Annotated in this window: 49 protein-coding genes, 3 tRNA genes, 1 other RNA gene and 2 pseudogenes (1 of these 55 only partly in view); 7 read left to right on the top strand and 48 right to left on the bottom strand. The window is 39.9% G+C overall.

The window, feature by feature from the left end; genetic code table 11:
- Positions 1-77: 77 nt before the first annotated feature.
- The 12 genes and pseudogenes from AB3329_RS02330 to AB3329_RS02275 form a co-directional block, all read right to left on the bottom strand.
- A complete protein-coding gene (locus AB3329_RS02330; protein ID WP_368394132.1) occupies positions 78-1,226 on the bottom strand; it encodes a mannitol-1-phosphate 5-dehydrogenase in 1,149 nt (382 codons plus the stop codon).
- Between the two features lie 430 nt (positions 1,227-1,656).
- The gene (locus tag AB3329_RS02325; RefSeq protein WP_368394131.1) at positions 1,657-2,094 is read right to left on the bottom strand and encodes a PTS mannitol transporter subunit IIA; all 438 of its coding nucleotides are present in this window, start codon (positions 2,092-2,094) and stop codon (positions 1,657-1,659) included.
- A gap of 1 nt (position 2,095) precedes the next feature.
- A complete protein-coding gene (locus AB3329_RS02320; RefSeq protein WP_368394130.1) occupies positions 2,096-4,051 on the bottom strand; it encodes a BglG family transcription antiterminator in 1,956 nt (651 codons plus the stop codon).
- Between the two features lie 23 nt (positions 4,052-4,074).
- Positions 4,075-5,847, bottom strand: coding sequence for a PTS mannitol transporter subunit IIBC (locus AB3329_RS02315; RefSeq protein ID WP_368394129.1), 1,773 nt, complete (start codon positions 5,845-5,847; stop codon positions 4,075-4,077).
- A 526-nt stretch (positions 5,848-6,373) separates the two neighbouring features.
- On the bottom strand, positions 6,374-8,188 hold the full coding sequence (gene glmS / locus AB3329_RS02310) for a glutamine--fructose-6-phosphate transaminase (isomerizing) (RefSeq protein ID WP_368394128.1): 1,815 nt from the start codon (positions 8,186-8,188) through the stop codon (positions 6,374-6,376).
- Between the two features lie 276 nt (positions 8,189-8,464).
- Positions 8,465-9,532 carry an SDR family oxidoreductase gene (locus AB3329_RS02305; protein WP_368394127.1) on the bottom strand — a complete coding sequence of 356 codons (1,068 nt, stop codon included), beginning with the start codon at positions 9,530-9,532 and terminating at the stop codon, positions 8,465-8,467.
- 56 nt (positions 9,533-9,588) lie between these two features.
- Positions 9,589-12,218: pseudogene (locus AB3329_RS02300) on the bottom strand (FtsX-like permease family protein).
- Positions 12,219-12,229: 11 nt separating this feature from the next.
- Complete coding sequence (locus tag AB3329_RS02295; RefSeq protein ID WP_368394126.1) at positions 12,230-12,931, bottom strand: ABC transporter ATP-binding protein; 702 nt, start codon at positions 12,929-12,931, stop codon at positions 12,230-12,232.
- Positions 12,932-12,994: 63 nt separating this feature from the next.
- A complete protein-coding gene (locus AB3329_RS02290) occupies positions 12,995-13,717 on the bottom strand; it encodes an AfsA-related hotdog domain-containing protein (protein ID WP_368394125.1) in 723 nt (240 codons plus the stop codon).
- 112 nt (positions 13,718-13,829) lie between these two features.
- Positions 13,830-14,315, bottom strand: coding sequence for a phosphoglycerate mutase family protein (locus AB3329_RS02285; RefSeq protein WP_368394124.1), 486 nt, complete (start codon positions 14,313-14,315; stop codon positions 13,830-13,832).
- Positions 14,315-14,458 (bottom strand): phosphoglycerate mutase family protein, encoded by a 144-nt coding sequence (locus tag AB3329_RS02280; RefSeq protein ID WP_368394123.1) that lies wholly within the window; start codon positions 14,456-14,458, stop codon positions 14,315-14,317. Before AB3329_RS02280 ends, AB3329_RS02285 begins: the two co-directional genes overlap by 1 nt.
- Before the next feature lie 39 nt (positions 14,459-14,497).
- Complete coding sequence (locus AB3329_RS02275; protein ID WP_368394122.1) at positions 14,498-15,166, bottom strand: HAD family hydrolase; 669 nt, start codon at positions 15,164-15,166, stop codon at positions 14,498-14,500.
- 260 nt (positions 15,167-15,426) lie between these two features.
- Between AB3329_RS02275 and AB3329_RS02270 the strand changes: the two are divergent.
- Positions 15,427-16,018 (top strand): annotated as a pseudogene (locus AB3329_RS02270) (TetR/AcrR family transcriptional regulator).
- Between the two features lie 148 nt (positions 16,019-16,166).
- Here the strand turns inward: AB3329_RS02270 and lepB are convergent.
- From lepB to AB3329_RS02250, 4 genes are all read right to left on the bottom strand, one after another.
- Positions 16,167-16,727 carry a signal peptidase I gene (gene lepB / locus AB3329_RS02265; RefSeq protein ID WP_368394121.1) on the bottom strand — a complete coding sequence of 187 codons (561 nt, stop codon included), beginning with the start codon at positions 16,725-16,727 and terminating at the stop codon, positions 16,167-16,169.
- A 108-nt stretch (positions 16,728-16,835) separates the two neighbouring features.
- Positions 16,836-18,338: a pyruvate kinase gene (gene pyk, locus AB3329_RS02260; protein WP_368394120.1), complete on the bottom strand. Its 1,503-nt coding sequence runs from the start codon at positions 18,336-18,338 to the stop codon at positions 16,836-16,838.
- 73 nt (positions 18,339-18,411) lie between these two features.
- Entirely contained in the window at positions 18,412-19,425 is a 1,014-nt protein-coding gene (gene pfkA, locus AB3329_RS02255; RefSeq protein WP_368394119.1) for a 6-phosphofructokinase, read from the bottom strand.
- 80 nt (positions 19,426-19,505) lie between these two features.
- Positions 19,506-22,610: a DNA polymerase III subunit alpha gene (locus AB3329_RS02250; protein WP_368394118.1), complete on the bottom strand. Its 3,105-nt coding sequence runs from the start codon at positions 22,608-22,610 to the stop codon at positions 19,506-19,508.
- Between the two features lie 388 nt (positions 22,611-22,998).
- Between AB3329_RS02250 and AB3329_RS02245 the strand changes: the two genes are divergently transcribed.
- Genes AB3329_RS02245 through AB3329_RS02235 form a run of 3 tightly spaced genes read left to right on the top strand, consistent with a single transcriptional unit; the run spans position 22,999 to position 24,841 of the window.
- A complete protein-coding gene (locus tag AB3329_RS02245; protein ID WP_368394117.1) occupies positions 22,999-23,367 on the top strand; it encodes a GntR family transcriptional regulator in 369 nt (122 codons plus the stop codon).
- 1 nt (position 23,368) lies between these two features.
- Positions 23,369-24,067, top strand: a complete 699-nt coding sequence (locus tag AB3329_RS02240; protein WP_368394116.1) for an ABC transporter ATP-binding protein — start codon at positions 23,369-23,371, stop codon at positions 24,065-24,067.
- A gap of 9 nt (positions 24,068-24,076) precedes the next feature.
- Complete coding sequence (locus tag AB3329_RS02235; protein ID WP_368394115.1) at positions 24,077-24,841, top strand: ABC transporter permease; 765 nt, start codon at positions 24,077-24,079, stop codon at positions 24,839-24,841.
- Between the two features lie 83 nt (positions 24,842-24,924).
- On the opposite strand, the gene AB3329_RS02230 is transcribed toward AB3329_RS02235, so the two are convergent.
- Complete coding sequence (locus AB3329_RS02230; RefSeq protein WP_368394197.1) at positions 24,925-25,536, bottom strand: TVP38/TMEM64 family protein; 612 nt, start codon at positions 25,534-25,536, stop codon at positions 24,925-24,927.
- Positions 25,537-25,624: 88 nt separating this feature from the next.
- On the opposite strand from AB3329_RS02230, the gene ssrA reads away from it, so the two are divergent.
- Positions 25,625-25,974, top strand: a transfer-messenger RNA (tmRNA) gene (ssrA, locus tag AB3329_RS02225).
- A 150-nt stretch (positions 25,975-26,124) separates the two neighbouring features.
- On the opposite strand, the gene AB3329_RS02220 is transcribed toward ssrA, so the two are convergent.
- The 9 genes from AB3329_RS02220 to parE all read right to left on the bottom strand — a co-directional run bounded on the left by AB3329_RS02220 (position 26,125) and on the right by parE (position 35,074).
- Positions 26,125-26,196 (bottom strand) — tRNA-Arg (locus AB3329_RS02220).
- 108 nt (positions 26,197-26,304) lie between these two features.
- Positions 26,305-27,513: a 30S ribosomal protein S1 gene (gene rpsA, locus AB3329_RS02215; RefSeq protein WP_368394114.1), complete on the bottom strand. Its 1,209-nt coding sequence runs from the start codon at positions 27,511-27,513 to the stop codon at positions 26,305-26,307.
- A gap of 127 nt (positions 27,514-27,640) precedes the next feature.
- Positions 27,641-27,712 (bottom strand) — tRNA-Gln (locus tag AB3329_RS02210).
- A gap of 105 nt (positions 27,713-27,817) precedes the next feature.
- A tRNA-Tyr gene (locus tag AB3329_RS02205) sits at positions 27,818-27,898 on the bottom strand.
- Positions 27,899-28,131: 233 nt separating this feature from the next.
- Positions 28,132-28,362: a DUF2969 domain-containing protein gene (locus tag AB3329_RS02200; RefSeq protein WP_368394113.1), complete on the bottom strand. Its 231-nt coding sequence runs from the start codon at positions 28,360-28,362 to the stop codon at positions 28,132-28,134.
- 158 nt (positions 28,363-28,520) lie between these two features.
- Positions 28,521-29,543 carry a branched-chain amino acid aminotransferase gene (locus AB3329_RS02195; protein WP_368394112.1) on the bottom strand — a complete coding sequence of 341 codons (1,023 nt, stop codon included), beginning with the start codon at positions 29,541-29,543 and terminating at the stop codon, positions 28,521-28,523.
- Between the two features lie 232 nt (positions 29,544-29,775).
- A complete protein-coding gene (gene parC, locus AB3329_RS02190) occupies positions 29,776-32,232 on the bottom strand; it encodes a DNA topoisomerase IV subunit A (RefSeq protein ID WP_368394110.1) in 2,457 nt (818 codons plus the stop codon).
- Between the two features lie 372 nt (positions 32,233-32,604).
- Positions 32,605-33,105, bottom strand: coding sequence for a GNAT family N-acetyltransferase (locus AB3329_RS02185; protein ID WP_368394109.1), 501 nt, complete (start codon positions 33,103-33,105; stop codon positions 32,605-32,607).
- A gap of 16 nt (positions 33,106-33,121) precedes the next feature.
- Positions 33,122-35,074 carry a DNA topoisomerase IV subunit B gene (gene parE / locus AB3329_RS02180; RefSeq protein WP_368394108.1) on the bottom strand — a complete coding sequence of 651 codons (1,953 nt, stop codon included), beginning with the start codon at positions 35,072-35,074 and terminating at the stop codon, positions 33,122-33,124.
- Positions 35,075-35,198: 124 nt separating this feature from the next.
- On the opposite strand from parE, the gene plsY reads away from it, so the two are divergent.
- Positions 35,199-35,846, top strand: coding sequence for a glycerol-3-phosphate 1-O-acyltransferase PlsY (gene plsY / locus AB3329_RS02175; protein WP_368394107.1), 648 nt, complete (start codon positions 35,199-35,201; stop codon positions 35,844-35,846).
- Positions 35,847-35,955: 109 nt separating this feature from the next.
- On the opposite strand, the gene AB3329_RS02170 is transcribed toward plsY, so the two are convergent.
- The 9 genes from AB3329_RS02170 to pyrF all read right to left on the bottom strand — a co-directional run bounded on the left by AB3329_RS02170 (position 35,956) and on the right by pyrF (position 44,631).
- Entirely contained in the window at positions 35,956-38,154 is a 2,199-nt protein-coding gene (locus AB3329_RS02170; RefSeq protein ID WP_368394106.1) for a 5'-nucleotidase C-terminal domain-containing protein, read from the bottom strand.
- A gap of 146 nt (positions 38,155-38,300) precedes the next feature.
- Positions 38,301-39,572, bottom strand: coding sequence for a dihydroorotase (locus AB3329_RS02165; RefSeq protein ID WP_368394105.1), 1,272 nt, complete (start codon positions 39,570-39,572; stop codon positions 38,301-38,303).
- A gap of 9 nt (positions 39,573-39,581) precedes the next feature.
- Positions 39,582-40,235, bottom strand: a complete 654-nt coding sequence (locus AB3329_RS02160) for a uracil-DNA glycosylase (RefSeq protein WP_368394104.1) — start codon at positions 40,233-40,235, stop codon at positions 39,582-39,584.
- A 20-nt stretch (positions 40,236-40,255) separates the two neighbouring features.
- Positions 40,256-40,654: a GNAT family N-acetyltransferase gene (locus AB3329_RS02155; protein WP_368394103.1), complete on the bottom strand. Its 399-nt coding sequence runs from the start codon at positions 40,652-40,654 to the stop codon at positions 40,256-40,258.
- 122 nt (positions 40,655-40,776) lie between these two features.
- Positions 40,777-41,505 (bottom strand): GNAT family N-acetyltransferase, encoded by a 729-nt coding sequence (locus tag AB3329_RS02150; protein ID WP_368394102.1) that lies wholly within the window; start codon positions 41,503-41,505, stop codon positions 40,777-40,779.
- 7 nt (positions 41,506-41,512) lie between these two features.
- Positions 41,513-42,013 carry a YbhB/YbcL family Raf kinase inhibitor-like protein gene (locus tag AB3329_RS02145; protein WP_368394101.1) on the bottom strand — a complete coding sequence of 167 codons (501 nt, stop codon included), beginning with the start codon at positions 42,011-42,013 and terminating at the stop codon, positions 41,513-41,515.
- A gap of 499 nt (positions 42,014-42,512) precedes the next feature.
- Positions 42,513-42,923 carry a DUF3021 family protein gene (locus AB3329_RS02140; protein WP_368394100.1) on the bottom strand — a complete coding sequence of 137 codons (411 nt, stop codon included), beginning with the start codon at positions 42,921-42,923 and terminating at the stop codon, positions 42,513-42,515.
- A 295-nt stretch (positions 42,924-43,218) separates the two neighbouring features.
- Positions 43,219-43,848 carry an orotate phosphoribosyltransferase gene (gene pyrE / locus AB3329_RS02135; RefSeq protein WP_368394099.1) on the bottom strand — a complete coding sequence of 210 codons (630 nt, stop codon included), beginning with the start codon at positions 43,846-43,848 and terminating at the stop codon, positions 43,219-43,221.
- A 90-nt stretch (positions 43,849-43,938) separates the two neighbouring features.
- A complete protein-coding gene (gene pyrF / locus AB3329_RS02130; protein WP_368394098.1) occupies positions 43,939-44,631 on the bottom strand; it encodes an orotidine-5'-phosphate decarboxylase in 693 nt (230 codons plus the stop codon).
- 352 nt (positions 44,632-44,983) lie between these two features.
- On the opposite strand from pyrF, the gene AB3329_RS02125 reads away from it, so the two are divergent.
- Positions 44,984-45,937, top strand: coding sequence for a DDE-type integrase/transposase/recombinase (locus AB3329_RS02125; RefSeq protein ID WP_368394097.1), 954 nt, complete (start codon positions 44,984-44,986; stop codon positions 45,935-45,937).
- 97 nt (positions 45,938-46,034) lie between these two features.
- On the opposite strand, the gene AB3329_RS02120 is transcribed toward AB3329_RS02125, so the two are convergent.
- The 13 genes from AB3329_RS02120 to AB3329_RS02060 form a co-directional block, all read right to left on the bottom strand.
- Entirely contained in the window at positions 46,035-46,979 is a 945-nt protein-coding gene (locus AB3329_RS02120) for a dihydroorotate dehydrogenase (RefSeq protein ID WP_368394096.1), read from the bottom strand.
- A gap of 91 nt (positions 46,980-47,070) precedes the next feature.
- Positions 47,071-47,871, bottom strand: a complete 801-nt coding sequence (locus AB3329_RS02115; protein WP_368394095.1) for a dihydroorotate dehydrogenase electron transfer subunit — start codon at positions 47,869-47,871, stop codon at positions 47,071-47,073.
- A 599-nt stretch (positions 47,872-48,470) separates the two neighbouring features.
- Complete coding sequence (locus AB3329_RS02110) at positions 48,471-48,998, bottom strand: hypothetical protein (protein WP_368394094.1); 528 nt, start codon at positions 48,996-48,998, stop codon at positions 48,471-48,473.
- A gap of 191 nt (positions 48,999-49,189) precedes the next feature.
- The gene (locus AB3329_RS02105; protein ID WP_368394093.1) at positions 49,190-49,846 is read right to left on the bottom strand and encodes an ATP-binding cassette domain-containing protein; all 657 of its coding nucleotides are present in this window, start codon (positions 49,844-49,846) and stop codon (positions 49,190-49,192) included.
- A gap of 1 nt (position 49,847) precedes the next feature.
- A complete protein-coding gene (locus AB3329_RS02100; RefSeq protein ID WP_368394092.1) occupies positions 49,848-50,579 on the bottom strand; it encodes a hypothetical protein in 732 nt (243 codons plus the stop codon).
- 33 nt (positions 50,580-50,612) lie between these two features.
- Complete coding sequence (locus AB3329_RS02095) at positions 50,613-51,647, bottom strand: YcaO-like family protein (RefSeq protein WP_368394091.1); 1,035 nt, start codon at positions 51,645-51,647, stop codon at positions 50,613-50,615.
- A 10-nt stretch (positions 51,648-51,657) separates the two neighbouring features.
- Positions 51,658-52,611 carry a YcaO-like family protein gene (locus AB3329_RS02090; protein WP_368394090.1) on the bottom strand — a complete coding sequence of 318 codons (954 nt, stop codon included), beginning with the start codon at positions 52,609-52,611 and terminating at the stop codon, positions 51,658-51,660.
- Positions 52,608-53,414: a nitroreductase family protein gene (locus AB3329_RS02085; RefSeq protein ID WP_368394089.1), complete on the bottom strand. Its 807-nt coding sequence runs from the start codon at positions 53,412-53,414 to the stop codon at positions 52,608-52,610. The genes AB3329_RS02090 and AB3329_RS02085 overlap by 4 nt, the downstream gene beginning before the upstream one ends.
- Complete coding sequence (locus AB3329_RS02080; protein WP_368394088.1) at positions 53,411-54,247, bottom strand: McbB family protein; 837 nt, start codon at positions 54,245-54,247, stop codon at positions 53,411-53,413. The genes AB3329_RS02085 and AB3329_RS02080 overlap by 4 nt, the downstream gene beginning before the upstream one ends.
- A 5-nt stretch (positions 54,248-54,252) precedes the next feature.
- The gene (locus tag AB3329_RS02075; protein ID WP_368394087.1) at positions 54,253-54,468 is read right to left on the bottom strand and encodes a hypothetical protein; all 216 of its coding nucleotides are present in this window, start codon (positions 54,466-54,468) and stop codon (positions 54,253-54,255) included.
- Between the two features lie 386 nt (positions 54,469-54,854).
- A complete protein-coding gene (locus AB3329_RS02070) occupies positions 54,855-55,904 on the bottom strand; it encodes a glycosyltransferase (protein WP_368394086.1) in 1,050 nt (349 codons plus the stop codon).
- Positions 55,897-57,033, bottom strand: coding sequence for a glycosyltransferase (locus AB3329_RS02065; protein WP_368394085.1), 1,137 nt, complete (start codon positions 57,031-57,033; stop codon positions 55,897-55,899). Before AB3329_RS02065 ends, AB3329_RS02070 begins: the two co-directional genes overlap by 8 nt.
- 75 nt (positions 57,034-57,108) lie before the next feature.
- A protein-coding gene (locus tag AB3329_RS02060) for a stealth family protein (RefSeq protein ID WP_368394084.1) crosses the window boundary here: on the bottom strand, positions 57,109-57,671 show its 3' portion. 424 nt of this gene lie beyond the right edge of the window; only the last 563 of its 987 coding nucleotides appear in the window; its start codon lies beyond the right edge, outside the window; it ends in the stop codon at positions 57,109-57,111.

Below are 57,671 nucleotides of genomic sequence, written 5' to 3'. Positions count from 1 at the left end.
CTGACGGTCAAACTGCATAAAAAAAGAGAGAGGCAAAATCAAATACCTACAGGAGAACCCCTCTCTATATTAATAAATTAAGCATTCTTTTTAATACTGCTTACAATCTCTGCGATTAAAGCGCTGTCTTGAAGCCCAGTAACCTCTGCAACAACCTGCTCAGTCGATTTTTGTGCTAAACTTTCCTGAAGCTGTCTGCTCTGTTCATCATCAGGGTCATTGTACTTAAAGACAAAACTGACCGTCCGCAATAGGTTGTCATAAGGTAGCTGACGTTCTTTCAGCTCACGGATAGGCCGAATAAAGCGCTCATCAAAACCAAGCTTACGAATAGGAGTCCTAGCCACTCGAGTCACCTCATCAACAATAAACGGATTTTCAAAGCGAGATAGGATGACCTTATGATAGTCAGCCAAAGCGGCCTCATCAAAGCCCCATTTAGCGATTAAAAGACTGCGGATTTCTGCCAGAACTGCCTCCACATTAGTTTTAACCTTGTCATTTTGCAAAGCCTCAAGAATGGTCTTTGCTCCATAAAAAGCTCCTGTGTAAGCTGAGGTAGCATGACCGGAGTTGACAGAAAAGAGCTTGCGTTCAATAAAGGGCTCCAGGTCTTCTTCATAATGCACCCCTTTTAATTTTAAATCAGGGTTTTTCATGCGGCTGGTTTCAACAACCCACTCTTTAAAGGGCTCAACAACCACAAAAAGCGGATCATCATGGGACTGAGCCGGAACAATTCGGTCAACTGCAGCATTAGGGAAACCGACATACTGCTGAGCATAAGTCAAAGCTTCTTGCGACAGGTATTTTTTCACTTCTTCGTATAGAAATTGTGAACCGCCAATCATATTTTCGCAAGCCAAAACATCAATAGCTTGCTTATTATTGTCTGCACAACGTGCTTCAATTCCTTTAGCAATCAACTCGGCAATAAGCGGCAGGATATTAGGACCTATTGCAGTAGTAATCAAGTCAGCTGTTCGCACAGCCTCAACAACTGCTTCAGGATGCTGACCATTATTAATTCCGTTAACATGCTGAATTGTAATATGGCGCTGACCTTCCTCAGCAATTTCAATGTCGTATGACTGCCTCTCTTTCAAAGCGGTGATAATCGCTTCGTTTACATCAACGAAATCAATAGCAAACTGATTTTCTGCCAAAATTTCACCTATAAAACCGCGGCCAATATTGCCCGCACCAAAATGCACTGCTTTCTTCATAAATATCCTCCTCACAACAAGATACAAAGCCCGTTAAGAACGCAAAAGGAAAATAGGGGACTGACTGACGAATCGCCAGATTTTAAGTCAGGACATCTTTTTCCCGCAGCGTTTAGGGCGTGTTCAATTCACAAGATACAAAGCCCGTTAAAAGAGCAAAGCAAAAATAGGAGCCTGACCGATGAGTCACCAAAGACTCAAGGGAGGGCTATCTTTTTTGCACAGCTCTTAGGGCGTGTTCAATTCACCAAGATACAAAACCCGTTAAGAACGAAAAAAGGAAAATGGCGGTAAGTCCGAAATCTCTGATTTCGCAGACGCACCTCTGCCAAGACGACTAGAAGGGTGCGGTCGGCTGTTAAGACGACAAAGCCTTCAGACATTTACGGCTGACGGTAAGCCAGAAATCTCCGATTTCGTCTGCGCGCCTTTATTCGACATTTTCTAATAAACGGATAATGTCTTCTTCAGTTTTAGCATCGGCTAATTTAACCACATTATCCACATCGGCACAAAAGATAGAAATTTTTTGAATCATTTGCAGATGCTCATCGCCTATGCCAGCAATACCAAATAAAACGGTAGCTATTTGCGGATTTCTCGCATCACCAAAATTAACGCCATCAGGAACCTGAATAACAGTAATTCCAGACTTTAAAACTCTTTCCTTAGCTGCATCAGTTCCATGAGGGATTGCAATAAAATTTCCCATATAAACCGATAAATCACGATCCCGTTCCACCATAGCATCAATATACTCTTCTTCCACATAGCCTTCTTTATAGAGAAGCTGACCGCAAAAACGAATCGCTTCTTCTTTGTTTGAAAAGTCTTGGTTCAGTTTGATTAAACTTTTTTGAAATTCCATCTTAGTTCTCCAATTTCTTTATTTTTTCGGTAAAAATTTGATTGAGCAGCTGGTAAATAATATCCTTATTGCCGGTTTTATAAATTTCAGTATAGAGATGATTCTCAATAATGGACTGACTGATTGCTGTCATTAAATCTCGTACCTCTGCACTTTCATGCAGACGGGTTAACATCACCAGTATCCGAGAAATCTCTTCTTCCTGATGGTTCATAGACAGGGCCCTAACGGGATGTTGCAGTTCAAAAACCATGAAACAGGAGCGTTCAATTTTGCTGGAATAGGTGTGCAGCAAAGCCAAGTGTGTTTCGGGAATGGCTAATGGACTGATTTCAAAGTGCTTTAGGAGTTTTCTTGCCAAATAATCTTTGTCCGTGACATGTGCTATTTCTCTGACAATCATTCTGACTGTTTCCGAAAACCGAGGACTGTTTTCTATCTGCTTATAGGAAAATTCAGATAGCAAAGCCTGACTGGCAGTTAAATAGTTCTGGAAATTATAACTTGGTTTAAGGTCGATATCCTGAGGTATTTTAATATCGCGCTTAGCTTGTACATCCTGCAGATATTCCTGAAGCTGCAAGAGTTCTTTCCCATCAGGATAAACCGAAATCATCTTCACATCCTGCAAAGATATCAGCTGAGTCGATAAAATACTGTCATAGTTTTTTCTGTCTTGCTCCGTAAAATCAGACACTGCTTTCACTTTGACAGTCTCAACAAAAGGGGCAATCGTTTTGAGACGAGTAATTAAAAGCTCACAGGTTAAAGGGCGTTCATCGCTTAACAGTAAAATCGTAATCGGATAAATATCCGGGCTTCTTCTGAGGCTGGAAGCAAAATGCAGTGTAATCAGCTCATATTCGGTTTCACTTTGCAAATAAACAGGGAAGATCTCTCTTACCAGCAGTGTAACTACGCGATGTAAGTATTCACTGCGGTTAAGAGCAGAATGCCTGATAGTCGCATTCGCTGAATCTTCAAAAATAATCGGTATAGCTAAACTCAGCCGAATATGATTAAATAAGAATTTAAACAAGGTTCGGTCCTTAGCAAAATTGATTTTGGTATACAAAGCCACTTTATCAATAAGATTGGAAACATTATAGAAAAATTCACTGTCAAAATTTTCATGAAAGAGCGGTGTCTCCTGTCTTTTAATCACCAATTCATCTAAAACAGCTGCATAATAGAGAATCTCCTGTATCGGGTAAAAAAGACCATTTGTTTCCGATAAATCTGCATAAACCGACTTAGCAAAATCAAGCGAAACCTTGCTGATGACAGGTGATACACTATCAGGTACCGCTCCATAGCCTGTCAAAGCCAGCAAAATAATAAAAAACTGACTCATTTTTGCATCAATATCAGGCAATGTCGACTGATGGGCCTGAAAGATAAGCGTCGCTCTTTTCAGGTAGTCCTCATTGTCCGTTTTGAAAGAACCATAGTCATACTGCCAAAAATCAGAGACAGGAATATTGTTGGTCATCAGCACAGCTAACACTCGGCGCAGAGAAGTACTGCTTACATCAATAGAATAACCTTTTCTGCGTATCAGCTGCAGCTCAAAGTCTGAGAACCGTTTTTCAATATCCGAAATATCCTGAATAATGGTCACATTGCTCACTGCAAAAGTTTCCTGCAGCTCCTCATTTGTTACTTCAGCCTCTGCTGTCAGCAGCTTAAAGGCAATTAAATTTAAGCGCTCATTGCGCGAGAAAACAGCCTGACTGGTAAATTCTCCTAAATTTTCCAATTCACCGGTTAATAAATAGTGGTTACCTTCCTTGATAATGCCAATATCCATCTGATTAAGGCTCTCGGTTAAATCAGCCAGAGTTCGGTAAACTGTCCGTCTGGAAACTTTTAAAATATCTGAAATATTATTGATTGAAAGCTTTCCAAAATCCTGGAAAGCTTTCAACAATTGTTCTTCACGTTTGGTTAGTAGCATATACTTATTATATACTTTTACTGTTATTTATGCATGCGGGCAACCATTTTATCATATTCAGGCGTGGTCACCAGGCTGTCAACCACCAAAATTTGAGCTTTAGGAGCTTCCTGCTGAACCTGTGCCTGATTAGCAATTGTTGTCACAAGCAAAATATTTTCAGCATTGAACTTCCCTAAGCTGCTGTTTGCTGCCTTAGAAACAGGTACAGCAATGCCATTATTTTTAAAGATAGCCTCAAGAGTGGACTGCCCCATAGTTGCTGAACCCCGTGCTTGATCGTAGGCAAAAACAACTTCATCAATATAGTTCAAGTCAATTTCACTATCATCAGACTTGCCATCAGTTGGTCCAGATGAAGGTGCAGCTGTTTGAGAAGCCGTTCCGGCAAGCATTGACACAATATCATCATACTTAGGAGTAGCTAAAAAGTTATCTACAGCTACATGAACTGCGCTAGGTGTTTTCTGAGCAGCCCGGTCCGCCAACTCCTCTTGAGTGACAATTAAAGTATTAGGCGTATCAGTCAGATTAGAGATAGCCTTGTTGGAAACCGGCAAATCAAGACCTGCCTTCTTCACCTTATCACGAAGGATGGAGGCACCCATAGCCGAACTTCCCATACCAGCGTCACAGGCAAAAATAATTTGCTGCACTGAATCAGCTGAAATATCTCCTGTTATCGCTGGCGCTGCTTCACTCTGCCCTTTAGATTCTGCTTTAGCTGCCTGAGTAGCCGCCTGAGCTTCTGCCAACGAATCTCCATCAGACTTATCTGTTTTCAGGATAGGAGCCGCAACAAGGAAGGAAACTGCTGTAGCCACAAAGACACCAGCCAGAACAGGCAGATAGCCTCCTCGAGGGGTCATCGCTAAGATAGCAATAATTGAACCGGGTGAAGCGGCGCCCGACAGTCCTGCTCCAAGCAGCTGGAAAGTAAAGGTGCCAGATACACCGCCTGCGATAACCGCTAAGAAAAGGAGCGGTTTCATCATGACATAAGGGAAATAAATTTCATGGATACCACCTAAGAAATGAATGATCATGGCTCCCCAAGAAGAAGATTTAGCTGATCCCTTGCCAAAAATAGCAAAAGCAAGCAAGACCCCAAGACCGGGACCAGGATTGGTTTCAAGCAAGAAGAGAATGGACTTGCCGGCCGCAGCCACCTGCTCAGCCCCAAGAGGTGTGAAAATACCGTGGTTAAGAGCATTATTCAGGAAGAGAATCTTAGCAGGTTCAATCAAAATATTAGCCAGCGGCAGCAATCTCGCTTCAACAATTGCCTGTACTCCGACACCAATTGCGTCTGTCAGGTTGGAAACAATAGGACCAACAGCTAAGAAAGCCAAAATAATCAGAATAAAGCCAATAATACCAGCAGAGAAATTATTAACCAACATTTCAAACCCTGCTTTTACCTTATCCTGAAAGACCTGGTCAAATTTTTTGATACACCAAGCCCCAAGCGGACCCATAATCATTGCACCAATAAACATTGGAACATCTGGCCCTGCCCCGACCACTGCTCCAAAAGTCGCAATCGCTCCAACCACACCACCGCGCTGGCCGTAAACATTATAACCACCGGTATAACCGATTAAGACTGGCAGTAAATAAGTTAGAATCGGACTGACCATCACATTGAGGGTTGGATTCGGCAGCCAGCCGGTATCAATAAACAGAGTGGTTAAAATTCCCCAGGCGATGAAGGCTCCAATATTAGGCATGACCATATTGGAAAGAGCCGTTCCTAGTTTTTGCACTCTGACTTTTAATGAACTTTTGTTTTCCATGTCAAAGTTCCTCCTTCTTTCTTATCTTCATTATAAGGCAATCCGGCCTGTCAAAACACTCAAATTTTGGCACAATTTTTGTGTCAGATTGATAAAGTTTGATGCAAAAGTTTCTCAAATACCTACTCTGTTTCAAAGCACTGCTGAAAATCACTTCAACTTGCAGTTACAGATGAGAAAAGATTGGCAAAAAAAGCAGCTAAATACCTTTAGTCTGCTGCGCTCTGTGGAAGAGGTCAAAAACAATTTGAATAATCAAACTTTTCGCTTCACTCTTCTAGTCGTCCTGGCAGAGGAGCGTCTGCCAAATCATAGATTTCGGACTTACCGTCAGCCGTAGACGTCTGAAGACTTTGTCGTTTTGACAAACGACTGCACTCTTCTAGTCGTCCTGGCAGAGGAGCGTCTGCGAAATCATAGATTTCGGACTTACCGTCATTTTTGCTGTGAGCCAGGATAGGCTTGTATCTAAAAAAACCTTCCAGAATTCTGAAAGGTTTTATCAATTTATAAAGACAAAGCCGGTTTATTCAACGGTAACGGCTTTAGCCAGATTACGCGGTTTATCCACATCAAGCCCACGCTGCAGAGAAGCATAGTAAGCAATCAGCTGGGTAGGAATGACCATTGCAATCGTTGTTAAATAAGGATGGACTTTATTAACAATAATATCGTCTCCTTCACGGGCTAGGTCTTCTTCAACAATGACAAGCGCATTGGCCCCGCGGGAAACCACTTCAGCAATGTTGCCACGTGTATGAGCCGCAATTTTTTCACTTGTTGAAATCAATGCAATAACCGGCGTTCCTTCCTCTATTAGGGAAATCGTTCCATGCTTTAATTCACCGGCAGCAAATCCTTCACATTGAATGTATGAAATTTCTTTTAATTTAAGAGAGGCTTCCATTGTTACATAATAATCAATTCCGCGTCCAATATAGAAAGCATTGCGGGTTGTACTGAGTAAATGCTGAACTTTTTCAGCAATAAAATCTTTCTCTGACAACGTCGCTTCAATCGCCTGAGCAACAATGGACAGTTCATGAACCAAATCAAAATCCAGAGCTTCCTGCTTACCATTAGCTTCACCAACAGCTTTTGCCAAAAAGGCCAGAGTAGCAACTTGTGCAGTATAGGCTTTGGTAGAAGCCACCGCAATTTCAGGACCGGCATGCAGCAGCATCGTATAAGTAGCCTCACGCGATAATGTAGAGCCGGGAACATTGGTGATAGTCAAACTAGGAATCCCCATCTCATTAGCCTTAACCAAGACCTGACGGCTGTCTGCAGTTTCACCAGACTGAGTTAAAAGGATAAATAATGGCCTCTTACTTAAAAGCGGCATATTGTAGCCCCATTCCGAAGCTACTCCCAATTCAACCGGTGTATCTGTCAGTGTTTCCAGCATTGATTTTGCAGCAAAACCAGCATTATAAGATGTCCCAGCCGCTAAAATATAAATACGGTCTGATTCCTGAACAGCTTTAACAATGTTAGAGTCAACAGTCATATTCCCATTTTCATCTGCGTAAGTATTGATGAGTTTTCGCATTACTGTAGGCTGCTCGTCAATTTCCTTAAGCATGTAGAAAGGGTAGGTCCCTTTACCTATATCAGAAAGATCCAACTCAGCAGTGTAGGTATCACGTTCAAGAACATGACCGTCATAATCTTGGACTTCAACATTATCTTTGGTTACAAGTACCAGTTCTTGATCATGAATTTCCATATACTGACTTGTTTCACGAATCATGGCCATAGCATCCGAGCAGACCATATTGTAACCTTGTCCAAGACCAATCAGCAAAGGTGATTTATTTTTGGCAACATAAATAGTATCGGGATTTTCAGCATCAATCAAGGCAAAAGCATAAGATCCTTCGATAATGTGCAGCGCTTTTTTAAAGGCTTCCAGAACCGACAAACCATCCTCTTCAACAAATTTTCCAATTAAATGAACAGCAATTTCGGTATCTGTTTGCCCTTTGAGCTGATGGCCTGCCAGATACGTTTCTTTCATTTGAAGATAGTTTTCAATAACACCATTATGCACTAGAATAAAACGGCCTGTTTGAGAAGTGTGAGGGTGAGCATTATCTTCACTTGGTTTACCATGAGTAGCCCAGCGAGTATGCCCGATTCCTGCAGTTCCTGTCACTGTATCACCGACTTTTTCTGCTAAATCTGCAATTCGGCCAACTGCTTTAACCAGCTGCCCTTTTTCACCATCTGTCACAAAAACGCCGGCTGAATCATAGCCCCGATATTCCAACTTTTCAAGTCCTTGAATCAGGATGTCAGTTGCATTTGCATTCCCGACAACACCAACAATACCACACATAGTTTTTACCTTTAGCAGAAACACTTTTTTTATTTCTGCTTCTTCTTTCTTAAGTTTGATTTGAGAATTGGTATAGTTTTAAAAAAACACCAAAAAACTCAACAAAAACAGTATATAATTTTATTATTTCCTTGTCAACAAGAAAATTGGTATAGTCAAATTTAGTCTCATAGTCAGTATAGAATACAAATACATTTTTAAATCCAAAGCATCTATCATTTTATATCAATACATAATTGCTGCTGCAATGTTTAAAAGCATAAACAAAATCAATGCTCAATGGTCTGATAAATCTAAGTAGCCATTGTTTTGATACCAATTCACAACATCAGCTAAGGTTTCTTTTATTGGTCTGAACTGCCCGCCCAGTTCCTTTTGAGTCTTTTCCTTGCTAAAATTTGTCCGACGATATTCTTCGGATATAATCTTAACTGTTTCATTACTAATGAGAATAGGCTTCTTAGTCAGACTGTGGTATAATTCATTCCACTGCGCCAGTACCCTAACAAGGAACATAGGAACATGTTTTCTAGGTCGAGAGATACCCGTAACCTCCTCAAGAAGCTTAACCAGATCTTCCATTGTAATATAGTGACCTGCCGCAAGGTAGCGTTCTCCCTGACGTCCAAACTGCATAGCCGAAATGTGAATTTCAGCAACATCTCTAGCATCTACTATACTGTAGCTGGATTTAGTGATACCTGGTAATTTATGCTGCACATAATTAAAAATAAGCTGACCGGCAGATGTAGGACCTATATCTCCTGGTCCAAACATAAAGCCTGGCAAAATAAAGCAGACAAACATATCAGGATGGTCAATAAGAAATTGTTTAACAGACTCTTCACTCAAAATTTTGCTTCGGTAATAATCAATTTTGGTATCCTGACCCCGTGACATCGTTTCATCTGCCATTTGATCACGTTCAGCTTGAAGCACCGCAATAGATGATGTATGCACAACTTTACGAATACCTTCTTCATAAGCTACTTGAAGTAACTTTTTTGTCCCTGCAACATTGGTTTCATAAAGTTCCGACCAATGATTGCCACCTTTATGACTTTCTCGGAAAAATGCAGCTGTATGGAAAAGGGCGTCACACTCCGTAAGAGAAGCTCGAAAATTTTCTGGTCTTAAGATATCCCCTTCTATACAAGTTACGGGTAAGCTACCAAATTGTTTCTTAGCTTTTTCCAAAGAACGCACTAAAGCTGTGACTTTTATATTCTTTTTGATTAAAGCTTTGACGAGGTTATTCCCTAACAGACCGGTAGCACCTGTAACAAAAGCATGTGAAATAGTTCTACCGTATCTGTCATCTTGCTTTACATTTATTTGAGACATTCACTTCTCCCCTTTATGATACTTTTTAACTATAACTACAGTAAACAACATTACTTTTAATCAACTGATTTTAATGCTTCAAGCATATCTACTATTTTAAGCCGATGATTCACTAGTAACCCCAAAAGTGTAAGGACAACAATAATTGTTATAACCGGAATAACATACACTAACCAGTTAACATCTTTAGGATACATTTCATCTTTACTCATCATATCTATAATAATATTATGTAGATAATGTCCACCAATAAGGCCTAAGACAATTCCTAAAAGTGATAAAATAATCGTCTCTCTGTAAATATATAGTGTCACTTCTCTATTATGAAAGCCAAGGACTTTTATAGTTGATAGTTCTCTGATTCTCTCAGCTACGTTAATATTAGTAAGATTGTACAAAATAACCACTCCAAGTAAAATCGATACTACAACTAAAATTGTCATTGAAGCATTAAGCGCCTCAACAGCTGTGTTAAGAGTTTTAATTGCTGATAAATTTTGAGAAACAGTTGAAACTCCATCCATTGATAAAAGCTTTGAAGCTTGTTCTGAAATATTCCCATTTGTATTATTTTTTAAATTAACAAGGTAAGCATTATTTGTTTCTTCATTTCCAAAATTTTTTTATAATAGACATCATTCATAAATATATAATGTCCTACTTTCATTTCAACAATATCATTAACCTTTATTATGTGATTTAAATTATCGGTATCCTTAAAAGTAAAACTATCTCCAACTTTAACATTATAGTATTCAGCTAATTTTTCAGAGATAACTGCACCTTGATCAGAAAGTAACACTTCTTTATCTGATTCCGTGCTTATCAAATTGATAAAAGTTTTAAAATCATTTTTATCAGAAGAGAGAATTGATATAGGTTTTTTTTCTGTCTGTCCAGTAATCTTTTCATTCACCGTTTTATAATAAACACTTTGATATTTAGAATTGGTATCAAGAAAATCTGTTACTTCACTTAACTCTTTTGAAGTAGCGCTATTATTTTTTAAAACCATCATATCATAAGCAGCAATTTGATGAAATTGTCTATCAACAACTCTGCTCAAAGAGGACTGAATTCCTAAACCAGCAAATAAAAGGGTAACAGAACCAGTAACACCAAAGATTGTCATTAGCATTCGCAGTTTATATCGAAAAATATTTCTTGCTGTTACCTTTTGAGTAAAGCTCATCTTTGTCCAAATAAAACGGAAACGTTCCAGCAGTATCTTGTCTCCTTTAACTGGGGGTTTAGGTAAAAGTAATTGAGCCGCTTTTTCACTTAATTCTCTGCGGGCAATCCAAAGGGCTGGAAGAACTGCACTTATGATTGCAAGTAAAACAGATAGCATAGTATAAAACCAATAAAAATAAAGTTTTGGGGCACCAACTGTCATAGTTGTCGCTACCAAGCGTGTTACTACTCGTGGCAAAAGATAATGACCGGCAAATATTCCGATAACTGTCCCAATTAGGCTGGATATTAAACCGTAAATAACAAATTTTTTAACTACATCTGTATTGGAATAACCTAGGGCTTTTAAAATTCCAGAATTATTGCGCTCTTCATTCACAAAACGGGTCATTGTAGTAAAAGTAACAAGAGCTGCTACTAAATAGAGAACAATTGGAAATAAATTGCCAATTTTGCTAATATTCCCTCTAATAGAATCGTAAGTATAGTACCCCTCCCCTCCTGGAAAAGTAGAACGTGTATAGGTATTGTATGTTGGAGTATTCAAACTATCTATCTTGTTTTGTAAGTCGGCTAATTCTTTTTCCCCTTCGTTAATTTTCTTTTGAACGTTTTTTGCTTCTATTTTTGCTTGAACTAATTGCTCTCCTTCTAACAGTGATAAAGTTACAGACTTCTGTTCAAACTGATTTTTAACAGCATCAAGCTGACTTTGGCCAAATTCCAGATCTTTTTTTAACTCGGATCTTAGCTCCTCTAATCGTTTATCTCCATTATCTGATAAAATCTTGTCAATTTTCTCTTGATTTTTTGACAGTCTTTCTGCATAATCTTCAGAATACGGATTAAGATTATTAAGATTATCATATTTCAAACGTGCAATTGTATAAAAGTCACTATCAAAAGCAGCTTCAGTCACAACTGCATAAGCAGACAGAGTACCATCTCCAGCGGTAGATGAACCCATGTCGGTACTTGACCAAATTTCTGACGATTCAACAAAACCGACAATTTTATATCTAGAATTTTTTAAAACGCCATTATCATTTTGAGTAAACTGAATTGTATCACCGATTCCATAACGGTTCTCAAGTGTAGAAGAAATAGCTATTTCATTTGATTGTGAAGGTAAATTTCCGGAAACCAGATGATAGATCGAGATACCCTTACTATTCGAAAAGATTCTTACTGCATCATTTGTACCTTCAATAGTCACATCACTCATATAGCCGTATTCTGCTTCAACATCTTTGATACTATCTATTTCTTTTCTATCATTTACACTAAATCCATATTCCGAAATAACAGATATATCCATTGTATTGGACTTCTTAAGGTACTGACTAGCCGTTTTTTCCATATCAGGTGTTGTTACTTTTAAGCCAGTTAAAGCAAATGCCCCCAACATCATTAGTAACATTATAGATAAAAAACGACCTTTCGAGGAAGAAAACGATTTCCTTATATCTTTCCAAAATACTTTTTTTTTCATTGCCCCACCTCTCAATACTCTAAACTACTGATATCTTGAGGAGCATCATTTAATTCAATTGAACTCACTTTAGCATCATGCATGTGTATCACTCTGTCTGCAATTGGTGCGAGAGCAGAGTTATGTGTCACGATAATGACAGTAGCATTTTGGTACCGAGACATATCCTGTAAAATTTTTAGAATATGCTTTCCCGTTTGGTAGTCAAGGGCCCCTGTAGGTTCATCACATAGTAAAATTTTGGGATTCTTAGCAATAGCACGTGCAATCGAAACACGTTGCTGCTCCCCACCCGATAATTGGGCGGGAAAATTATTTAAACGTTCTCCTAACCCCACTTCTCTTAACGTTTCTTCAGCATTTTTTGCATCTGATACAATCTCAGAAGCTAGTTCGACATTTTCTTTAGCTGTTAAATTAGGAACTAAATTATAAAATTGGAAAACAAAGCCAACATTATTTCTACGATAATCTGTCAATTGTTTACTGTTATAACTAGCGATATTGACACCGTCAATAATAACTTCGCCTTCATCATTGCTGTCCATACCACCTAAAATATTTAAGACAGTAGACTTACCTGCACCCGAAGCACCTAAAATAATAACAAGTTCACCTTTATTAATTTTAAAATTAATATCGTTATTGGCAACAATTCTTATATCACCAGTCTGATAATATTTAAAGGAATGTTTCATCTCTATATATGGCATTACTACTCTCCTTAAAACAATTTACTATATATTCCATTTTGTTTTAAAAATATCTCTATTTTTCTATTTATTGTATGCTCTCATCTCTTCAAAACTGCTTTTATTTTTAAAGATTCGGCCAAGCATATATCCTTTCATACAGCATTTACCATCTTGATATAGCGCAAAAACACAATATCCTTTTCTTTTTTTAGTTTTTTCAGCAATAACTTGGATAACAAGAGGACTATCAGAAGTTACAAACCTTTTATATATTTTTACATCTTCTGTCGGAATAAGATGTTCTTCTCCACTTAAAGCTTCTTCAGAAGTTGATAAACAAGCCTGTCTACAAATTTCTGTCAATATTACCGATTCAACATGATCACCTGCTTCATGATCCAGTGTAATTTCACTGGTTCGGAAAAAACCTTGCAAATAAAATACATTGGTATCTCTAATCCTTGCACTTTCTGAAACCATAACATTTTCTGATTTCTTTTTATGAACTAATTCTTTTCCTACTGCTGTATTAGTACTTAAAACTTTTTCTTTAAATTCAAGGGGAATACCTATTTTTTCGCTAAGTGCTAAAATTTTATCGTAAGATTCTAAAATATTCGTTTTACTTAAATCATCTTCTATATCAATAAACTTTTTACCATCTAACCAGTCTATAATATCAGTATCGTTATCGTCTTGGAAATCGGGAAAGTATACCGATACATTGTCCTTCAAGATTAATAAGACAATTTCAATATCTTTGCGGTTATTCAGAATAATTATTTTAGATTGCAAATTATCCAATTTTTTTGCTTTCTTACAAATTGTAAAATAGTTTCTAAAATTTTTTGTAGTATCAAACTCATTAACATTCCCCTTTCTTACATTTTAATAAATACTCCATTTATCAAACAATCTATTTTATTTTAAAAATGGTACCATCATAATCAATTATAGTCATAAATCCATTCGGCAAAGTTTGAAAATATTTTTTTTCTTCATTAATTAAATAAATTAAAGTAAGTATAGTAAGCCCATGGCTGATTATCAAAACATTCTGATCTTTAGTAATGGTTGTTTCCCTAATAATAGAGATAAAAGCTGACCAAATCCTCTTTTGTAATTTTTTCCAGTCTTCAACACTATTAGAGGAATCGTTTTGATATATGTAGTTAGCAACTTGTTCTAAGGTTAATTTTCCAAAAATATAGTTAAATTTATTTTTGAAACTGAGCTTCTTAAAAGCATCTTTCATATTTTGCCCATCAAACGAACCAAAATCCCACTCCCTTAGCCTCTTATCAATTTTAAAATTAGTATTCTTCTGTTCTAAAATTGTTGAGATGATATCATTTGTTTCGATTGCTCTTCTTTGGTTACTAGAATAAATAGAATCAAACACTACTTTTTTTTCTTTAACATCGAAGCTACATTTTTAATTTCTAGAATCCCTTTAGAAGTCAGTGAGAGATCTGAATGTCCTTGAATTTTTTTATCAACATTTGCAGTTGTTTCGCCATGTCGTATTAAATAAAAACGTACCATATTTTTAATTAACTGAACTTTCTATTGTAAAAGTGCTTTTTACCATATTGAATCATCTGAGTCTACCATTTTCAAAAAATCTTTTGTAATTTCTTTAACAGAATGGACAATATACTTAACGCCTGTTTTTTTCATTTCTGATTCTTGGAATCCCCATGAATGATTTGCTGGTATTCCAATAAAAGGTGTTCCATATTTTTTAGCTTCCTCAGCAACTCTATTAACATCGTCAATAAAAAGAGCTTGCGAGAAATCTACTCCATATTCTGTAACTATCTCTTTTAATCCTGGGCGGAAATCGTTCGTACACACATAACGATCAAAATACTTTAAATAAGGCTGAAATTTCGGATCAATCATCTCTTTTTTTAAACCGCCGTAACATACCAAAGTTATATTTAGCGACTGCAACATTTTTAAAAATTCAGGAACTCCTGAAAGCGTAGAATCTTTGCTGCTTTTTAAAAAATTACTTCTTTCTGAGAAATATTCTTTTAAAAGACTCTCAATCGTTATATCTTCAGGCAGGTTCAGATATTTTTTGATAAAATCAGCTGCTTCGCTGCGTTTTTGAGAAAAAGTATTATTTTCCAATTCTGCAGTATAAGGAACACCATATTTTTGTGCCAGCTTATATAGAACCGGGCTAAAAGTATCTTCCAGTAAAACACCGTCTATATCACAAGCTATCAATTTTAAATTATTCATTTTTTCTCCTTTTATTTAATAATATTTACTGCTATGAGATTAATAATATTATATATACTAATCTCAATCAGTATAATAGACATTATATTAAAAATAACTTTGGTAGATAAGGGTTTAGATGCCATAAAATATTGATGCATTGTCAAATAATCACAATATAAAAGAGAGTATTTTCATATCTGTTACACATTGGTAACTTAAAATTCATTTACATTGTGTCAATTTTTTTATACAATATGTGCTAGAAAGGGGAGACTTCTATGGTTTTAGGAAACCGTGAAAATATTATCAATGCACTTCTTAGAATTGCATCTAAAAATCCTGATAAAAAAGAAGTGACAATGTCTGAAATAGCTGAGGAAGCAGGGATATCCAGACAGGCTATTTATCAAAAGCATTACAATAATGTAGAAGATATTTTTAACGATATTCATCATTCCATTACTCAAGAAGTTTACGAAACACTGGAGCATGCTGTAAATTCTAAAAAGATAGCTTCTATTTATGACATTATTGCAGATGAATTAATTCCTAAAGTCTATTATTATCGAAGTTGGGGAAAAGTACTGTTTCATACCTCACTAGATCATAATTGGGTTCAGTTCCTTCAAGATATTTACCTTCCTCTTTTAGAAGAGCAAGATAGCAATATAATTAACCATAGCCCTTTACCTCAAAAAAATATGATTAAAGCACTAATGTTTTATATTTTCTCTATTATAGCCGAATGGCTGTCTGAAGATTTTCCAGACCCCCCCAGAAGTTTTTTCAAAGAAATTTAAATTTCTGATGACTACTAGTCCCAAAAGCTTAATAGATAGTACTTTTTTAACTTCAGGAAAATCAAAATAGATGACAGCTACCAACTTCTGGCTGATTTTTCTTGAATATTAGTTTTCAATTCCAATAAACAAAGCTGAGGCACTTTTGTCTCAGCTTTGTTTATTTTATCAGTGTTGACCTGTTCCTGCATTAAAAACAATAAAAAAAGCAGCTTTCGCTACTCTACATCAATAAAACCAAACTGATTTAAGGGAAGTACCCTGAATCTGATAACACCCTTTATCTGAGAGGATTTGATAATGCCAAATTCTCTGCTGTCCTTAGTATTGCGCCGGTTATCATTTAAAATTAAATATTCCTTATTGGCAAGCACGGTCTTTTGGTCATCTTTAGCAATCGTTGCTAAAGTAAAATCTTCAGTGAAAAGCGATCCGGCCGGAGCAGCTTCCAGATAGGCGGTCTTTTCTTCTTCAATATAATTTTGCGCTGCGACAGCATTATTTAAATAAAAAATATCATCCATATAAGTCACACTGTCACCGGCTTCAGCTACAATCCGGCCGACATAATCGTTTCCGTCAACTGTATAGAGAACAAAGTCTTTATACTGAGGGGTAACATTTTTATTGATGGTGACCAAATCCCCTTGATGTAAATAAGAATTAGCAGAACTTTCTGCGATGCGAACAGTTGAAAACACAAAAATTCGTAAAAGGAGAGCTGCTAAAATAATGATTAAAGCAATAATCAAGTTACGAATAAAATCTCTTTTTACCATAATGACTCCAAGCTATCTTTCTGATTAACATTATATCATTTTCCAGCTTATAAAAAAAGAGAAGCCGCTTATATTAAAAGCGAACATCTCTCAAATAAGAAAACGTGTTTATTTAACTGTACGAATACGCATTGTATTTGTTCCGCCTGAACCAACCGGTACACCGGCTACAATCACAATATTATCGCCCGATTCTACAAGACCAGATTTCAAAGCCGCTTTTTCAGCTACATCAAACATGTCATCTGTTGAAGCAGGTTTCTTAGTCACAACAGGAATAACTCCCCAATTAATCATCAATGATTTTTGTGTTTTTTCATCAAAAGTCACAGCCAAAATATCAGCATCAGGACGGTATTTAGAAATAAGACGTGCTGTATTGCCGGATTCAGTGATGGTAACAACCAGCTTAATATCCATAGAGCGGGTAGCATCTTTGACCGCAGACGCAACAACTTCTGTTTTTGAAGTCCGTTCAAATTCATCTGAATTCAAACGGCCGTATTCATTGAGCAGCGTCTGAGCATTTTTATCAATCGTTGCCATAGTCCGCACTGATTCGACCGGATACTTCCCATTAGCCGATTCCCCGGACAGCATGGTCGCATCTGTTCCGTCAATAACAGCATTAAAGACGTCCGATACTTCTGAACGGGTTGCCCGCGGTTTATCAGTCATTGTTTCCAGCATATTCGTTGCTGTAATAACCGATTTGCCGGCAGCATTAACTTTAGTGATAATCATCTTTTGGTAAACAGGAACCATTTCAAACGGAACCTCGATTCCCATATCTCCGCGTGCGATCATGATACCGTCTGCAGCCTCAATGATTTCATCAATATTGTCAATCCCTTGCTGGTTCTCAATTTTAGCAAAAAGCTGAACGTGGTCATTGCCTGTTTCTTTACAGATAGCACGAACCTCTTCTACATCTTTAGCTGTCCGGACAAATGAAATAGCAATGAAATTAAGTCCTTGGCTGAGCCCGAAACGAATATCAGCATTGTCGCGTTCTGCCAGTGCAGGGAAAGGGATTTTTGTATTAGGGATATTAACGCCTTTTTGCTTAGCAATAATACCGTCATTTTCAACTTCAACGATAAATTCCCGTTTAGCAATATCTTTTTCGATAACTCTCAGTCCCAGCTTCCCATCATCAATAAGGATAGTCTGACCAACAGCAACATCGTCGTAAATATCTAAGGCACCGGCAACATTTAAAGCAATAATATCGCGCGTTGATTCAATGCCTTGTTTTGTCGCAACACGAATTCGTTCACCTGTCATATAAGAATATTCCTTAGCATCCTCTGCAAACAATTCCGTACGCATTTCAGGACCTTTAGTATCCAGCAGAAAAGCTACCTTTTGGCGTGCCATTTCCTCTGCCAGACGAACAGTTGCCATGCGTTCTCCCTGCTCTGAATGGTCCCCGTGTGAGAAATTGAAACGAAAGACATTAGCACCTTCAGTAATGAGCTCAGCAATTTTAGCCGCTGATTTTTCAACATCCAGCTTTTCAGCCCAGTAACCATCTTCACCGAATTTCTTACCGCCGCGAATTTCAACCGCAGGACCGAGTGTTGCAACAATTTTTACGCGTTTATTCATATTAAATACGAAACTCCCTTTATTCTTTATTCATTCATAAAACATCAATAATTTTAGATTGTTATACTTAATCTTAATGTGCCAAATCACGATTTAAAGCAGCAAAGTCAAGACGTGCTTTATGCGGATTGTTAACAATGATATTGCCTTCTTCAGTCAGACTAAAGAGGGCACCTTCTTCAGCACTGCCAAGAATTGGGCTCTCAACCAAGGTTTCATTGTGAATACCGACAGCCAGTCCGCCGCGGCCTTCAAGAAGCAGCTCAACTGCATGGGCTCCCATCCAAGAGGCAATGACCCGGTCACGCGGAGATGGTGCACCGCCCCGCAGAATGTGCCCAAGGTTTGTGGCACGCAAATCACTTGTGTCGCCAGCTTCCTTCATAAGCGAAACAAACTTTTCGGCATGCATAACACCTTCAGCAAGAACAATAATATGGCGATGCTTGCCTTTCTTCTCATAGCCTTCCTTGACTTTAGCAACAACATCATTAATATCGTATTCTTCTTCAGGAATGATAATCTGATCGGCACCCGCCGCGATTCCGGACCAAAGAGCGATATCACCGGCATTACGCCCCATCACTTCAATAACAAATGTCCGCCCGTGGCTAAATGAAGTATCGCGAATTTTATCAAGAGCTTCGGTAGCAGTATGGACAGCTGTATCAAAACCGATTGTATAATCAGTTCCGGCAATATCATTGTCGATTGTACCAGGAATACCGATAGCCGGGAAACCGTGCTCAGTCAGGCGCATAGCGCCATGATAGGAACCGTCACCGCCGATGACAACAACACCTTCTATATTTCTCTTTTTCAGCTGTTCAATCCCTGCCAGCTGTCCTTCAAGAGTTGCAAACTCAGGATAGCGGGCAGACTGCAGAAAGGTGCCGCCATGCGACAAGGTATTCGAAACAGCTTGTGCATCCAATGGAAAAATATCTCCGGCAACCATACCGGCATAGCCGCGGTTAATACCAAAGACTTCCATCCCTTCATTAATTGCTTTACGAACGACTGCACGAACAGCAGCATTCATCCCAGGAGCGTCACCGCCACTGGTCAAGACAGCAATACGTTTCATTTTGCTAAGACTCCTTTTTTACTTTTTAACGTTCTTATTATAGCATAATCCTTACCAAATTGCTCCCTTTTCGTATTTTTTTATCGAAAAACCGTTTTCAGGACATATTGTTCTAATCTTTTTGCTAATGTTTGATTTTTCTGGACATAATAGGTTTGACTCTGAATGGTCTCCTTGCTGTCCCTGTAATGAAGGACAACAGGAATCTCTCCTTTGAACTCAGACAGAACAGCAGATATTTCTCTGTCATAGCGGTGATCCTGCAACAAAATCCAAAAACGTTCTGAACTGGCCTCTTCTGCTCCATTTAAAATCATTTGCAGCTGCCCCTCACGCTTTTGCACTTTTCCCAGCAAATAGTAAAACCGGCCTTCCTGCAAGAATGATTTAAATTGCTGATAGCTCTCCGGAAACACAGTAACATCCAGTGTTTTCTTAGCATCAGTAACTTTCAAAAACGCCATTTGCTGGCCTTTAGACTTGGTCCGGATCACACGTATCTTTTGAATCTGAATGAGTATGGTAGCTTCCGTATTTTCCTGCAAATCATTTATAGTTTGAAAAGTCCTGCCCGACTGCTTAGCAATTTCAAAAAGCGGATGCGGACTGATGCCAATCCCTAAGAGTTCCTGTTCCATCTGATATTTTTCCAGACCCGAATAATCCTCTGTTTCCAGCCAATTATAAGCACTGTCAGCAAACAAACTGCCCAGTTCATTAACGAAAGTAAACAGATGATCCAGGTTATCTTCAATTTTTTTTCGATTAGGCTCAAAAGCATCAAAAGCCCCAATACGGATCAAAGGTATGATATAGTCGCGCTTTTGAAAATTAGGCGGGAGCTGTGTTAAAAAATCTTCGACACTTTGAAATGGTCTTTTGTCAATAATCCAGTAGGCCAGTTCCTGAGGAAAACCTTTTAAGTGCCGCATGCCCAAAAAAATACGATCTTGAACAATTTTATCTGTATAAGGAATAGAGTTAATCCCTATTTTTCCCACTTCAAAACCGGACTCTAAAGCATCAACGATATAATCACTGCTTGAATAATTGAGCATAATATCATAAAAAACAGCAGGATAATGCGCTTTAAAGAAAGCCAGCTGGAAAGCCAAAGCCGAATAAGCAAAAGCATGGCTGCGATTAAAGCCATAACCAGCAAATTTAGCCATACGGGCAAAAAGATTTTGAGCTGTTTCCAAAGGATGCCCCAGCCTTTGGGCGCCTGCAAGAAAATCTGCTTCCATATCCTGCATTTCTGCCTGATTTTTCTTCGACATTGCCCGGCGGAGCAAATCAGCCTTGCCTAATGTAAATCCGGCATAGACCTGAGCAATCTGCATAACCTGTTCCTGATAAAGCATGATACCGTAAGTTGGTTCTAAGATTGGAGCCAAGGTCTCATCAAATAAATCGACACTCTCTCGGCCAAAGCGCCGTCTAATATAATTTTCCGTATAGTCACTGGCCCCCGGCCGATTCAAACTGGTCGTTGCCACTATATCTTCAAACTTCTGCGGCTTAATCCTTTTTAGGAGATTAATGGCTCCGCTTTGTTCAAATTGAAAAATTCCTTTAGTCTTACCGGCTGCAAAAAGCGCCAAAGTTTGCTTATCTTCTAAGTCAATGGCTTTAATATCGATTGCTGTTCCCTGTGTTTCAGCCAGTTTTTCCTGCATTTTTTGAACAAAAGTCAGATTGCGCAGGCCCAAAAAATCCATCTTCAAAAGACCGTTCGCCTCAACTGCACCGGCATCGTACTGTGTAATCATCATATCCTCTCCGGTCTTAAGAGGAATATGTTCGGTCAAATCATCATCGCTCATGACAATTCCTGCCGCATGAATAGAAGTCTGACGTGGCTGGCCTTCAATACGCTTGGCTATGCGATAGGCCTTCTGGTACTCCGCCCTGCTGTTAATAATCTGTCTGAAAGCCAAGTTAGTCTCATAAACACTGCTCAGACTATCTCTAAATCTGATTTTTTTGGTTATATCCGTTAATTCATATTCAGTCAGGCCAAAACGTTTAAAAACATCACGGACTGCCTGCTTGGCACCGAAAGTGGAAAAAGTCACAATTTGTGCGGAATGCAGTGAGCCATAGCGATTTCTGACATAATGAAGGAAATCGCTGCGGTAGATATCAGGTAAATCAATATCAATATCGGGCATGCTGTAACGCTCTTCGTTCAGGAAACGCTCAAAAAGCAGATTGTTTTGCACAGGATCAATACCGGTAATATCCAGAGCAAAAGATACCAAGCTTCCCGCAGCTGAACCGCGGCCCATTCCCATATAGTAACCGCGGCTTCGGCCGAAACGCAAAAGATCCCAGACAATTAAAAAATAGTCATCAAACCCCATTTTGTGAATGACAGTCAGCTCTTTTTGCAAACGCTCTTGGTAAACAGGAGACCATAAGTTTTTGGTTCTCAAGCCTGACTCTGTCAGTTCAGCTAACTCTTCTGCTGCTTCTCTTTCCCTGTTAAAGCGAGGCAATTTTAAATCGGTATCAAACTGATAAGAAATTCCGGAAACAAGTTCCTCTAAATTGGACAGAGCCTGAGGGAAAATTTCTTCAAAACGCTGCGTCATTGCTTCACACGATAGCAAAGCTTGATTGGCAAACCCAGCCTCAGTTTCTCGTAAGGGTTTGTTATCACGAATAGCATGCAGCATCTGAATAATCTCAATCTCTTCATCATCAAAATAGCGGACAGTCTGAAGAGGGATCAGAGGCTGACTGTAATCTCTCTGCGGTGAGTTCTGATAAACTCCGATATAGTAATCAAAAGCTAAATCCAGCCTGTCAATTCCTTCAAAATAGGGAACCACCAAGGCTACACCGGAAAGATATTCAGCCAGATTTTCGTAGGTCAGCTGGCTGGACATTTGCAAAGTGGAGAGTTTCAGAAGATTTTTGTAGCCTTGCGTATTTTTAGCGATGAAATAAAACAGGCAGCTTTCTCCATTGACTGAAAGTTCGACTTCTAGGCCTAAAACAGGCTGAATACCAGCTTTTTGGGCCTCCTTAATAAAATGAAATCCAGCATAAAGGCTGTCCTTATCCATGATGCCGATACTTTGATAACCCAATGATTTTGCTTGCTGGACATACCTGCTTAAATCTATCAAACTATCCATAAAAGAATAGACTGTTTTGGTGTCTAATTGTGCAAACATGATTCTCTCCTTCTGCGTTCTTCCTAGCTTCTATTATACTATTAAAAAAATTTCCCTGCTGAACTTTTCTTTCCCCAATTATAGAAAAATCTCTTTAAACAGCCTATGCTTATTGTCAAACAGCTATCAATTGGGGCCAGCTGTTAACCTTATTTCTATTTTTCTTGACTTTTCGGCTATATTTTTGTATTATCGATATAGTACAAAGGCCCAAAATGAACAAAAACAAGTAGAAATGAGAGACAAGGAGCCTCTTCAGACTGGCTGACAGAGGAATAATCGAAAATGGTGCATCAACTGGCTCGTTTCCTGCTTAGACTTTCTAGTTTTTGATTTTCAGCTACTTTCTTTCTGGACTTTCTTTGTATTTTAAGGAAAGGAGTTTTTAATGTCTTGGAAATTTGATGAGAAATCACCTATTTATTCCCAAATTGCACACTATATCAAAATGCAGATTATCAGCCAAGAAATGGTGAGCGGAGAACGGCTCCCTACTGTGAGAGAACTTGCAGAAACTGCTGGTGTCAATCCTAATACTATGCAGAGAGCTTTCACAGAATTAGAACGCGAAGGGATGGTCTATTCTCAGCGAACGTCAGGCCGTTTTGTCACAAAAGACAAAGACCTGATTGCTGCAAAACGACATGAAGCCGCTCAGTCTGAAATCCATTCATTTGTTGCAAATATGAGAAAAATCGGCTTTCAAAATGATGACATCATTTCAGTTTTAGAATCTTTTATGAAGGAGAATAATTAGGATGACACAACTCTTACAATTGCATCATGTCACCAAAACATTTAATAAAAAAGCTGTCATTGATGATTTAACTATCAGCTTGCCGGCCGGTAAAATTATCGGATTGTTAGGCCCCAATGGAAGCGGTAAAACGACCCTAATTAAGCTGATAAACGGTCTTTTGCAGCCTAATCAGGGAGAAGTCGTTATTGACGGCTATCACCCTTCTGTAGCAACTAAAAAAATCATCTCTTATCTGCCTGACACAACTTATTTGCGTGAAGAGATGAGAATAAAAGAAGCCATCACATTTTTTGAAGATTTTTTTGCAGATTTTGACCGAGAACAGGCAGAACATCTCTTAAAAGATCTTGGGCTGGATATTAATCAGCGCTTTAAAAACCTTTCAAAGGGAAACAAGGAAAAAATACAGCTGATTTTAGTTATGAGCCGCAAAGCGAAGCTCTATTTGCTGGATGAACCAATCGGCGGAGTTGATCCGGCTGCCAGAGACTATATTTTGAAGACCATTATTAACAATTATTCTGAAGATGCATCCGTTATTATTTCTACACATCTGATTGCCGATATTGAACCCATTTTAGATGAAGTCATTTTCTTAAAAGACGGAAAAATAATCATTGAAGGCAATGCGGATGACCTACGCTCAAAGTACGAACAATCAATCGATTCTCTGTTCCGTGAAAGATTTAAAGCTTAGGAGGGCAGAATGTTTACAAAACTTTTAAAATATGAATTTAAATCAGTTGGCAAATGGTATTTTGCTATGAACGTAGCTGTTTTGGCCATTTCAGTACTGTTTGGACTGACAGCAGCCAAAAAATTTGCCAATCCTGAACCCGATGCTGTTTACTTTACAGTATCTGGAGCCAACGGTTTATTTATCGCCTTTTTGTTTTTAGCTTTAGGTATCCTTATTTCTGCGACCTGGGTTGCGACTTTATTCATTATTATCAACCGTTTTTCAAAAAATATTTTCGGCCGTGAAGGCTATCTGACAATGACCCTCCCAGTTTCAGCTCACCAGCTTATTCTCTCAAAACTATTAATGTCGTTTGCTTGGATTGTCTTTAATAGTTTTGTCTTAGTTATCGGCATCTTTCTTATTGTTTTACCCATTACCGGTCCCAGAGAAATTGTGTCCCAGCTGCTGCTGCTTATTCAGGAAATACCCTTGAGCGAATGGGGACTGTACTTGATTTGGTTGATTTTAGCTATTTTATCAAGTACCTTAATGATTTATTTAGCTATTGCTATCGGTCAGCTATTTTCAGATAAGCGAAAACTAATGGGCTTTTTAGCTTACTTCCTTATTTTTATCATTGTTGAACTAATCAATCAGGTCTTTATTGAAAATATACCTGCTACTTTTTCTTCATTTTTGACTTATTATATTGTTTGTTATCTCATTCAGATTATCATTTACTACTGGGGAATTTGCTATATTTTGCAAAAGAAAATAAATATTCAGTAAACAGATTGGTATTATGAAAAAGAGCAGCTCATCAAGCGCTGCTCTTTTTAGTCTATCAAAAAAATTACCAACTTTTCTGTCTGTCAGCTGAGAAGAGCCTTCAGCAAATCACCGCCAAAAATCCATAAGTAACTGTAGCCGATAATAGAAATCGGTTTAGCCAGCATAATAATAATCAAAAAACGCTTCAGCGACATATTGCTCAGACCCGTAATCATAACCATAATATCCGCTGGTGAAATCGGCGAAGCCATGCAGAAGATGAAAAAATTCTCATAGCCCTTTGTTTCCAGCTTGGCTTCATACTTGTAAAAAGTAGCTTCCTTAACAAAGAGCAGGACAAATTTTCTGCCGTATATCTTAACAAGAAGAAATAAGATAAAACTGCCAACTATGATGCCAAGATAATTATAGATAAAACCAAAGAAGGGACCAAAAATCAAAAAACCGGCTATTGTCGTGATGCCACCGGGAATAACAGGAAAAACAACCTGCAAAATTTGAATGACAATAAAAATAAAAGGTCCCAAAAATTGATAACTGTGGACTAGGTCTTTTATAGCATTACTGTCATTTAAAATTCCAAGACGGTAGAGCCAGAACATCAGAAAAAAAGAAGCAATTAAGGCAACCGTTCCAAAAATTTGAATTAATTTCTGAATCATCAGATAGCGTTTTGACATCTTCATAACTATTATCATATCATATGCAGACTTTTTTTGCTATTTGAAAGGTTATCTGTTATACTAAAAAGCAGGTGAGGTAATCACCTCCTAAAGCTCTGGGGTCGTTACGGATTCGACAGGCATTATGAGATCTGTTTTGCAACTCATCGGCGGATGTAAAACGACCAGTTAAATATAACTGCAAAAAATACAAATTCTTACGCAGTCGCTGCCTAAAAACCAGCCTGTGTGACTGCTGACCAATCGCTTGTGTTGAGAAGCGGTCTTCATTAATAAGCAAGCTACGTTCAGTCATTGTCTGACTGACTGAAAAGAGACCGATAGACTCGCTTAGCTGGGGTTTGAGTTATGTATCACAGCTAAGTTAAAATAAGACATAACCTATAGTTGTAGACAAATAGATTGGCAGATGTTTGGACGTGGGTTCGACTCCCACCGGCTCCATAGACAGTCTTTATCAAGATCAAGGTGTGAACCTTGATTTTTATTTTAACAAAAGTTCACTGGCATTTTTGTCCTTAAGCACAATAAAAACCTAAAAGCAGATGGCTGTAACTGTCACTTCTGCTTTTAGGTTTTTTATTTTTTGAATGATGATCCATCTTGAGGGAATCGAACCCCCATTATAAGAACCGGAATCTTATGTGATATCCATTACACTAAAGATGGATTATAGATAATTCTAAAACAAAAAGGCTTGAGACTGAAACAAGCAGGACTTAAAAGGGCCAATCAAAGGCCCTTTTAAGTCTGGTTATCAGCTTAATTCAGCTTACTTTATAATTCAATATCACCAAACAGGTCCGCCATTGAAAAACCGGTTTGCGTTTCTGGAAGTTCATAATCACGCTTTTCTTGCCGTTTTTGGCGGCGAGGACGCGATTTACGCTTGTTACCGTCTTTATTTTCACCCTCAGCCGGTGCAGGCCGTTCTTCAAGCGCCTTAATAGATAGTGAAACCCGTTCATCAGCGGCATTTACATCAAGAACTTTAACTTTAACTTCTTGACCGACACTAAGAACATCTTTAGGATCTTCTACACGCTTGTGTGAAATTTGAGAAATATGCACGAGACCATCAATGCCAGGCAGAACTTCAACAAAAGCACCGAAATCAGTCAGACGCTTAACTTTTCCATCAATCACATCGCCGGCAGCAAGTTTTTGTTCAACACCATCCCATGGTCCAGGTGTAGTTGCTTTAAGCGAGAGAGAAATCCGTCCTTCTTCTTCATCAATCGCCAGAACTTTAACATTAATCTCTTCACCGACAGTAACAACTGATTTTGGTGACACATTGCGCTCATGAGACAGTTCAGTCACATGAACAAGACCGTCAACACCGCCCAAATCAATGAAAGCTCCAAAGCTTGTCAGACGTGCAACAGTTCCAGTTACAACTGCTCCGACTTCCAATCTTGAGAATACTTCTTTGCGTGCTTTGGCAGCAGCTTCTTCAACAACATCACGCCGTGACAGAATAAAACGGTTTTCAGCCGGATCAACTTCTTTAATTTTTGCATCAATGTCCTGACCGACAAACTTCTCTGTGTTGCGAACAAAACGCGTATCAAGCATAGAAGCCGGAATAAAGCCGCGCAGACCTTCAAATTCAACAGAAAGGCCGCCTTTGACAGCACGTGTCCCTTTTACAGTGACCACTTCGCCTTCACGTCCGATCAGCTTATCCCATGCTTTACGTGCTTCTAAACGCTTTTTAGAAACCAGAAAAGTTACTGTATCAGTATCTTTCCCAACAACTTGACGTAAGACAAGCACTTCAACTGTATCTCCCTCTTTGACATAATCGTTAATATCTGCATCACGATCATTTGTCAATTCACGAAGAGTAAGAACACCCTCAACTCCAGTGCCATCGATAACTACATTTGCCTGCTCACTGTCAACAGCTAAAACTTCCGCGGTAACGATATCACCAGGATTTACTTCATTGACACTGTTTAGCAAATCTTCAAATTCATTCATTCTAACAAAATCCTCCAACAAAAGCTAACCCAGCTAGCTCTTGATAACAATATATTTTTTCAAGGTAACCCGCAACGACAACATATTTTTATCTTTGACGGTCTCAGAAATACTCTGATACCTTTAACTGGGGTAGCTGGATTCGAACCAACGCATGAGGGAGTCAAAGTCCCTTGCCTTACCGCTTGGCTATACCCCATTTTTGACTTCAAGATAGTTATCCGAATCAAAAACAGCTGATGTTTAGTGAAAATTTTTTCAATCAACTTTCGCTGTGCATTTTCAAAACCTTACCATCTTGACATGGAAGGGGAGGGATTCGAACCCCCGAACCCGAAGGAGCGGATTTACAGTCCGCCGCGTTTAGCCTCTTCGCTACCCTTCCATTCCGTAACAACGAAGACTATTCTATCATAGTTTTACCGAACTTGCAAGTCTTTTTAGCACAGTACAGCTTTTAAATTCAAAATTTCCGAACGTTCCTTGCTGTGATAAAAAAACGGCCTGATGCAAGGCTTAGCACCAGCCTGAAATCCTGTAATTTGGCACTTGTTATTAAAATAATTGAAAAAATGAAAATATGATGTCATTTTCATTTCAATTTGATATCTTTCTGAATCAGTGATTCAAATTATATTTTTCAATAATATTTTCAACTGCTTTTTCCAGCGATTTAAAAAAAATGCTTATTTCACCCTTTTCAATAACAGCAAATTTATCATCAACCTCTGCAATCTCACCGATACTTTTTTTGCCTATCGTCAAGCGGTAGCCAGTCACTGGACTGCCGCTGACTTGTACTTGGCTGTCTGTCAATTCAACAGCAATTTTTTTATCTTTTTTACTCATATAAGCCTGTCCTTTTCTATTGATAAATTTGAAAACATCAAATGTAAGCTGTCTTTAGCCCGAAACTATTTTTAGACTCTGCTATGTTTCAAACTCATCTGTATTTCTTTTTAATTTTACACAAATTTAAAAAAGCTTGCAAGAGCAAGCTTTTTCTTTTATTCCACTTTAGTAATCCAACCTTTTGGTGCAGCAATGTCACCGAACTGAATCCCGACCAACTCATCGTAAAGCCTGCGGGTAACCGGACCAACCTCTGTCTCACTATAAAATACATGCAGTTTATCTTTAAACTGGATACCGCCAATTGGTGAGATGACAGCAGCCGTTCCACAGGCACCGGCTTCAGTAAAGCGATCCAAATCAGCAATCGGAACATCACCTTCTACAGCCTTTAAGCCAAGCCGTTCCTCAGCCAAGTAGAGCAAAGAATACTTGGTTACAGAGGGCAGGATAGATGGGCTCAAAGGTGTCACAAATTCATTGTCTCTGCTGATGCCAAAAAAGTTAGCTGATCCGACTTCTTCTATTTTAGTGTGTGTAGCCGGATCAAGATAGATAACATCGGAAAATCCGGCAATATGGGCCTTATCTCCAGGCAAAAGGCTGGCCGCATAGTTGCCGCCGACTTTTGCTGCACCAGTACCATAAGGTGCTGCTCGGTCAAAGTCTTCGGCTACGATAAAATTGGTCGGTGTTAAGCCGCCTTTGAAATAGTTGCCCACAGGCATGGCAAAGACTGTGAAAATATATTCATCTGCCGGTTTGACACTGATACTGTCTCCTACACCGATCAACAAGGGCCTCAGATATAATGTTGCTCCGGTTCCGTAAGGGGGCACATAATCAGCATTAGCTTTAACAACTGCTTTACAGGATTCGACAAATTTTTCAGTTGAAACTTGGGGCATCAGCAGACGGTCAGCGGTTTTTTGCAAACGTTCAGCGTTTTGGTCCGGCCTAAAGAGCTGAATATCTCCTGCTTTGGTTCGATAAGCTTTTAAGCCTTCAAAAGCTTGCTGTCCATAATGAAGAGCCGGTGAACTTTCCGAAATGTGCAGAGTGGCGTCCTGGGTCATCTGGCCGCTGTCCCATTCCCCGTTTTTGTAATAAGAAATATAGCGCATCGGAAGTTTACGGTAGCCAAATCCTAAATTTTCCCAGTCAAGATCTACAGTCATTTAAAAAACCTCTTTCCTCATTTTTTTCTATTTTACCCTTTTTTTGCTATTTTTCAAGTCTTTTCATAAAATTCTGAAAATTACACAATTAAAAACCAAACAAACTCCTCTGTCCTTCTGGAGCACAGCCATCAAACTGTCTAATTTTGCTGCAGGCTCTATTTAAGAAAAACAGCTTACTCTGTCTGCTTTTTCAGCAGTCAAAAATAAGCTGTTTTTGCAAAAAATAACTTTATTTAATTTCTGCAGAGAGCACTTCTTCATCCGAAATTGTATCAGAAATGAAGGAACCGTTGCTGCTGCGCTCCGAAAAAGTCAGATCTTCGAGGATGACATCATAGGTCTTTCCGCTTTTTGAGATAACCTCAAGTTTTTCTGGCTGTTCTCTATTTTCTGGCTGCACACTAAATAAATCAAGTGATGGAGCACCTGCAGGATGAATCGGCCCAGCTAAAAAGACACGGTGAGGTTTGGCTTTTAGCTCACGCAGCACTTGCAGACCACGGTTAGCCCGGCTGGTTGAAGGAATGAGAGAGACAGCCATCCGTTTCAGACTCCCTCTTTGTGTCAGCAAAAAGATACTCTCAGCATTAAGGATAAAGGCACTGGCTAGACTGTCGTCTTCTTTTAAGCTGATTGCCTTAACGCCAGCTGCTTTTCCGCTCAAAACAGGGACATCGCCGATATTGAAACGCAGAGCATAGCCTTTACGAGTAATCAGCATGATATCATCTAAAGCGATAGGGGCAACTGCAATAACACGATCGTCTTTATTTCTTAATTTAGCAAACTGACTGGCTTTAGACCGATAGGTCCGCCAAGGAGAAATCGCCTGACGTTCCAGACGTTTAATCTGACCCAGTTTTGTGACTGCAAAATAGGTAGCTGCATCAAAATCATCAATAATTTCTGCATAAACTACCTGTTCATCACTTGCAAAATTCGTAATAGTCTGTGACAGGTGCTCGCCAATCTCTTTCCAGCGGATATCTGTCAGCTCGTGAACAGGCCGGTAAATCAAATTGCCGAAATTGGTGAAAATCAGCAGATGCTGAGTCGTTTTAGCTTTTTGAACTAAACTGACAGAATCATCATCACGTTTCCCCATCTCATCTAGGTGAGAAGACTTAAAGGAGCGGGGGCTTGTGCGTTTGAGGTAGCCGCTTCGCGTTACGCTGACAAAGGTTTCTTCTTCAACAATCAGGCTGGCCAAATCAATTTCTAAAGCCTGTGTTTCAGCCTGCAGTTCTGTCAGACGCGGCTTGGCAAATTTTTTCTTCACTTCACGCAGTTCGCTCTTCATCACACGGTAAAGAGTCGCCTCGTCCGCAATAATCGCTTTCAAAGTCGTAATACGCTCTCTGAGCTCCTCTTCTTCGTTTTCCAGAGTAACAATATCTGTATTAGTCAAACGATAGAGCTGCAGATTGACAATAGCTTCTGCCTGTTCTTCTGAAAAATCATAACTGACTTTGAGGTTTTCTTTGGCATCAGCCTTATTTTCGGATGCCCGGATAAGAGCAATAATATCATCTAAAATTGAAATGACACGAATCAGTCCTTCAACAATATGAAGACGTTTTTCGGCCTTTTCCTTATCAAATTTAGAACGGGCTACAATAATGCCTTTGCGGTGAGCGATGTAGCTGCTCAGCATCGGAATCAGACCGACCTGACGCGGTGTGTAGTGGTCAATCGCCACCATATTGAAATTGTAGTTAACCTGCAAATCCGTGTATTTGAATAAATAGTTTAAAATGGTCTGTGCATCAGCCTCTTTTTTCAGTTCAATGGCGATACGCAACCCGTCCCTGTCTGATTCATCCCGAACTTCTGCAATGCCCGGAACTTTGTTATTCAGACGGATATCATCAATCCTTTTAACCAAAAAGGCTTTATTCACTTCATAAGGGATTTCTGTCGCAATGATCTGCTGCCGGCCGCCGCGAAGATTTTCGATGTCAGTTTTAGAACGCACAACAATTCGACCTTTCCCGGTTTCATAGGCCTTGCGAATCTCATCTTTCCCTTGGATAATGGCTCCTGTGGGAAAGTCCGGTCCGGGCAAAAATTCCATCAGCTTATCTAACTTAGCTTTTGGGTGGTCGATCATATAAATCGCAGCATTAATCACTTCAGCTAAATTATGCGGCGGGATATCGGTGGCATAGCCTGCTGAAATTCCTGTCGCACCGTTAACTAAAAGGTTGGGGAAGGCTGCCGGTAAAACCGTTGGTTCTTTTTCCGTATCATCAAAGTTCCAAGCCCAAGGCACAGTTTTCTTGTCAATATCTTGGAGCAGAAAACCTGCAATTTCAGATAAACGGGCCTCGGTATAACGCATGGCTGCAGGCGGATCACCGTCCATAGACCCGTTATTGCCGTGCATCTCTATCAGTGTTTCACCATTTTTCCAGTCCTGTGACATACGGACCATGGCATCGTAAATAGAAGAATCTCCATGCGGGTGGAAATTCCCCATAACATTTCCGACTGATTTAGCCGATTTACGGAAACCTTTGTCGTGCGTATTGCCATCTTTATTCATTGAATAGAGAATCCGGCGCTGGACAGGTTTGAGTCCATCACGAATATCAGGGAGCGCACGCTCTTGAATGATGTATTTGGAGTAGCGTCCGAAGCGCTCTCCCATGATGTCTTCTAAAGACATGTTTTGTACATTGCTCATAATTTAAGATACTAAGGGCGTTATACAGACAAAGTCAAAACAAGAAACTGACCAAAGACGCTGGCGTCTAGGAAACAGTTGCTTTTCACACAGTCTGCAGCCCGCATTCAGTTCCTTTCATTAGGTTAAAAAGGTGATTTAATATAGAAATTCATTTTTAGTTTTGTATAAACTCAGGCAGCTGAAAGACACAGATATCCTATGCTGAGAAAAAACCACTCACAGCTTATGCCAAAATCTCCGTAGCGATGACTGGAAGGGAGAACAGCAAATATTCGGTAAAAGGTGTATTCTGCTAAATCAAACACTGCAGCTAGAAAACAGGAAAAATTTTAATTCTGACTATTTTCCCCCGATAGTGCAGGGTCTTGCTTAATCTTCGAGCCATTTTTCGTAGGATAGGGCATAGGCTGTAAATCCATTACGCTCGTAAATATATTTTGCACCGTCATTCCATGAATAGGCATGAAGTTTGACGCGCCGAATTCCGGAAGCTTTCAGCCAATTTATACAGGCATTCAGCAGCATTTGACCAATTCCCTGACCTCTGACGGATTCAGCAACAAACAGTTCATCAATTAAGCCTGTTTTGCCTGTTCCATTGTCTGCAGTAGCTTCTTCATCATATATCCTTGCCAGACCGTAGCCCACAACCGCCTGATGGTATTCGGCCAAAATAATATATGTAAAACCATCATCTTTATTTTCAAAAGTCTCGAGCGCCCGTCTTTTAATATTTTCAAGAACATGTGAATAATCATCATGCTTTGATTTTTCCCCATGTCTCTGTCTATTGAACCGACTTAAATCAGAGGTTAATTCAAGAAAAATTTCTTTATCATTCTCACAAATTTCACGAATTTTAACTGACATACTATTTCCTTTTTATTTAAAAGACGGTTGATTCTTCCAGCGTGAACTTCACATTGTCTTCAATCCATTTGCGGCGCGGTTCGACTTTGTCACCCATCAAAACGGAAACGCGGCGCTCGGCACGGGCTAAATCATCAATAGTCACCTTAATAAGTGTCCGGCTGTCAGGATTCATGGTTGTTTCCCAAAGTTGGTCAGCATTCATTTCCCCCAGGCCTTTGTAACGCTGGAGCTGAGCACCTTTACCGAATTTTTGGCGAAGTTCTTCCAGTTCTTGGTCAGTCCAGGCATACTCAACAACTTCTTTTTTCCCTTTACCCTTGCTCATCTTATAAAGTGGCGGCAGGGCAATATAAACGTGGCCAGTTTCGACCAAAGGACGCATGTAACGATAAAAGAAGGTCAGCAGAAGGGTTTGAATATGAGCCCCGTCAGTGTCAGCATCGGTCATGATGATGATTTTATCGTAATTGGATTCTTCCACTTTGAAATCGGGGCCTACGCCGGCGCCAATCGTGTAAATCATCGTGTTGATTTCTTCATTTTTGATGATATCGGCCATTTTAGCTTTGGCTGTATTAAGAACTTTGCCGCGCAGGGGCAGAATGGCCTGAAATTTACGATCCCGTCCCTGCTTAGCAGAACCGCCGGCTGAGTCACCCTCAACCAGATATAATTCATTTTTCTTAGGGTTTTTGGATTGAGCCGGTGTCAGTTTCCCAGAAAGCAAACCCTTATCTTTTTTACTTTTACGGCCGTTGCGCGATTCATCACGGGCTTTGCGGGCCGCTTCACGGGCATCACGGGCTTTGATTGCCTTTCGAATGAGGTTTGACGCAGTTTCTCCATTTTCCAAAAGAAAATAGGTTAATTTTTCAGAAACAATACTCTCAACCAAGGGGCGGGCCAAAGGGCTGCCAAGTTTATCTTTGGTCTGTCCTTCAAACTGGAGGTGCTCTTCCGGAACCAGAATTGACAAGACAGCTGACAAGCCTTCACGGTAATCCGCTCCATCAAGATTTTTGTCCTTTTCTTTAAGCAAACCAGTCTTTCGCGCATAGTCATTCATCGCCTTTGTAATAGCGGATTTCAGCCCTGTTTCATGCGTTCCGCCGTCCTTGGTCCGGACATTATTGACAAAGGACAAGATATTATCCGAAAAACCATCATTATACTGAAGTGCGACTTCAACCTGAAACCCCTGCTCCTCGCCCGAAAAGAAAATAACTGGTGTCAGTGTTTCCTTATCTTCGTTCAGATAGGCAACAAAGTCCTGAACGCCGTTTTCATAGTGAAAAGCGAGGTGTTCATCAGCTTCCCCTGAACGCTTATCAGTCAGGGTCAGGGTCACATTTTTTAAAAGAAAAGCCGATTCATTAAGACGCTCAGCAATGGTATTAAATTTAAAATCAACGGTAGAAAAGATGCCTTCATCAGGCATAAAGGTCACCTTAGTTCCAGATCGTGATTTCGGGGCTGTTCCGACTTTTTTTAAACCGCTGACTGCCCGGCCGCCATTTTCAAACCGCTGACGGTAAACGGCACCGCCCCTAGTAATCTCAACTTCAAGCCAGCTGGATAAGGCATTGACAACCGATGAACCGACACCGTGCAGACCGCCGGATGTTTTATAGCCTCCTTGGCCGAATTTACCTCCAGCATGAAGGACAGTGAAAATAACTTCAACAGTCGGAATCCCCATAGCATGCTTACCGACCGGCATTCCTCGGCCCCGATCTGCTACAGTCACGCTTCCATCCTGATTAATGGTCACATCAATTCTATCGCCAAAACCGGAGAGTGCTTCATCAACAGCATTATCGACAATTTCCCAGACAAGGTGGTGAAGGCCGGTGGCATCCGTTGAGCCGATGTACATCCCCGGACGCTTGCGGACAGCATCCAAACCTTCCAGAACCTGAATGGCATCATCATTATAATTATTAATAGTAATTTTTGCCTTAGCCATTATGACCTCCGAATTTATTCATCTTTTTTATCTTACAAGTTTTTTTAAAAATTTGCAAAATAATTTTTCAGAATGAACAAAAGATTTCTATTGCTCCTCTTTTTTCTATGCTATAATAGAAAATATGAATGTATTGTTTTTTATGATAATCGCTTATTTGCTTGGGTCGATTCCCAGCGGTCTTTGGATCGGGAAAATTTTTTACGGTAAAAATCTGCGTGATTACGGCAGTGGCAATACCGGAACAACCAATACCTTTCGCGTACTCGGCGTGAAAGCAGGCAGCATCACCTTTGCTGCAGACTGTCTGAAAGGTACTGTAGCAACCGTTTTGCCGATAATGTTTGGTGTCACACAGTTTTCACCTATCGTGATTGGAGCTTTTGCTATCCTTGGCCATACCTTTCCAGTTTTTGCAGGATTTAAAGGCGGAAAGGCTGTTGCTACCAGTGCCGGAGTGCTCTTAGGATTTGCGCCGCTTTACCTGCTCTTTTTACTGACTGTTTTTTTGATTGTCCTTTACCTTTCAAGTATGATTTCACTGGCCAGTATCATCAGTGCCTTAGTCGGTATTGTAACCACTCTTGTCTTTCCGGCCTTTCATTTTTTACTGCCCGGCTATGATTTCTTTTTTACGGTTATCATTATTGCAGTGGCCAGCCTGATTATTATTCGTCATAGAGAAAATATCAGCCGTATCAGGCAGCATAAAGAAAATCTCGTCCCCTGGGGACTTAATATAACCAAACAAGAGCCTAATGAAAATAGGTGAGCCAATGCTAATTTAAGATAAAAAGCGGAAGAGACGGTTCAATGCCCGATCTTTTCCGCTTTTTATTCGTTAACAATTTTCTGAGAAAAACCTTCCAGTTGTCTTTTTGCTACAGCTGCCTTTTTCGGTATGAGTCGCGCCTGCTGCCATAAAGACCGGAAAAAATGAGAAGAACACCTACAGCAATAATAACTGTAGACCTCGTATCGCCACTATTTGGCAGAAGACCTTCCTTATATTCTGCTGCAGGTAAGGGACATTTCACAAGGGAAGAAGGTCTTATTTCAGCAGCGCTTAGGTCCGAGGAATCTGCTGAAGCTAGAAAAACTGACACCTCTGCAAGTCCCTGTAACTGTTTTGCTGCTGCAACAGAAGGCTGGGCAAGAGTATTTCCCGGGTAGAAAGGTCTCTCTGCCTCTTCGGCTTCATCCTGACTGATATTCCGGGCTCTATACTGAGCTCTGGACAGGGAAATCAAACGGGAATTAGGGTTAATATCAGCATACTGAGTCAAGTCAGCCTGAGCTAAATAAGCGGCAAACACTTCATCGAGACTCGGGCCTTCTTCGCGTGCGCCACCAAGCATGGTATAGCCATCTCCGCCGGCAGCCAGAAAGTCATTAGTTGCTAAGTAATATGTAGCCGTCAAATCGAGCGGCTTATAGCTGTCGCTTAGAGGATCCCAAACGCTGATAGCCAAAATCCGATCGGCAGGGTCTAAGTTAGTGTCATAATAGACCGTTACACCGGCAGCCTGCAGAAAACCGCCGCTGGGCTCAAGCAGGGGCTGGCCGTTTTCGTCAAAAACAGAGCTGCCATCAGGAGAGGCCTGTAAAATCGAACCAAGCGACTGCACAAACATATCGTAGATATCCTGTCCGCTAACCTCAATTTGAGAAATAATATTGCCAAAAGGCAAAACAGCAATAGTATCTCCCTTAGTGACCGGCTCTCCTGCTTTGATGCTCTCTCTTAAACCGCCGCCATTCATCACCGCTAAGTTGGACTGGTGAGTAAAACCGGTCTGTCCATAATCTAAAAGGGCATCAGCAACTGCATTTCCTAAATTAGTCTCGCGGACACGAACGTTCATGCGGTCACCGTTTAACTCTACCGGACTTTCTGAGATGATGACTGCTGATGTTTCAGCTTCATATTTAGCTTCAATCTCTGAGATTAAAGCAGCAATGTCAGGGTCCGGAGAAACAGACTCTGCTTCTGCTGCACTGATAACACCCGCTGACAGCACTCGATCCGCATTCAAAGTCACAAGACCGACATTATTGAGGTAGCTGCCAGTCTGATTGTAAGTAACATTACCGTAAGTTGCTGTTAAGACCGTGTGGGAGTGTCCATCAAGTACCAAGACGGTTTTCCCCTGCAAGAGCTCATTATCGGCAAGTGCCTGAGCCAAAGCAGTTCCCTGCCAGTGAACAGGGGTAGTCGTATCAATCCCCAGATGAGCCAAAATGACATAATGGTTATAGGTCTTGCCTTCTGCCCGTGCATTTGCTTCAAGCTGAGCAATGACCTGATTAACCTCTGTAATAGGGTCAGTAAATGTGATACCAACTACATTATTGGGATGGGTTTTGGTAGCTGTTTCTGGTGTTGTGACACCGATAACAACGAATTCATCCCCTGAAACAGTATCATCCATATCAATAACAGTGGCTGCTTCAAACAGACGGACGCCATCGATATAAACATTAGAACTGATAATAGGGAAGGTCAGTTTTTCACTTAAACTCAGCAGCTGATCGAGTCCAAAATCAAATTCATGATTGCCTAAGGTCATAGCGTCAAATCCGATAGCATTGAGAATATCCGCCATATCCTCCCCTTGGGAGCTGTTAGAAATCGGGAGGCCTTGAAACACATCTCCCGAATCAAAAACCAGTGTTTTTCCTTGACTGCGGGCCTGGTTGACAATCGCAGCCAACTTAGCATCTCCAATGACACCATCAGCCTCCTGCATACGCCCATGGACATCATTCGTATGGATAATAGTCACTTGACTGTTGTCAGCCTGAGCAGCAGCCGGCAAAGGGTAATCGTCCCCATCAGACTGGCTGCTCGCTTCAGAATTATCAACCACAGTCTGGTCAGCTTGGACTTCTGTTCCTTCCGTCTCGGCTGCAGCGCTTTCAGCATTTTCTGCAGAGCTATCTGCTGGAAGACTGACTGCCTCAGCTGCTATTTCTGTTGGCTCAGTATCAAAATCGGCCCAGACAGGCTGCACCTGTAGGACAGGCAGCAACAGAAATAAAGTCACAAAGACAGAAATAACTAAACGTTTCTTTTTCATTACCTCTCCTTCCTAAAATCTTTCGTTTATTATACTATTTTTCTGAGCTTTTGAAAACGTTTTTAAAGATATTGTTTCTTTACAAATTCATTAAAAATCTTCTCAGCTTAAAAGCAAAAGCACGGTCACAAAACCGCGCTTTTGCTTCAGGCTTGTCTATATATAAGCTGCCCTGCACAAATAGTATATTTTACAGTTCCTATCAGCTTTTCGCCAATAAAAGGAGAGTTAGAGGCTTTGGAAGCAAATTTGTCAGTAACCGTCCGTTCTTCTTGGTCAGAGAAAATAACGATATCTGCAGGACCATCCTCAGCAAGATAGCCCGCATCAAAATGATAAAGCGAAGATGGATTAACAGTCATCTTAGCTAGCAGATCAGACAGGCTCAGCTCACCGCTGGCGACTAGGTAGGTCAAACCGAGCGATAGTGAGGTTTCAAGACCAGTCATACCAGAAGGCGCTTTTCTTATATCAGTTACATTTTTCTCATCACTATGATGAGGAGCGTGGTCAGTTGCGATAATTGAAATAACACCGGACTTAAGTCCCTCAATAACAGCCTGACGGTCGCTCTCCCTGCGCAGCGGCGGATTCATTTTAGCCGCGGCACCTTTTGTCAGCAGCAGGTCTTCTGTTTTAGAAAAATGCTGAGGTGCAGCCTCTGCAGTGATTTCAGCCCCCAACTGCTGAGCAAATTCCACTACCTTTACAGACTCTGCCTTTGATAAATGCTGAATATGCAGATGAGCTCGGCGATCATAAGCAATCATAGTATCACGGGCAATCATACTGTATTCTGCAAGACCTGTTGCCCCACAAAAATGGAACTGATCTCTGGCGATGTCTTCATTAAAACCAAGAATCCCGTTAAGTTCCGGATCTTCTTCATGCAGAGCGATAAAGGTGCCGTTTGCTTTGGCTAAATCTAGAGCATCTTTAACAACTTTAGCGCTTTGAAGCGGGATACCATCATCTGAAAAAGAGACTGCTCCAGCGGCTAAAAGAGCTTTAAAATCTGTCAGATGCTGGCCGTCAAAGTTCTTAGTAACTGTTGCATTTGTATAGATATGGATATTTTCCTTAGCAGCACTGGTCAAAACATCTTTTAGAGTTTCAACATCAGAGATGGTGGGATGAGTATTTGCCATCATGACAACAGTTGTAAAGCCGCCAGCAGCAGCAGCTAAAGCACCTGTATGGATATCTTCCTTATGAACTTGCCCGGGTTCACGAAAATGGACATGAATATCAACTAGGCCCGGTGCCACTACCAGCCCTTCTGCATCAATAACATCGGCACCTTCGACCTCAATGTGCTTAGCAATCTTTACGATTTTTTGGCCATCAATCAGCACATCACAAACCTGATCAAATTGCGATTTAGGATCAATCACACGGCCGTTTTTAATGACTATCATCTTTTCTCCTTACTTCAGCCAATCGATTGGCTCTAAGCCATCTTGTAATAAATAGGTATTGGTTTTTGAAAAGGGACGGCTGCCGAAAAACCCCCTGTGAGCAGCTAAAGGACTCGGATGAGGCGATTCGATAACATGATGAATCGGATTAGTCACCAAGGCCTTCTTCTTACGGGCATAACCTCCCCAAAGAATAAAGACCACCGGACTTTCCTTTTGATTGACCACTTTAATCACCGCATCTGTAAAGGGTTCCCAAATTTGCCCGGCATGCCCGTTTGCCCTGCCTTCAGGAACGGTCAGGCAAGCATTTAATAAGAGTACACCCTGCTCAGCCCAAGCAGTTAAATCGTGATAGCTGCGCTCTCCAATATCTGCCTGCAGCTCCTGCAGAATATTCTGCAGGGACGGCGGGGCCGAAACAGCATTCGGCACTGAAAAAGACAGCCCTTGAGCCTGACCAGGACCATGGTAAGGATCCTGACCGATTATCACTACTTTCACATCTGCCAGAGGAGTTGTTTGGATAGCATTAAAGACTTTTTCGCGCGGCGGATAAACTGTCCCTTCTGCATAGACCTTGTCCATAAAATGATTAATCTGCGCAAAATAGTGCTCCGGCAGTTCCTTTTTGATTAAATCATGCCATTGAGAATGTTCCATAAGTCACCCTTTCTTATCTTTTAAAATGGCTTACGCGGAATGATATAGGCACTTTGATGTTTTTGAAAACCAATTTTAGGATAATAATCCACGGCAGCCGGTGCAGCTAAAAGAATGAGGGCAACATCATCCCCTATATCTTCACGTAGATGAGCTATCAGTGCCTTCCCGACCCCTGTTTTTTGATAGGCTTTATCCACTGCTAAATCAGACAGATAACAGGCATAGGCATAATCTGTCAGAGCTCTGGCAATTCCAATTAATTTTTCCCCATCCCATGCTGTCCATACGCAATTAGCACCTGTCAGCATTTTTTCTAAGCGTTTTAAGTCCTCATAAGGTCTGTGTATACCGGAAGCTTTAAAAACTTGTGCAAGTTCAGCTCCTGTAACTGAACGTTTATTTGAATAAGTAACCATATCATTATCATTCCTTTCAAATTTGCAGATACTAAATATCAAATTGAAAACTAATACTAAATGGTTTTACCAGATTTGTAGAATATCATTTTAATCAGTTTTAAAATTTTCACCGATTGCCTTTAGGATTTAAAAGCCGACCAATAGAAAGAAGCTTCCTGATAGCCTTGGTGCTCATACATTGCACAGTTCACTTCCTCAGTGACGAGAATAACAGAATCCGCTGTTTTGACCGCTCTATCCTGCAGGCGTTTGCCAATACCTTGACCTCGCAGATCTTTATCTACTATAAAACTATCAATTTCAACAAAATGCTGCGAGTACCAAGCCGTTAATTCCCCAACAATCTGTCCCTTCTTAATAGCCAGAAAAATCTTTCCGCCAGAAGTATTGCTGGCCAATTCACGATTAAATAAGGACATCTGCTGATAGTAAGCATCACCATACTGACGATATTCTTCTTCATGCTTATCCATATAATCTTGATAAGACATCTCGGACAGCTCTTCAATCCTTACATCCCCTGAATCGGATAAATTCAAAGACGCTGCCGCAGCAGTAAAAACAAGAAAACGTTTTAATTCAAACCCTTCTCCATGAAGCTGTGCCTGCCAAGGCTCAGGCAGCTCAATTTTCTCTGGAAAAGCGATGTTGACATAGTTTAAGGGATAAGCTTTCTGCTGGATGGCAATAAAGTCAAGGTCTTCTTTAAAACTGTCTCTGTCAGGCATTATTTGGTAATCCAAAAGATTATTATCATAGCGCAAAGCTAAGTCCGATCTGCCATAATAAATATAGCGCTCTGTAACAAGCTTTTTTTGCAGATGAGCCATTAAAATATCTTTATACATCTACCGACTAGTACCTTCCAATAAGATTAAGTTTTGTTTCAGCCAAGACATGGCCCTCAAGAGCGTGAAGAAGCTCATTCATAAAAAAGCCCTGTTCCAGATTAAGTGCACTATCCAAGGCATAAACAGTCAAAGTATAGAGGTGATCCTTATCCGGTGGGTAAGGTCCGATATAGCCGTTTTCGATAGTTGAAAAATCTGTTGACAGAAACTTGCTGACTAAGCTGTTCTTCCCTCGTACATGCTGCCTATTCAGTCGTGAAAAGTCCGCTTCGATACGGGTCTTATCGGCTGGAAGATTGGCCACACACCAGTGAATATAAGCAAAGCCGCAGACAGGAATTGAATCATAATCTACAAATGTCCAAGCTAACGTTTTAGCCTCTTTCGGAACCTCTGTCAACTCAAAAGGAAATGATACGATAGCATTCCCCAGCACAAGCTCATCTGTCTGCTTGCTATAGCGGTCCGGCAAAACCTGCTTATCAAATTCAGTCACAATTTTCATCTTTCCCTCCCCTAAACTAAGATATACAAAGCCCGTTAAGAACGCAAAAGGAAAATAGGGGACTGACTGACGAATCGCCAGATTCTAAGTCAGGACATCTTTTTCCCGCAGCGTTTAGGGCATGTTCAATTCCAACAAGATACAAAGGCCGTGAAAAGCTCACAGCAAAAATGACGGTAAGTCCGAAATCTTCGATTTCGCAGACGCACCTCTGCCAGAACGACTAGAAGGGTGCGGTCGGCTGTTAAGACGACAAAGCCTTCAGACGTCTACGGCTAGCTAACTTGAAATCAATTCTAAACTTAGCCTTGTCTTTTTTGCAAAGAGCTTAGGCCGTGTTCAATTCACTAAGATACAAAGGCCGTTAAGAATGCAAAAGGAAAATAGGGGACTGACAGACGAATAGCCAGATTCTAAGTCAGGACATCTTTTTCCCGCAGCGTTTAGGCCGTGTGCAATTACAACAAGATACAAAGGCCGTTTAGAAGCCGGCTCAGTTCTACTGCTGCTTTTCTTTTGTCTCTTCAGGAATGTTTTTTAAGACATACTTACTGATAAAGTAACCTAGGCTGCACAATACGACGCCCCACAGAGCAAAACTGAGCAAGGCAAAAACATAACCGCTGAGATTACTGGTATCATACCATCCACTAATCAGCAAAGCCGGATAAACCGTTGCTAACATTAGTAAAGTATGTACAATTATTTTTTTCCTGACCGTCCAAACATCGTAATCATAAATAGCTGACGCCGCTGAAACAGCGGTTGAAATAACTGTTATAGCCACCATACTCCAGAAGGCCTTTTGATTATCCTCTTGAGCAAGAAAATAGGTTATCGTTCCCATAATAACTAAAGGAATAATACCTCTAATAAAAGCTTGTTTAATACATTTTTCTTTTAAATTCATAGCACCCCCCTTAGAACAAGATACAAAGGCCGTTAAAAGAGCAAAGCAAAAATAGGAGACTGGACGAAGAGCCTCAAAGCTCTAGGACAAGCTATCTTTTTTGCACAGCTCTTAGGCCGTGTTCAATTAACAAGATACAAAGCCCGTGAAAAACGCAAAAGGAAAATAGGGGACTGACTGACGAATCTCAAGATTCTAAGTCAGGACATCTTTTTCCCGCAGCGTTTAGGGCGTGTTCGATTCCAACAAGATACAAAGGCCGTCTAAAGCTCACAGTCTATCTCAGATAGAGCTGTCAATCCTGCCAGTTTTCTTGGTTTTCTTTAAACCTCTTTAAAAGCTGTAAGCCTCGAGCATCGATATAGCCCTGAACTTTGGCAACCTTAATCAGTTCGGTATAATTTGAAAGCGTAAGGAGTTTAATGCCCGTCTCCGCAAAATTCTGCTCAGCCTGCGGCAGTTGATAAGTGAAAATTGCAACAACACCAAGAACATCTGCCCCTTCCTTCTTAGCCGCTGCTGCAGCCTCAAGGACTGAACCGCCTGTGGAAATTAAATCTTCTATAATAACCATCTTCTGTCCCTTGGTCACTCGGCCTTCAATTTGATTGCCAGCGCCATGATCTTTTGGTTTTGAACGAATATAAGCAAAAGGCAAGTTCATCTTATCAGCAATGATTGCCCCATGGGGGATACCGGCAGTCGCAGTCCCGGCAATGACATCAACTTCCGGAAAGTGTTTTTTGATGACATCAACGAAACCATTTTCAATTAAAGTACGCGTTTCTGGGTAAGATAGAGTAATGCGATTATCTGTGTAAATGGGTGATTTTATTCCAGACGCCCATGTAAAAGGGTTTTCCGGCTGTAGATAAACCGCTTTAATATCAAGCAAGTCAGATGCAATCTGTGTTGCTAATGTCATAATAATTACCTCTTTTCTTATAACTGTTTGCTACAACAAGCATTTTTTGGCAAATCTCAATACTAAATTGACAAAACAGCCGGTATTAATTTACCCCTGCCATTCCTCAAAGATAGTCCGGTAGGCTTCAGCTGGATTGTCTGACTGTGTGATAGGACGGCCTACCACAATGAAATCAGAACCAATCTGTCTAGCGTCCTTTGGTGTCATCACCCGCTTTTGATCGCCAGCAGAACTGCCTGCAGGGCGAATACCAGGTGTCAGGCAGATAAAGTCACTTGCAATTGCTCCTTTAATCAGTTTCACTTCCTGCGCAGAACATACAACTCCGTCAAGTCCAGCTTCAGCTGTTTTCTTAGCATAATGGATCACAGACTCCTCTAAACTCGTTTGGATATTTTGAAAATGCTGCATCTGCTTTTCAGATGTTGAGGTCAGCTGAGTTACAGCTATTAACCGAGGGCCTTCTCCCAGCCCTTCACGTGCTGCCTTCATCATCTCAACACCGCCTGCCGCATGAACATTAGTCATATCTACTTCCAGACCTGCTAACACTTTCATAGCAGATTGAACTGTATTTGGGATATCATGAAGCTTTAGGTCTAAAAAAACAGAGTGCCCCAGCCCTTTAACATAGCGAACAACTTCCGGACCTGCTGCATAATAGAGCTCCATACCGATTTTAACATAGAGCTGCTCTTTTTTAGGAAATCGGGCAAGAAAGGATTTCACATCACTTAGTGATGGAAAATCAAGAGCAATGATTGGACGGCTTTCACGCATAACTATTACACCTCTAGCTTGACTTCAGTTTTGAAAATGAGACTATGATTGATTAACAGTTGACAAAATAAAGAAAACCTCACCCAGAAAAGGGCAAGGTTAGCAAAGGGAAAAGGGAAAATCTGTTCTTCTGTATTAAGACTGAACCTTGCATGTCTCTCCGGACATAGATTAAAGGCTATTCAATTTTCCCTATTATACCGTTTTTCTGCCTTAATGTCAAAACATGCCGGCAGCATTTTAAGAAGAAAGGTGTAACGTTACAATAGATGTGAGACCATCAGGTTCAAAAAAAGAAGATTCCTTGATATGATAAGAGTACCACACCCACTCACCAAAAAGGAATCTTCTCATGACTAGTATACCACAAAATCTTCGCTATTTGCCACACACACTTGACACACGCTACCATGCAGTTAAAACCTATCGAAATGGTGCCTCTGTCGCCTTCATCTGTCGACGCTACAAGGTCTCAAAAGCTTCGCTCATGCGCTGGAACAAGAGGTTTGATGGCTCTAAAGAATCGCTGAAAGACAAATCGCATCGGCCTCTGACACCACATCCAAAGGCTCATACCGAGCAAGAAATCACTTGGATAAAAAACAGTATCAAAAGAAATCCAAGAGCCACCCTCATCGAAATCTTCTACAAACTCAAGACAACCAAGGGATACGACAGACACCCCTCCTCGCTCTTTCGTGTCTTGCGGAAACTGGGACTCTTCAAATCCCCTAAAACGAAGAAGAAAACCTATACCCCTAAACCCTATGACACACCGACTGACTTGGGCATCAAGTGGCAGATGGATGTCAAATACGTCCCTAAACACTGCTACACGGGCAGTCTCCCTGACAGGTTCTACCAGTACACCGGCATCGATGAGGCGTCAAGAGAACGCTTTATCTACCCCTTCAAGGAGCAGTCTTCCCATTCTACCGTCCAGTTTCTCAAAATGGCCATCAAATACTTTGGCTACAAGCCTCAAATCCTGCAAACCGACAATGGCTTTGAGTTTACGCATTTTAGGGAAACCAAGAGAAGCCACCCGCTTGATCTGCTCTGTGAAGAATTAAGAATCCAACACAAGTGTATCAGACCCAGAACACCTAGACACAATGGGAAGGTGGAAAGGAGCCACCGAAACGACAACAGACGCTTCTACCAACACTTATCCTTTTATTCCTATGAAGACCTCATCAAACAGATGAGCACCTACCTTTACCGTTCCAATAGGCTCCCCATGCAAACCTTAGGGTGGCAATCGCCTATCGACATCAGAAAAGCTTTACTAGGAGCTAGCTCCTAGTAAAGCTTATCAAAGGGATAGCTTCAAATGAGAATTTTTGGTCTCACATCATTGACAAAGGTACATGCCGGCAGCATTTTAAGAAGAAAGGAAACTCTTAAGAAGCGTTTAACTGCTGACGGATTTCAGCACGAAAAGATTCAAGAGAAGTGATTTCATATTTATCCATAACTTCAGGCAAACGCTCAATGATATTAAGACAAGCAAAAGGATCTGTAAAATTGGCTGTTCCCACTGCAACAGCTGATGCTCCTGCAATCATCATTTCAATGGCTGCTTCTGCCGAATCAACACCTCCCATACCAATAATCGGCAAATCCGTTGTTTGAGCAACCTGACGAATCAGTTTGAGAGCTACAGGAAAGACAGCAGGCCCGCTCATTCCTCCCTGACCATTAGCGATGATTGGCTTTTTACTGGCTAAATCAAAACGTGTTCCAACCAGCGTATTGATCATGGTAAAGCCTGCTGCGCCAGCTGCAGCAACTGCTTGGGAAACCGTTGTAATATCTGCGACACTAGGCGTTAATTTAACATAAACAGGCACTTCCGAACGGTCAACGCTTGCCTTTACTGCCTTATAAGCCAACTCAGGAACCTGACCGATAAGAAGACCGGCATTGCCATGATCTACATTTGGACAGGAAATATTCAGTTCAACAGCTTTGACATTTACTGCTTTAGAAATTTTTTCGGTCACATAGGCGTATTCATCATCGGAAAAGCCGGCAACATTAGCAATAATTGGTAAGTCAGGAAAATGCTGAGCCAACCAAGGAAGTTTTTCGGCAAGAACTGCATCAACTCCGGGATTCTGCAGTCCAATAGCATTAAGCATCCCAGATGGTGTTTCTGCCACACGAGGTGTGGGATTGCCGAAACGAGGGTAGCGGGTAGTGGCTTTAATCATAATAGAACCCAATCTATCCAACTCGTAATACTTTGCATATTCCTGCCCAAATCCAAAGCAACCGGAAGCAGGCATAACAGGATTCTTCAAGTCAAGCCCAGGAAGACTGACTGCCAAACGATTTTCTGACATGTAGCAACATATATCCGTCCAAACAGTTTTTAAAACTATCGAGATGACTAACTTTCACAAAAGCTGTTTTTCAGACGGATCTCCTTCCTTTTTAGAATTCAATCTGACCAATCGCAAATACCGGTCCATCCTCACAGACCCGTTTATTTGCCGCTTCTGTCTGATTTTTCAAATGTACAACACAGGCATAGCAGGCTCCCATGCCGCAAGCCATTCGTGCTTCCAATGACAAATAAGCATGCGGATGCTGAGCAAATTTTTGATCAACATACTTAAGCATTCCCGGAGCACCGCAAGCATAAACAGCAGCAAAGGTTTCTGACATACTGTCAATTACTGTCGATACATAGCCCTTAATGCCATAAGAGCCATCATCTGTCGTGATATAGACCTTGCCGTAGCGGTTCAGCTCCCGCTCTAAAATAATCGCTTTTTGACTGGAAAAACCAAGAACAGAAACTATCTCAGCTCCCTTGGAAGCCAGCTGCTTCGCTGTTTCAACCAAGGGCGGGACACCAATACCACCGCCAATTAAAAGTACCTTTTGACCGGCAGCAACCACTGACAAATCAAAACCGTTCCCCTGCGGTCCCATAACATCAAGTGTATCGCCTGCAGACAGCTGAGATAAAATTGCCGTCCCTTCGCGCTCCACACGATAGATAATCGTTGCGGTTTTCGATTTTTTATCAATCTGCGAAATGGAAATAGGACGACGGAGTAGTTTACTGGGATCCGGTACACGCAAATGCAAAAACTGACCCGCTTTCATGTCATCAACCATATCACCGGAAAGTTTCATCTCGAAAATTCCCGAAGCAATTTCCCGCTGACTGATAACAGCCATATCCTCTTTTAAAATTAAAGTTCTCCCCTGAACTTCTGCACTCACTGCAATCCTCCTCCATCAAGATACAAAAGCCGTTAAAAGCACACAGCAAAAATGACGGTAAGCCAGAAATCTGTGATTTCGTCTGCGCACACCTCTGCCAGAACGACTAGAAGGGTGCGGTCGGCCGTTAAGACGACAAAGCCTTCAGACGTTTACGGCTGGCTAACCATGAAGTCAGCACTTACTTAAAGAGGCACCCTCTTTTTTTTGCAAAAAGCTTAGGCCGTGTTCAATTCATCAAGATACAAAAACCGTTGAAATAATCATTGCTTTCTCAAAACGCCAAAAGACCTGCTAGAACCTTTCAGGGGGAGGACAATGAAGCTTTCTTTGCTAGAATTCAGTTTCACTGTACGCTATCAGAAACGGCGACTGACTGATAAACTATATTTTTTATACAGCGTATTGTGCTTATAAAAAAATCTTACTCCAAAAAGAGCAAGATAAAACACAGTACAGCGAACAGAAATAGCAAGTACACTTCTAGTTCCCCTGATTGGGCAAACCTTACAAGTCTCTCTGGATTTGATTAAAGGCTATCAAATTTTTTATATTATAGCGTGAATCCTCAGCACTGTCAACCAGCAAAACTTCTTACTTTACTGCTCCTGCTGTGCTTCTTCTTCCAGCTTCATCAGGCGAATCTGCTCAAAAAGTACCGGATGGACATAATCTTCCTTTAACGACAGATTGATGACCTTGAGAGAGGAGAAGACATCTGCGAGCACACCAAAAACACGCGCCCTGCTTTCGCCAAGAATTGTGTGAAAAATGGACTGCTCTTCGCACACTTGAACTAGTCGATCAATCCCCTCAATCCAGTTATCAACAATACTGAGTGATTGGTTCAACAAATTAAAGGCATGCTCATCATACCAAAAGGTCGATTTTATCAGACGTTCCTGCTTATCTAAAGTTTCTATACTTTTTAAAATATCACCCAGTTCAGCTTGAACAAGGGAAGGAGCAAAAGAGCCTCCCAGCAGGGATGGCGTCTTTTCTACTAAAATTAATTCATCTTTAAAAAGTGTTAAATAATGTGTGCTCACTAACAATTTTTGGATGAGCAGCTGGTGGCTGTTTTGTCCCAAGTCTTCTAATTTTTTCTTCATTTTCTTCTTTACCATTTTTATTACTTTTTTGTTACATTTTCGTTACTATTACTATACCACATGGAAAATAAAAGAGCAATGGGCAGAGAAGAAATTTAAAAAAATTTTCAGCAAAAATCAAAAAGTCCCGAAGTTCTGCAGCAAAACAGAAACAGCCATTAGAACTTCCGGACATTTAAAGTTTATTTGCAGTGTAAAGAAACAATTTATTGCTCATTGTCAAAAGCCTGACCAAATGAATGATAACGTTCTAAAAAGGCAGTAAGATTATCATTAAAGGCTATGGTCTGATTTTCAATAAAAGCAACATGTGTTTTTTCAGGGACTAGAAAATCAAACTGGTGGGAGGTCATAATCAGCTTCTTTCCCTGATCAAGCTTATCGTAAAAAAGAGATAGAATATCTGCGATAACACCTAAATCTAAATTAGCAAAGGGCTCATCAAAAATATATAACTCCCTTTCAATCTGTAAAAACAGCCAGATAGTTAAATATCTTCTCTCCCCCATAGACAGCGCACCAAAAGGTTTAGCAAGATTGTTTTTAATTTGTTTGGGAAGCTCCTTAAAGGCAGCGGAGCTGTCTTTAGACAAATCAGCTATTAAAGCAATCGTATCTTTTACTGTTGCCTCAGCAATAAAAGGAAGTCCCTGGCTGTGGTAAATAATCTGCCTGCTGTCAGGAAAGTCACGAAAATTTAAGGGTCTGTTATTATCTAAGTTAGAAATTAAATCCAGCAACATCGTCTTACCCACACCGTTTCTGCCCAAAATCAAATTTAATTTCTCATCATCAAAAAAAATACTGACATTGTCCAAAAGCAAATCCTGATTGATGGTCAAGTTAAAATTTTCTATTTTCATGTTAATTCCTATCCTTTTTTGAAAATACTGATGACGCTTTTAAGCAGTAACTGCCGACAAGAAGCCAAGCCAGGACAGAAAGACAGAGCGGGAGACTGTCCGCCAGCTTGCTGCCGACACTTAAAGCAATATCATTAAGTAATGAAAAAACATTCAGAAAATGAAAAAGGGTACTTAAAATAGTATTTTCGGGAGCATACTCTAAGGATACAAGGGATAAAAGCAGATAAGACGTCAGTACTGCCTGTAAAGTCACCGCATTTACGGTCAATTTTAAGAAAACGGCAAAAGCAAAAAAACAGATACCTACTCCCAGAAAGGTTAAGCCATTAAAAAGGAAAAAAAGCTGGGCATCAAAACTTCTGCTTATGAATTCAAAAATAAACAGAAGAATATTGACCTGCACTGCTGTTAAGAGAAAATTAACGAATAGATTAACAACAAAAATATAATATTTCGAACCTGCTAAACTGGAAAAGACTTTAAGATAGTTGTTTTCTCTGAGAGAAACAATATTTCCTGCCCAGCCAAACAGCATACCGATCACCACAATATAGACCACATAAGGGACTAAAAAGACATATTTCTCCTGGACACTCAGCTCTGCTCCTCTTCTGTTCAAGGCAAGCAAGAGATTAACAGCAGGTAATAAAAGGGTATAGACTAAGAAGAATTTATTGGACAGTGTAATGTTGAGCTGAAATTTGAACAGTGTCAGCAGTTTCTTTAGCATTGCTGATTATAACCTCCGCTTCATGAGCTAATTCTAAGGAAAGGGCAGATACTTTCCTTCATTGGGGAAAGTCTGCCGCTGATCTTTGTAATATGAGATATTATATTTGCGTGGATTAATTTCACTATTATTAATGGAAGGATAAGCTTCAGCAGAAAAAACTCTAACTAGTCTGCCAAAATTTGCTTCTGAAGCTGTCTCAATTTTCTGAAGGCTGATAGGAATATGGAGATGCTTAGAGGCCATAAAAATATCATCTATCGAAAATCCTTCTTTGCTGAATTTCCAATTTTCCTGATACTCACCCTCTTTCAAATAATCATAGGCCTGTAGCAGCACCTTCAAAGAAACATGGTTTTCAAAATAGTCTGTATAGGCATTGCGCGTGTCATTCTGACCCGTAATAAACTCCGCAAAAGAAACTTCTTCTTTTGCGGAATTAGGAAATAAATGACCGCCAAATCCTGAAGCTTCGCCGAAAGCTTTTATAAATGCATCATATTGATTTTTATGACTCCCAAGTCCCATGGAGAAATGATTTTCAGTCCAGTAAATGAAAATAACAACAGATACATCTGGAACAATGCTAATATCGTTAACAAAGTACTCTCCTCTGTTTAACAAATCTAGACCAATCTCACGGACTAAATGATTAAGTCTGAGTCCTGCTGATTTTGTTAAAAAACTATATACAAAGCTTTGACGTTCAATAAATTCATAAAAAGCATGTTCAACTGCCATAGCAGAACAGCTTCCCATAGCAACCCCGGAGGTATCCTTATTAGTATCACCAGCTAGTAGCTGAAAATTAGACTGCTGTTCAAATGAGAGATTCCCATTGAAAAAAGTGACTGTACCAGATTTTTTAAAAACATTGATCCAGCTAAACAGCTCTTTTCTCTCAAAGTTTTCACCAAATGCTTTTCGAATAGCATCTATTTTTTGGTCAGACTTACCGATTCCTTGACTTCCTGCAACATCTGTGCTTATTCTGGCCAAATATTCATTTTTAAATAACAGTTTGTCTGTATATAAATGGTGATGAATTCCAGATAAGGTGTGCTTCATTTTTCCTCCCTTATAAACTTGGAATATCAGGTACTCCTGCAAGTTCATTTTTATTAATTAACTGTAAAATGCTTTTTTCCTCAGCTGCCAATACAAGAGACTTATAGGGAAGCGACGGAAATAGATCCGGAGAATAACTTTTAACCACCTTAAACGATGGATTATAAGCATTTGGAAGCAGTGTGATATAGACATGGCTAACCCAATTAGGAACAAGCTCTTCAATCTCATACTGCAACTCCTTTTTATCTGTCAAATCAGATAGTCTCTCTGCAGCACCCTTAATCAAGCATTTAAAATGTTTTTTCTGCTTTTCACCGGTCATCTGATAAGTCAGTCTGGGAGAGCTTTGAGAAAGAAATTCTGCATGAGAATTTTCATACAGCAACAGCAGAGCCTCTTCAAAAGCCTGTTGGCAGGCTGTTTTACAATCCACTGAGCTGCCCATTCCAAAACAGCTTCTACCATCTAATTCCAGCAAAATCAATGTATGGTAAACAGGAAAAAAATCATCATTTATTAAGAGGTCAATCCCTTTAAACGTTTCCTTGTAGCAACGCTGTGCATACCACATTAAAGCAAGAGCATTTTTCTGGAAAAGCTCCTGCAGAGAATTGCGGACAGCAGCCTCTCCATTTGTATGTGCTGCTGTCCCAGTAGTATCTCTATAAGAAAGCGGGTGGTCATTTAAAGCAAACAAGGCCTTTTCTATTTTACATATTGATCCCGTTACAATATCATAAGAATCAATCTGCTCTCGCTGATTGTACCAAAAGATAGCCGACCTTCTGTCCAAAGATTCAGCGAAAGCTTTTAACATTGAGAGATCAGCTCTCTTATCGATAGCATTTCCGCCTGCAGGGCCACTCCTATTTCGATAGGAAATTTTGCCGGGTTTGATTGATGAAACATAATAATCCAGAAAAAGGGGTTTATGTGGAAAATGGCAAAAACGGTTTTTCATGTATCTTTTCCTATCCATTGAATCATAGTGATTAAATTGCTGCTTAATGACAGATTTAAGTGTTTGGCTAAAAGATTATGCCTAAAACCTGATATTGAAAGATCCCCTGCACCAGATATTAAAGTCAGTGCTTCTCTCAAACTTTGTGCCATCATTCCTGTTTCTATAAATAAATGTTTATAGCCCAAGTAGTTATACTTAGATACAACTCTTTCTAAGTCACCTACATAAACAATCAGCTGATTGGATAAGGGAGGCTTTTCGTCACTTATAGCAAACTCCACTGCTCTACCATTAATCTGACTATCAAGTTTACCTAATTTTAATAGCTGATTCTGAATACTGTCAAAATAATAATAACCGCGTGGCAGCCCACTAACTTCCATATTATCTTGCAACTGTATAAAAAGGGGATAAACAGGATATAGCCCACCTGCTGACGGAAATCTTCTATGCAGATTCTTCTTATCAATACCAAATGAGTGATTGAGGACAGTGCTTATTTCTTGAAAATTTAAATCTGAGTTGAAGTAACGAAATGATCCTTTGTTGTCAATATCAACAGCATCAAGTGGAATAGCTTCCTCATAGATTTCAATTTTTGGCAGCTTTTTTTCTGTCTCAATGAGGTAAGATTCCAATAATGGATTCAGATGCTTTTTTTGATTGCCTCTTGGGCTAATAAACACTGACTTTTGATGAAATTTATTAATGTCACGTATAACAGGAATATCTTTCTCATTTTGATACTGTTTATTTATTGAATTATCATAATAATAATTATTGTTGATATCATCAGTCATTCTAGAAGCTCCCAAAAAATTGCTGTATCTCTGGCTATTTTCCTGGTTGATAAATTAATTTCGACGGTCTCTAACAGACTGGACTGACTCAGCGCTTCTTTATCATCCATAGAAAACAGCTCATAAATTTTAAGCATTACTGTATTGATTAAAAAAATCTGTTCGATATCACTAAGCCTTTTTTCATTATTAAAATAAGGCTCTTTTTCGAGTATGGCACTTACAAGTGAATGATAGGATAAATGTTCCTCTGCATCAGGCAAAGTTGTTCTTATAAGACCGATATGATCGAAATGGGAAGGCACAGACCAATCTGCATGATAAACATTATCTATGTAGTACTTAAAACCGTAGTAAAAGACCGTCAACAAAAAGCTGTTTGGCTTGCTGTTAACAGTATCATACAACTGTTTAACATATCTGGTATGATAAGAATTCAGCATTACGACAAGAAGAGAATTATCATCTATCGTCTCAGGTACTATTTCATCCAGCTTTTTAATCTCCACAGAAACATTATCAAAGCTGCGAGGGATAAACTGTTCATTTAGTTTTCCGTTATAGACAAAATAGATTTTCTGAACCGAAAAATTTAAGTCAATTGCTTCTGTCAAAATAGTTTGAGATTTTAAAAATTGAAGGGCAGACTCATATTTTTCTTTAAATACAGCAAGCACATCTTGAGATGAAATAAAACTTGCATCTTCAATTGTTTTTAAGAAATCAATCATCTGCCGATTTTTTAAAATGGATAGTGAAGCATCTGTCTGTAATACTGTTTCATCCTGATTGATATCATACAGCAAAAATGGCTTTATTTTAAATTTTTCCATAGCACTTAACTTAAGGAACCGGTTCCCCCGTTTGCGCAGCAACAACACATAATATAGAAGTCACGTGCGTCGCTAAATTCATGAAGCCTTGCTCTATCATTATTCATCACAGTTACTCCCCAACTATTATCGTCGCTGTTCCAATCATGAACAACCTTGGTCATACTTTTGGTTTGAGTGTTAACAATCTCATTTTCTTTAATTACATAGTTAGGTTTCATATTATCCTCCTTAATGTTTTTCAAAATATAATTCTTTATCTAAAATTTGCATCGATTATAAAATTCTCATTCCAATAAAATAAGTTCCTACTCACTCCCTTCTCTTATTTCTGCTGATTAACCAAGCCACAAGCAGAGGCTTGGCTCAGTCTTCTTTTATATTATTCGTTTTTTAAAATGATATTTTGCTCATTGACGTTTAAAAAAAGCTTAGATATATTTTTAAAGCGGATAATACAAAGATGTCTTTATTATAATTCGATTTAAAACACAAGTCAAGGGATTTTACAGAAAATTCTAAACGTAACACAAACGTAAAAAAAGCCGCTTTTCTATAAAGTTGAAAAGCGGCAGCAAGGTCTGTCTTATGTTATAAGTTCATAAATTTATTTTAAGGGAAGCATGCTTTTATCGATGGCTTTTTTTAAGTAGTCTCCGTTTTGCATGGCTTTCATCACTTTTTTGACATTGCTGCAAAAAGTTAGGTAGTCTTCTTGACTGATTTTACTTAGAATGGCTTGGAGATCGTAAAGCGAATCCACTGTAATCCCAAGCTGATTCTCCTTTACAAAATCAGCCAGAGCCGCCTGAGACCAAATAATGACCGGAAGACCAGATGATAAATACAAAGACAGTTTATGCGGATTATTGTACCTCAGATACTCACCGGTGGGGCCTGAACAGGTTGACAAGTCGCCGCCGTCCCAAACTAGGCCAAAACCATGGTTCAGCTCAGCAGGAACAGCATCTGCAGGGAAGGAGCCTTTATAATGGATATTGGCAGCCTTGTCTTTAGGCTGATAATTGATTCCCAGCAGCTCAATAGACAATGGATTTAAGTCTCCAAGTTTATAAATATAGGGACTCTTCTCATGACTCAAATTTCCGGCAATAACGATACTTGGAGCAAAGTCAATCTTTTTATTCAGAGGTTCCTGATTGAGATAATCAAAAATTTCTAAATCGACCAAACGGTCTTCTTCTACTCCATAATTAATAAACCACTCTTTCATTTTAGCATTGTGAACAATGATTTTATCAGCATAAGCCAGCATCTGCTTAAGCTCTTTCTCATAAAAAGAGAGCTCATAAATATTTCTAATCAACTCTACATCATGAAGCAAGGAAATAATCTGAACTCTTTTCTCATGTTTAAGCTTAGTTAAGAAATGGTAGCGTCCCAGCTGCTTTCTTCTGAAAGGATGCTGGAGGATCAAAACAGAATCCTGCTCAATGGTTTGATAGATTTTTCTCCAATCTTTATAATAGTGTCCTTGTCGATAAAGTTTGGCTAGTAAACCTTTTTTATCGATGATCCCAGTAACAACCAGAGGCTTAAAACCAGCCTTATTCAGTATTGATACACAATCATTGGTTGCCTTGCTGCCAGCATGCATAAATGCGCCGTAAGCTTCAACTATCTGGTATTTATTCAAATTTTTCTCCTAATAAAATAGACTCCACATCCTTGACCTGCTTTGTAATATCAAAGCGCTTTTCAGCGAAGCGGTGGGTAATCGTTTCCTGCTGGCTGCGTTCCATTGTCAGCATAGAAATAATTTTCTGTGCCCAAACTCTGATATCCTCATCCAGCGATAAATAAGCAGTGCTGTCTAAAATTTTCAGCTCCTTAGTGACAGCATCGCTGACCAGAACCGGTAAACCGTTAGCCTGTGCTTCAACCGCAGAAAGCGGAAGCCCTTCAGAAAGAGAGGGTAAAACAAAGAGATCAAAAGCGCTCAGCCACTTTCTCATATCAGTTTGGCTGCCTGCTAAAAGCACTTTATCTTCGATGCCATAGTCGCTAATTTTTTTCTTTATTTTTGCTGCCGTACTATGTGCACCTGCAACCTGACCGATAATAACTAATCTTAAACTGTCATCCATCTGCAAAGCTGCGTGAAATACATCAATCAAAAAAGGCTGATTTTTTAGAATATCTAAACGGCCGACATTGCCGATGATCTTTTTATGGGACCAGCCCAGCTGAGTCCTCAGCTCATCACGTCCGGCAGCAGAAAAAGCAAAATTGTCCTTATCAATAGCATTCTGGATAATACGGGCTTCTCCAGAAAAATCTGGGCCATACATATACTGAGCGGCTAAATCAGAACAGGCAAAAAACTGGGTAGCAACTTTTTTAATCCGTCGCTTATTCCTTTGATGCAGCACAAACCTGGCAGCATTGCCGCGCCATTGCGAATTATGACTGTGTATAATACGTTCCTTAATCCCGTATTTTTTAGCATAATTTAGCAAGTCAATATTAGGAATACTCATAGCATTATGCCAAATCGCATCATAGTCCTTGCCATGTTCTTCAAAAAAAGTCCGAACTGCTTTTTTGTACTTTTGATATGATCGCGGCGTTTTTCCTTTTCGGGGAAGATAGTATATATTAGAACCCTTTTGTAAAATTTCATCCTCAAAAATAATCGGTTCTTTTGTCCGTTTGATAAAGTCAACATGAAATTTTTGGGTGTCCAGATGCCGGTAATAATTCATAATAAACGTTTCTGTTCCGGCAAGTACCGGTGACATACCGATAATTAATATTTTATACATAGTTAAAATCCTGAAAATAGCGGGTTTAATATATTAAGGTCATAGAGTCAGCTAAGCATATTTTAGTACATACCATTACTGCTCAAACTGCGATTGATTAGGATAATGCTGTTTAAGCACATCATTTAGCTGCTTAAAATACCTTGGTTTGGCATCAGGGACATCATTGATGCAAACCATTTTAGTTTTGACATTAGTAAGTAAATCGGGCAGCTTATCTACTTCGTCTATAGTCAAAAAAATTCCTTTGCCTTTTTCTAAGGGAACAAACTGACCTGTTTCAATCTGCCAATAAGCGCATAAATAATGGTTAATATCCTGCCAGTAATCTCTTATCCTATGCCGAGAAGTTCTGATAAAAGCTTCGGGCTCTTTTTGCCACAGAAGAGCCAAAGTTGACTTTCTTATCGGATGAGGAAGATGTAAGTTGTGATAGCCTGTAATCTGCCAAGGCAGCATTAGCAGATTTTTCAGCAAAAGCGGACCGTATTTGGGAGAAAGAAATTTAAAAGGACTTTGTCTAAAGGCCTTTTTTTTTGGAAAATATTTGCAAATAATTTCAGTATTGTTAAATAAAACATGGCTGAATGCTTCATTAGGGACAATAGGATTATAGACTGCAAATAATTTAGGCAAAC

The organism is Streptococcus huangxiaojuni, assembly GCF_040930515.1.
GTDB classification, from domain to species: Bacteria; Bacillota; Bacilli; order Lactobacillales; family Streptococcaceae; genus Streptococcus; species Streptococcus huangxiaojuni.
This window is presented reverse-complemented; position numbering and strand designations above follow the sequence as displayed.

Excerpts from the sequence above, each read along its gene's own strand:
- AB3329_RS02330 (WP_368394132.1), bottom strand. The coding sequence starts at position 1,226 with ATGAAGAAAGCAGTGCATTTTGGTGCGGGCAATATTGGCCGCGGTTTT.
- AB3329_RS02325 (WP_368394131.1), bottom strand. The coding sequence starts at position 2,094 with ATGGAATTTCAAAAAAGTTTAATCAAACTGAACCAAGACTTTTCAAAC.
- AB3329_RS02320 (WP_368394130.1), bottom strand. The coding sequence starts at position 4,051 with ATGCTACTAACCAAACGTGAAGAACAATTGTTGAAAGCTTTCCAGGAT.
- AB3329_RS02315 (WP_368394129.1), bottom strand. The coding sequence starts at position 5,847 with ATGGAAAACAAAAGTTCATTAAAAGTCAGAGTGCAAAAACTAGGAACG.
- glmS (WP_368394128.1), bottom strand. The coding sequence starts at position 8,188 with ATGTGTGGTATTGTTGGTGTTGTCGGGAATGCAAATGCAACTGACATC.
- AB3329_RS02305 (WP_368394127.1), bottom strand. The coding sequence starts at position 9,532 with ATGTCTCAAATAAATGTAAAGCAAGATGACAGATACGGTAGAACTATT.
- AB3329_RS02295 (WP_368394126.1), bottom strand. The coding sequence starts at position 12,931 with ATGCCATATATAGAGATGAAACATTCCTTTAAATATTATCAGACTGGT.
- AB3329_RS02280 (WP_368394123.1), bottom strand. The coding sequence starts at position 14,458 with ATGGTACGTTTTTATTTAATACGACATGGCGAAACAACTGCAAATGTT.
- AB3329_RS02275 (WP_368394122.1), bottom strand. The coding sequence starts at position 15,166 with ATGAATAATTTAAAATTGATAGCTTGTGATATAGACGGTGTTTTACTG.
- lepB (WP_368394121.1), bottom strand. The coding sequence starts at position 16,727 with ATGGTAAAAAGAGATTTTATTCGTAACTTGATTATTGCTTTAATCATT.
- pyk (WP_368394120.1), bottom strand. The coding sequence starts at position 18,338 with ATGAATAAACGCGTAAAAATTGTTGCAACACTCGGTCCTGCGGTTGAA.
- pfkA (WP_368394119.1), bottom strand. The coding sequence starts at position 19,425 with ATGAAACGTATTGCTGTCTTGACCAGTGGCGGTGACGCTCCTGGGATG.
- AB3329_RS02250 (WP_368394118.1), bottom strand. The coding sequence starts at position 22,610 with ATGTTTGCACAATTAGACACCAAAACAGTCTATTCTTTTATGGATAGT.
- AB3329_RS02245 (WP_368394117.1), top strand. The coding sequence starts at position 22,999 with ATGTCTTGGAAATTTGATGAGAAATCACCTATTTATTCCCAAATTGCA.
- AB3329_RS02240 (WP_368394116.1), top strand. The coding sequence starts at position 23,369 with ATGACACAACTCTTACAATTGCATCATGTCACCAAAACATTTAATAAA.
- AB3329_RS02235 (WP_368394115.1), top strand. The coding sequence starts at position 24,077 with ATGTTTACAAAACTTTTAAAATATGAATTTAAATCAGTTGGCAAATGG.
- rpsA (WP_368394114.1), bottom strand. The coding sequence starts at position 27,513 with ATGAATGAATTTGAAGATTTGCTAAACAGTGTCAATGAAGTAAATCCT.
- AB3329_RS02200 (WP_368394113.1), bottom strand. The coding sequence starts at position 28,362 with ATGAGTAAAAAAGATAAAAAAATTGCTGTTGAATTGACAGACAGCCAA.
- AB3329_RS02195 (WP_368394112.1), bottom strand. The coding sequence starts at position 29,543 with ATGACTGTAGATCTTGACTGGGAAAATTTAGGATTTGGCTACCGTAAA.
- parC (WP_368394110.1), bottom strand. The coding sequence starts at position 32,232 with ATGAGCAATGTACAAAACATGTCTTTAGAAGACATCATGGGAGAGCGC.
- AB3329_RS02185 (WP_368394109.1), bottom strand. The coding sequence starts at position 33,105 with ATGTCAGTTAAAATTCGTGAAATTTGTGAGAATGATAAAGAAATTTTT.
- parE (WP_368394108.1), bottom strand. The coding sequence starts at position 35,074 with ATGGCTAAGGCAAAAATTACTATTAATAATTATAATGATGATGCCATT.
- plsY (WP_368394107.1), top strand. The coding sequence starts at position 35,199 with ATGAATGTATTGTTTTTTATGATAATCGCTTATTTGCTTGGGTCGATT.
- AB3329_RS02170 (WP_368394106.1), bottom strand. The coding sequence starts at position 38,154 with ATGAAAAAGAAACGTTTAGTTATTTCTGTCTTTGTGACTTTATTTCTG.
- AB3329_RS02165 (WP_368394105.1), bottom strand. The coding sequence starts at position 39,572 with ATGATAGTCATTAAAAACGGCCGTGTGATTGATCCTAAATCGCAATTT.
- AB3329_RS02160 (WP_368394104.1), bottom strand. The coding sequence starts at position 40,235 with ATGGAACATTCTCAATGGCATGATTTAATCAAAAAGGAACTGCCGGAG.
- AB3329_RS02155 (WP_368394103.1), bottom strand. The coding sequence starts at position 40,654 with ATGGTTACTTATTCAAATAAACGTTCAGTTACAGGAGCTGAACTTGCA.
- AB3329_RS02150 (WP_368394102.1), bottom strand. The coding sequence starts at position 41,505 with ATGTATAAAGATATTTTAATGGCTCATCTGCAAAAAAAGCTTGTTACA.
- AB3329_RS02145 (WP_368394101.1), bottom strand. The coding sequence starts at position 42,013 with ATGAAAATTGTGACTGAATTTGATAAGCAGGTTTTGCCGGACCGCTAT.
- AB3329_RS02140 (WP_368394100.1), bottom strand. The coding sequence starts at position 42,923 with ATGAATTTAAAAGAAAAATGTATTAAACAAGCTTTTATTAGAGGTATT.
- pyrE (WP_368394099.1), bottom strand. The coding sequence starts at position 43,848 with ATGACATTAGCAACACAGATTGCATCTGACTTGCTTGATATTAAAGCG.
- pyrF (WP_368394098.1), bottom strand. The coding sequence starts at position 44,631 with ATGCGTGAAAGCCGTCCAATCATTGCTCTTGATTTTCCATCACTAAGT.
- AB3329_RS02125 (WP_368394097.1), top strand. The coding sequence starts at position 44,984 with ATGACTAGTATACCACAAAATCTTCGCTATTTGCCACACACACTTGAC.
- AB3329_RS02120 (WP_368394096.1), bottom strand. The coding sequence starts at position 46,979 with ATGTCAGAAAATCGTTTGGCAGTCAGTCTTCCTGGGCTTGACTTGAAG.
- AB3329_RS02110 (WP_368394094.1), bottom strand. The coding sequence starts at position 48,998 with ATGGTAAAGAAGAAAATGAAGAAAAAATTAGAAGACTTGGGACAAAAC.
- AB3329_RS02105 (WP_368394093.1), bottom strand. The coding sequence starts at position 49,846 with ATGAAAATAGAAAATTTTAACTTGACCATCAATCAGGATTTGCTTTTG.
- AB3329_RS02100 (WP_368394092.1), bottom strand. The coding sequence starts at position 50,579 with ATGCTAAAGAAACTGCTGACACTGTTCAAATTTCAGCTCAACATTACA.
- AB3329_RS02095 (WP_368394091.1), bottom strand. The coding sequence starts at position 51,647 with ATGAAGCACACCTTATCTGGAATTCATCACCATTTATATACAGACAAA.
- AB3329_RS02090 (WP_368394090.1), bottom strand. The coding sequence starts at position 52,611 with ATGAAAAACCGTTTTTGCCATTTTCCACATAAACCCCTTTTTCTGGAT.
- AB3329_RS02085 (WP_368394089.1), bottom strand. The coding sequence starts at position 53,414 with ATGACTGATGATATCAACAATAATTATTATTATGATAATTCAATAAAT.
- AB3329_RS02080 (WP_368394088.1), bottom strand. The coding sequence starts at position 54,247 with ATGGAAAAATTTAAAATAAAGCCATTTTTGCTGTATGATATCAATCAG.
- AB3329_RS02075 (WP_368394087.1), bottom strand. The coding sequence starts at position 54,468 with ATGAAACCTAACTATGTAATTAAAGAAAATGAGATTGTTAACACTCAA.
- AB3329_RS02065 (WP_368394085.1), bottom strand. The coding sequence starts at position 57,033 with ATGTATAAAATATTAATTATCGGTATGTCACCGGTACTTGCCGGAACA.